General features: G+C 63.0%; 46 protein-coding genes, 2 tRNA genes and 1 pseudogene. 24 read left to right on the top strand and 25 right to left on the bottom strand.

The features are described from left to right. Positions 1-109: 109 nt before the first annotated feature. Positions 110-185: transfer RNA gene (locus DBO86_RS20130), tRNA-Gly, on the bottom strand. A 15-nt stretch (positions 186-200) separates the two neighbouring features. Then, positions 201-276, bottom strand: a tRNA-Glu gene (locus tag DBO86_RS20125). 243 nt (positions 277-519) lie between these two features. Between DBO86_RS20125 and DBO86_RS20120 the strand changes: the two genes are divergently transcribed. After that, a complete protein-coding gene (locus DBO86_RS20120; protein WP_108234646.1) occupies positions 520-1263 on the top strand; it encodes a hypothetical protein in 744 nt (247 codons plus the stop codon). Between the two features lie 54 nt (positions 1264-1317). Next, positions 1318-1980 (top strand): glutathione S-transferase family protein, encoded by a 663-nt coding sequence (locus tag DBO86_RS20115; protein WP_059391515.1) that lies wholly within the window; start codon positions 1318-1320, stop codon positions 1978-1980. A gap of 125 nt (positions 1981-2105) precedes the next feature. Here the strand turns inward: DBO86_RS20115 and DBO86_RS20110 are convergent, their stop codons facing one another. Then, positions 2106-2588 carry a GAF domain-containing protein gene (locus DBO86_RS20110; protein ID WP_045735367.1) on the bottom strand — a complete coding sequence of 161 codons (483 nt, stop codon included), beginning with the start codon at positions 2586-2588 and terminating at the stop codon, positions 2106-2108. Beyond that, positions 2585-3475 carry an ATP-binding protein gene (locus tag DBO86_RS20105; protein ID WP_104729744.1) on the bottom strand — a complete coding sequence of 297 codons (891 nt, stop codon included), beginning with the start codon at positions 3473-3475 and terminating at the stop codon, positions 2585-2587. The genes DBO86_RS20110 and DBO86_RS20105 overlap by 4 nt, the downstream gene beginning before the upstream one ends. Before the next feature lie 110 nt (positions 3476-3585). On the opposite strand from DBO86_RS20105, the gene DBO86_RS20100 reads away from it, so the two are divergent. Then, a complete protein-coding gene (locus DBO86_RS20100) occupies positions 3586-5907 on the top strand; it encodes a response regulator (protein WP_108234645.1) in 2322 nt (773 codons plus the stop codon). Here DBO86_RS20100 and DBO86_RS20095 read toward each other — a convergent pair. The 3 genes from DBO86_RS20095 to pdxB form a co-directional block, all read right to left on the bottom strand. Further along, complete coding sequence (locus DBO86_RS20095) at positions 5897-6355, bottom strand: MarR family winged helix-turn-helix transcriptional regulator (RefSeq protein ID WP_108234644.1); 459 nt, start codon at positions 6353-6355, stop codon at positions 5897-5899. The genes DBO86_RS20100 and DBO86_RS20095 overlap by 11 nt on opposite strands. Next, entirely contained in the window at positions 6352-6837 is a 486-nt protein-coding gene (locus tag DBO86_RS20090) for a glutathione peroxidase (protein WP_017679255.1), read from the bottom strand. The genes DBO86_RS20095 and DBO86_RS20090 overlap by 4 nt, the downstream gene beginning before the upstream one ends. A 297-nt stretch (positions 6838-7134) precedes the next feature. Beyond that, positions 7135-8265 (bottom strand): 4-phosphoerythronate dehydrogenase PdxB, encoded by a 1131-nt coding sequence (gene pdxB / locus DBO86_RS20085; RefSeq protein ID WP_108234643.1) that lies wholly within the window; start codon positions 8263-8265, stop codon positions 7135-7137. Between the two features lie 150 nt (positions 8266-8415). On the opposite strand from pdxB, the gene DBO86_RS20080 reads away from it, so the two are divergent. Both DBO86_RS20080 and DBO86_RS20075 read left to right on the top strand, forming a co-directional pair. After that, the gene (locus tag DBO86_RS20080) at positions 8416-9789 is read left to right on the top strand and encodes an MATE family efflux transporter (protein WP_074857937.1); all 1374 of its coding nucleotides are present in this window, start codon (positions 8416-8418) and stop codon (positions 9787-9789) included. 39 nt (positions 9790-9828) lie between these two features. Continuing rightward, positions 9829-10887 carry a DUF3080 domain-containing protein gene (locus DBO86_RS20075; RefSeq protein WP_084342343.1) on the top strand — a complete coding sequence of 353 codons (1059 nt, stop codon included), beginning with the start codon at positions 9829-9831 and terminating at the stop codon, positions 10885-10887. A 183-nt stretch (positions 10888-11070) separates the two neighbouring features. Here DBO86_RS20075 and tusA read toward each other — a convergent pair whose 3' ends face one another. Continuing rightward, positions 11071-11322, bottom strand: a complete 252-nt coding sequence (gene tusA / locus DBO86_RS20070) for a sulfurtransferase TusA (RefSeq protein ID WP_003460892.1) — start codon at positions 11320-11322, stop codon at positions 11071-11073. A 68-nt stretch (positions 11323-11390) separates the two neighbouring features. Continuing rightward, on the bottom strand, positions 11391-12446 hold the full coding sequence (gene rlmM / locus DBO86_RS20065) for a 23S rRNA (cytidine(2498)-2'-O)-methyltransferase RlmM (protein WP_108234642.1): 1056 nt from the start codon (positions 12444-12446) through the stop codon (positions 11391-11393). Positions 12447-12752: 306 nt separating this feature from the next. On the opposite strand from rlmM, the gene acnA reads away from it, so the two are divergent. Further along, positions 12753-15491: an aconitate hydratase AcnA gene (gene acnA, locus DBO86_RS20060; protein WP_108234641.1), complete on the top strand. Its 2739-nt coding sequence runs from the start codon at positions 12753-12755 to the stop codon at positions 15489-15491. Between the two features lie 252 nt (positions 15492-15743). After that, positions 15744-17309 carry a methyl-accepting chemotaxis protein gene (locus DBO86_RS20055; protein WP_108234640.1) on the top strand — a complete coding sequence of 522 codons (1566 nt, stop codon included), beginning with the start codon at positions 15744-15746 and terminating at the stop codon, positions 17307-17309. 716 nt (positions 17310-18025) lie between these two features. On the opposite strand, the gene DBO86_RS20045 is transcribed toward DBO86_RS20055, so the two are convergent. The 9 genes from DBO86_RS20045 to aroC all read right to left on the bottom strand — a co-directional run bounded on the left by DBO86_RS20045 (position 18026) and on the right by aroC (position 24676). Then, entirely contained in the window at positions 18026-18733 is a 708-nt protein-coding gene (locus DBO86_RS20045) for a type 1 glutamine amidotransferase (protein ID WP_039964691.1), read from the bottom strand. A 237-nt stretch (positions 18734-18970) separates the two neighbouring features. Beyond that, the gene (locus tag DBO86_RS20035) at positions 18971-19315 is read right to left on the bottom strand and encodes a ribonuclease E inhibitor RraB (protein ID WP_003460887.1); all 345 of its coding nucleotides are present in this window, start codon (positions 19313-19315) and stop codon (positions 18971-18973) included. Between the two features lie 373 nt (positions 19316-19688). Then, complete coding sequence (locus tag DBO86_RS20030) at positions 19689-20387, bottom strand: SDR family oxidoreductase (protein WP_108234639.1); 699 nt, start codon at positions 20385-20387, stop codon at positions 19689-19691. Next, entirely contained in the window at positions 20387-21067 is a 681-nt protein-coding gene (locus DBO86_RS20025) for an alpha/beta hydrolase (RefSeq protein WP_425266812.1), read from the bottom strand. The genes DBO86_RS20030 and DBO86_RS20025 overlap by 1 nt, the downstream gene beginning before the upstream one ends. A 3-nt stretch (positions 21068-21070) precedes the next feature. After that, the gene (locus DBO86_RS20020) at positions 21071-21622 is read right to left on the bottom strand and encodes a histidine phosphatase family protein (RefSeq protein ID WP_108234637.1); all 552 of its coding nucleotides are present in this window, start codon (positions 21620-21622) and stop codon (positions 21071-21073) included. Continuing rightward, positions 21619-21810 (bottom strand): PLDc N-terminal domain-containing protein, encoded by a 192-nt coding sequence (locus DBO86_RS20015; RefSeq protein ID WP_003460883.1) that lies wholly within the window; start codon positions 21808-21810, stop codon positions 21619-21621. The genes DBO86_RS20020 and DBO86_RS20015 overlap by 4 nt, the downstream gene beginning before the upstream one ends. Before the next feature lie 61 nt (positions 21811-21871). After that, positions 21872-22411: an acireductone dioxygenase gene (locus tag DBO86_RS20010; protein WP_108234636.1), complete on the bottom strand. Its 540-nt coding sequence runs from the start codon at positions 22409-22411 to the stop codon at positions 21872-21874. A 16-nt stretch (positions 22412-22427) separates the two neighbouring features. Further along, positions 22428-23588: an MFS transporter gene (locus tag DBO86_RS20005; RefSeq protein WP_108234635.1), complete on the bottom strand. Its 1161-nt coding sequence runs from the start codon at positions 23586-23588 to the stop codon at positions 22428-22430. Then, positions 23585-24676, bottom strand: coding sequence for a chorismate synthase (gene aroC / locus DBO86_RS20000; RefSeq protein ID WP_003460880.1), 1092 nt, complete (start codon positions 24674-24676; stop codon positions 23585-23587). Before aroC ends, DBO86_RS20005 begins: the two co-directional genes overlap by 4 nt. Before the next feature lie 298 nt (positions 24677-24974). Here aroC and DBO86_RS19995 point away from each other — a divergent pair, with 298 nt between their 5' ends. Continuing rightward, positions 24975-25937, top strand: a complete 963-nt coding sequence (locus DBO86_RS19995) for an alpha/beta hydrolase (RefSeq protein ID WP_039964689.1) — start codon at positions 24975-24977, stop codon at positions 25935-25937. 36 nt (positions 25938-25973) lie between these two features. After that, a complete protein-coding gene (locus DBO86_RS19990) occupies positions 25974-26774 on the top strand; it encodes a hypothetical protein (protein ID WP_108234634.1) in 801 nt (266 codons plus the stop codon). Positions 26775-26977: 203 nt separating this feature from the next. Here the strand turns inward: DBO86_RS19990 and prmB are convergent, their stop codons facing one another. After that, the gene (prmB, locus tag DBO86_RS19985) at positions 26978-27925 is read right to left on the bottom strand and encodes a 50S ribosomal protein L3 N(5)-glutamine methyltransferase (RefSeq protein ID WP_108234633.1); all 948 of its coding nucleotides are present in this window, start codon (positions 27923-27925) and stop codon (positions 26978-26980) included. A gap of 350 nt (positions 27926-28275) precedes the next feature. Here prmB and DBO86_RS19980 point away from each other — a divergent pair, with 350 nt between their 5' ends. The 5 genes and pseudogenes from DBO86_RS19980 to DBO86_RS19960 all read left to right on the top strand — a co-directional run bounded on the left by DBO86_RS19980 (position 28276) and on the right by DBO86_RS19960 (position 31178). Further along, positions 28276-28872 (top strand): cysteine hydrolase family protein, encoded by a 597-nt coding sequence (locus DBO86_RS19980; RefSeq protein WP_108234632.1) that lies wholly within the window; start codon positions 28276-28278, stop codon positions 28870-28872. Between the two features lie 81 nt (positions 28873-28953). After that, the gene (locus DBO86_RS19975; RefSeq protein WP_108234631.1) at positions 28954-29271 is read left to right on the top strand and encodes a hypothetical protein; all 318 of its coding nucleotides are present in this window, start codon (positions 28954-28956) and stop codon (positions 29269-29271) included. 165 nt (positions 29272-29436) lie between these two features. Then, a pseudogene (locus tag DBO86_RS19970) lies at positions 29437-29992 on the top strand (Smr/MutS family protein). A 77-nt stretch (positions 29993-30069) separates the two neighbouring features. After that, positions 30070-30615 (top strand): GTP cyclohydrolase I FolE, encoded by a 546-nt coding sequence (gene folE / locus DBO86_RS19965; protein WP_003460872.1) that lies wholly within the window; start codon positions 30070-30072, stop codon positions 30613-30615. 194 nt (positions 30616-30809) lie between these two features. After that, entirely contained in the window at positions 30810-31178 is a 369-nt protein-coding gene (locus DBO86_RS19960; RefSeq protein WP_003460871.1) for a glutaredoxin family protein, read from the top strand. 218 nt (positions 31179-31396) lie between these two features. Here the strand turns inward: DBO86_RS19960 and ligA are convergent, their stop codons facing one another. The 4 genes from ligA to DBO86_RS19940 form a co-directional block, all read right to left on the bottom strand. Next, positions 31397-33757 (bottom strand): NAD-dependent DNA ligase LigA, encoded by a 2361-nt coding sequence (ligA, locus tag DBO86_RS19955; RefSeq protein WP_108234630.1) that lies wholly within the window; start codon positions 33755-33757, stop codon positions 31397-31399. A 60-nt stretch (positions 33758-33817) separates the two neighbouring features. Beyond that, complete coding sequence (zipA, locus tag DBO86_RS19950) at positions 33818-34639, bottom strand: cell division protein ZipA (protein ID WP_074857903.1); 822 nt, start codon at positions 34637-34639, stop codon at positions 33818-33820. A gap of 213 nt (positions 34640-34852) precedes the next feature. Continuing rightward, positions 34853-38341 (bottom strand): chromosome segregation protein SMC, encoded by a 3489-nt coding sequence (gene smc / locus DBO86_RS19945; RefSeq protein WP_108234629.1) that lies wholly within the window; start codon positions 38339-38341, stop codon positions 34853-34855. Between the two features lie 6 nt (positions 38342-38347). After that, a complete protein-coding gene (locus DBO86_RS19940; protein WP_108234628.1) occupies positions 38348-39007 on the bottom strand; it encodes a GntR family transcriptional regulator in 660 nt (219 codons plus the stop codon). A gap of 326 nt (positions 39008-39333) precedes the next feature. Between DBO86_RS19940 and xdhA the strand changes: the two genes are divergently transcribed. From xdhA to guaD, 4 genes are all read left to right on the top strand, one after another. Next, a complete protein-coding gene (gene xdhA, locus DBO86_RS19935) occupies positions 39334-40773 on the top strand; it encodes a xanthine dehydrogenase small subunit (protein ID WP_108234627.1) in 1440 nt (479 codons plus the stop codon). Between the two features lie 76 nt (positions 40774-40849). Continuing rightward, on the top strand, positions 40850-43246 hold the full coding sequence (gene xdhB / locus DBO86_RS19930; protein WP_108234626.1) for a xanthine dehydrogenase molybdopterin binding subunit: 2397 nt from the start codon (positions 40850-40852) through the stop codon (positions 43244-43246). A 286-nt stretch (positions 43247-43532) separates the two neighbouring features. Continuing rightward, a complete protein-coding gene (gene xdhC / locus DBO86_RS19925; RefSeq protein WP_108234625.1) occupies positions 43533-44363 on the top strand; it encodes a xanthine dehydrogenase accessory protein XdhC in 831 nt (276 codons plus the stop codon). Between the two features lie 117 nt (positions 44364-44480). Next, positions 44481-45785, top strand: coding sequence for a guanine deaminase (gene guaD / locus DBO86_RS19920; protein WP_108234624.1), 1305 nt, complete (start codon positions 44481-44483; stop codon positions 45783-45785). Positions 45786-45947: 162 nt separating this feature from the next. On the opposite strand, the gene DBO86_RS19915 is transcribed toward guaD, so the two are convergent. Next, complete coding sequence (locus DBO86_RS19915) at positions 45948-46715, bottom strand: GntR family transcriptional regulator (RefSeq protein ID WP_003460856.1); 768 nt, start codon at positions 46713-46715, stop codon at positions 45948-45950. A 592-nt stretch (positions 46716-47307) separates the two neighbouring features. Here DBO86_RS19915 and DBO86_RS19910 point away from each other — a divergent pair. Further along, the gene (locus DBO86_RS19910) at positions 47308-48648 is read left to right on the top strand and encodes an NCS2 family permease (protein ID WP_003460855.1); all 1341 of its coding nucleotides are present in this window, start codon (positions 47308-47310) and stop codon (positions 48646-48648) included. 395 nt (positions 48649-49043) lie between these two features. Here the strand turns inward: DBO86_RS19910 and uraH are convergent, their stop codons facing one another. After that, positions 49044-49397 (bottom strand): hydroxyisourate hydrolase, encoded by a 354-nt coding sequence (gene uraH / locus DBO86_RS19905; RefSeq protein WP_003460854.1) that lies wholly within the window; start codon positions 49395-49397, stop codon positions 49044-49046. 402 nt (positions 49398-49799) lie between these two features. On the opposite strand from uraH, the gene puuE reads away from it, so the two are divergent. The 5 genes from puuE to DBO86_RS19880 all read left to right on the top strand — a co-directional run. After that, positions 49800-50741, top strand: coding sequence for an allantoinase PuuE (puuE, locus tag DBO86_RS19900; RefSeq protein ID WP_003460853.1), 942 nt, complete (start codon positions 49800-49802; stop codon positions 50739-50741). Further along, positions 50738-51253: a 2-oxo-4-hydroxy-4-carboxy-5-ureidoimidazoline decarboxylase gene (gene uraD, locus DBO86_RS19895; RefSeq protein WP_108234623.1), complete on the top strand. Its 516-nt coding sequence runs from the start codon at positions 50738-50740 to the stop codon at positions 51251-51253. Before puuE ends, uraD begins: the two co-directional genes overlap by 4 nt. A gap of 41 nt (positions 51254-51294) precedes the next feature. After that, on the top strand, positions 51295-51798 hold the full coding sequence (locus DBO86_RS19890; RefSeq protein ID WP_108234622.1) for an ureidoglycolate lyase: 504 nt from the start codon (positions 51295-51297) through the stop codon (positions 51796-51798). A gap of 47 nt (positions 51799-51845) precedes the next feature. After that, positions 51846-53183 (top strand): urate hydroxylase PuuD, encoded by a 1338-nt coding sequence (locus DBO86_RS19885; RefSeq protein ID WP_108234621.1) that lies wholly within the window; start codon positions 51846-51848, stop codon positions 53181-53183. A 146-nt stretch (positions 53184-53329) separates the two neighbouring features. After that, positions 53330-53554: transposase (locus DBO86_RS19880; protein ID WP_146173219.1), on the top strand; the 225-nt coding region annotated here is incomplete at its 3' end.

Raw genomic sequence — 53554 nt, 5'->3', positions numbered from 1 at the left:
GGGACTCGAACCCCTGTTACCGCCGTGAAAGGGCGGTGTCCTAGGCCACTAGACGAAGGGGACCTTGGAACTTCGTTTGAAATCCTGCCGAAGCAGCATTTCCAAATTTTGGAGCGGGAAACGAGACTCGAACTCGCGACCCCGACCTTGGCAAGGTCGTGCTCTACCAACTGAGCTATTCCCGCATTACAGCTTAGAAGTGGCGTCCCCTAGGGGACTCGAACCCCTGTTACCGCCGTGAAAGGGCGGTGTCCTAGGCCACTAGACGAAGGGGACACACCCCGGAACATCAAACAACTTTCCGGCTTCCTTCGCTCTGTTTCTAGCATTGCTCTGGAAGTGGCGCGCATTCTATGGAGCCTTTCGAGGGTCGTCAACCTCTCTCTAAAAAATTTTTAAAATCAAAGACTTCAGCCCATAAATCGATATGCCACTAGGAGCCATGCAGCCAAGCCACTACACTCGGTCGAAAAGTCGATTCTCGAGAGGTCCCAAGCAGTGTCCGCACTCGTGATAACCATGCTGATCGTCGGCGGCATCGCCCTGCTGATGGTGATTGCCTACATCAACCACGCCGTCGAGAACAGCAAGCTGGAGAAAGCGCGCCAGCGCGCTGATCTGCTCGACCGCATTCGTCGCTGCCAGGATATCTCCGAACGCATGCCTGGGCAGCTTATGACACCGCAGCTGAAGCTACTGCTGAGCCAGTTGCAGCTGCAAGTCAGCGAACGCCTGCTGCCGCTGGACAAGCAGAACGCCAAACTGAAGACCGATATCGACACGCTCAAGGCCCAGGTCGCTCAAGGCGAATCCATTGCCGTGAAGAACCCGCCGCAGCCCATCGCCAACGAAGCCAAGGCCAAGGACGTGCGTTTCCTGCTGGAAAATCTGCATGCCCTGATCACCGGTTCGGTTCAGGCCGGCCTGCTACCCGCGGGCGATGGCAAGCATTGGCTCAAGCAGATTCGTCAGATGCTGGTACTGGTGCATATCGAGTTCTTCAGCACCCTGGGCCAGACGGCCATGCAGCAGAATCAACCCGGCCAGGCCCGCCTGGCCTTCGAACGCGGCGTGCAATACCTGCGCAAGCAACCTGACCCGACCCCTTACCAGACGCAGCTCAAGCGTTTCGAAGAGCAATTGGCGCGCGCCAATGCCTTGGTGCTCAACAACAACGTACCCAACGCGGATGAACCCAGCCAGTTGACCGAAGGTCTGAAGGACCTGGAAGACGACTGGAAGAAGAAGAACATCTACGACTGAGCAGACGACCGCCTTCACTTAGTCAACCACGTTGACCGCCGAATAGGAGCTGTAATGAGCCTGACCGTTTACGGAGCCCCCCTGTCTCCCTTCGTTCGCAAACTCTGCCTGTGCCTGATCGAAAAGGGCCTGGATTACGAGCTCGAGGTGGTCATGCCCTTCGGCCAGCCGGACTGGTTTCGCGAGCTCAATCCGCTAGGCCGGATTCCCGCCTTTCGCGATGGCGACCTGAAGCTGGCGGACTCCAGCGTCATCTGCCAATACCTGGAAGAGCGCTACCCTGAGCACATGCCGCTATATGGCGACGGTGCGGAGCAACGCGCCAAGGTACGCTGGCTGGAAAAATACGCGGACTACGAGCTGGCGCCGCTGTGTACCTTCACCGTATTTCGCAACCGCGTGCTGAAAGCCACCATGGGTCAGCCATGCGATGAGGAAAAGGTGCAGCAGACGCTCAAGGACAAGCTGCCCAACCACTTCGACTATTTCGAGGCCACGTTGGGTGACGCGCCCTACTTCCTTGGCGAACAACTGTCCATGGCCGACCTGGCGCTGGCCAGCCAACTGATCAACATGGAGCACGGCGGGGAAACCCTGGATGCCGGCCGCTGGCCGAACCTGCTGGCGCACTACGAGCGCATCAAGGCCCGCGCATCCACACAGCAACTGCTGCCGCGTGAACTGCGCACACTGGAGAAGATCGGCGCCAAGCGCTGACCACGCCCGCTTCACAGGGTGCGCCGTGCGCACCGATTGCGAAATCAGCTTCGGCGGCGTCTCAAGCCAGCGGTGCGCGCGGCGCCCCTAGCGGATCGAGTCTCCGCGCATCGCCAAAGGCGTATTCAGCAGTCGCTGGCGGCCAGGAATATCGCTGCCAGCGCTTCGATACCGGCCTGATCCACCTCGGTGAACCGCCCCACCGACGGGCTGTCCAGATCCAGCACGCCGATCAGGCGCCCCTCCTTCACCAGAGGCACCACCAGCTCACTGTTCGATGCACTGTCGCAGGCAATGTGCCCCGGGAAGGCATGCACATCCTCGACTCGCTGGGTTTGCAGGCTGGCAGCCGCGGCGCCGCAGACACCACGACCGAAGGCGATGCGCACGCAGGCCACCTTGCCCTGGAACGGGCCGAGCACCAGCTCGCCATCCTTCGCCAGATAGAAGCCGGCCCAGTTCAGATCGGCCAGCTCGTGAAACAGGAAGGCGGCAAACTGCGCAGCATTGGCGATGAAGTCGCGCTCGCCGCTAAGCAATGCCTGCAATTGCGCACTCAGCAGCGGGTAACCGTTGAGATCACCACCAGTCTGAGAAAGATCGATCATGCCTGTTGCTCCAGCAGTTGCAGCCCGACCCAGTGGCGGGCGAATTGATAGGCGCAGCGGCCATTGCGGTTACCGCGACCCAGCGCCCAGCGAATGGCGGCTTTCTCCAGCGCCTCGTCCCAGCTCCAGTTGAGCCCGACCTGACGCGCCTGCACCTCTACCCAGTGACGCACGACGAGCAGGAAGTGATCCTGGCTGAAGGGATAGAACGACAACCACAAGCCAAAACGGTCGGACAAGGCGATCTTGTCCTCCACCGCCTCGTTGGGGTGCAGCTCGCCGTCGACCCTCTTCCAGTTCTCGTTATCGCTCTGATGCTCGGGCACCAGATGGCGACGGTTGGAGGTGGCGTACAGCAGCACGTTGTCCGGCGCCTGCTCCAACGAGCCGTCGAGCACGCTCTTGAGTACCCGATAGTCGCCCTCGCCTGCTTCGAACGACAGGTCGTCGCAGAACAGCACGAAGCGTTGCGGCAAGCCGGCCAGCAGCTCGACCACGCGCGGCAGGTCGGCCAGGTGATCACGCTCGATCTCGATCAGGCGCAGGCCGGCCTTGGCGTGCTCGGCTAACAGGGCACGCACCAGCGACGACTTGCCAGTGCCACGCGCGCCCCAGAGCAAGGTATGGTTGGCCGGCATGCCGCTGACGAACTGACGGGTGTTACGCGCCAGTTGCTCGCGCTGGGCGTCCACACCCAGCAGGTCACTCAGCGACAGGTCGAGGCTGACATCCAGCGGCAACAAGTAGCCACTGCGGCCATCACGCACCCAGCGCGCCGCCACGCACTTGCTCCAGTCCACCTCCGGACGCAGTGCAGGCAGCAGGGGTTCGATGCGCTCCAGCACCTGCTCGGCGCGGGCAAGAAAATCCAGTAACCGGGAATCCACGATCTACTACTCCTTTTGCGCAGAGCCGCACGTTGCAGGCTCTGCCGGTACAGGGTCGCTATCAGCTATGCTTGGCAGGCGCCCAAGGATCAGAGACCACGCACGCCTTTATGGACATTTCGCTCACCAATCGCCTGTCGTTCAAACAGGCCGGCCTGACCGTCCTGGTGGCGTTTATCCTTGGTACGCTGCTGAGCGTCACCCAGGTGGCGGTCGATTATGCCAGCGAAGAGGCCTCCATCAACCGCGAGATTCGCGCGCTGCTGGAAATCAGCCACAACCCCGCCGCCCGTATCGCCTACAACATCGACGCGGAACTGGCGCAGGAGCTGGTCCTCGGCCTGCTACGCTCGCCCGCGGTGACCCGCGCCGAACTGATCGACAACAACGGCCTGGTGCTGGCCAGCGTCAGCCGTCCACGTAGCGAAAGCCGCTATCGGGTATTCAGCGACAGCCTGTTCGGGGCCCAGCGGCAGTTCCAGGACCCGCTCCACGTCAGCCATGCCCCCAACGAAGCCTTGGGCTTTCTGCGCCTGGAAGTCGACACCTACGCCTTCGGCAGTCACTTTCTCAGACGTTCGCTGTTGACTCTGCTCACCGGTTTCGCGCGCAGCCTGCTGCTGTCACTGATCCTGTTGGTGCTGTTCTATTTCATGCTGACCAAGCCCCTGACCGGGGTGATTCGCGCACTCAGCGAACGTAACCCGCAAGACCCGCAGCACCGCCCCGTGCCGTGCCCCAAGGGCCACGAGCGCGACGAGATCGGCACCCTGGTGGAGGTCACCAACCGCCAACTGTCGAGCATCGCCCAGGAGATCGAACAAAGGCGTAACGCCGAAGACCGCCTGACCCAGTACCTGAACGAACTGGAAAATATCGTCTCGGCGCGCACCGCCGAGCTCAAGGCCACCAACGCCCGCCTCAGCCAGTCCAACCGCGAACTGGAGGTAGCGCGTACCACCGCCCTGAACATGGCGCAGGCGCGCTCGGCCTTTCTAGCCAACATGAGCCACGAGATCCGCACGCCGCTCAACGGCCTGCTGGGCATGCTTGCGCTGGCTCTGGACGGCCCACTCAGCGCCGAGCAGCGCCAGCAGCTGGGCATTGCCCATGACTCCGGCAAGGTGCTGGTGGAACTACTCAACGACATTCTCGACCTGTCCAAATTCGAAGCAGGCCAGCTCGAACTGGAGGAAATTCCCTTCGACCTCGGCGCCTTGGCCGAGGAAACCGCCAGCCTGCTGTCACAGAACGCCGCCAGTGCAGTCGAGCTGACCTGCCTGATCGACCCGGCACTGCCGACCCAGGTGCTGGGCGACCCGACACGGGTGCGCCAGATCGTCAGCAACCTGCTGTCCAACGCGCTCAAATTCACCCGTTTCGGCCGCGTCGACCTGATCGTCGCCTGCTGTAAGGACGGCATCAGCATCCGCGTACGCGATACCGGCATCGGCATCGCCGAAGATGCCCAGGCGCGCATCTTCCAGCCCTTCGCCCAGGCCGAAGTGGGCATCACCCGTGAGTACGGCGGCACCGGGCTCGGCCTGGCGCTGACGCGGCGCCTGTGCGAAGCGATGCATGGCAAGCTGACGCTGCAGTCGAAAGAGGGCTTCGGCAGCGAGTTCTGCGCCCAACTGCCGCTGCCCGCCCATGCGCAAGCCGGCTCACAACCTGTGCTTGACGGCCGCATAGTCGCGCTGACGCCGGCCAGCAGCGGCCTGCAGCAGATGCTCAGCCAGTGGCTGCCAGCCTGGGGCCTGGGTTATCAGCGCCTGGATACCGATGCCAGCCTGCACGGCGTGGATGCCGACCTGCTGGTCAGCGATTGCCCGGAGTGCCTGCTGGGTATTCGCCCGGCGATCAGCACGCCGGTACTGCTGGTCACCGCCTATGGCAACTTCCTGCCGCACGAGCAGGCGCAGCGTCTCATGCCGCTGCTGCAGATCGCCCGCCCGCTGGCGCGCAGCGGCCTGCTACAGGTGTTGCGGCACATCCTGCACAGCGACGACGGCGACCTGCACAACAGCGCCCAGACGCAAGCTGCGCGAGAAAGCACAGCGCGCGTGCTGCTGGTCGAAGACAACCCGGTCAACCAGATGGTCGCCAAAGGCATGCTGGCCAAGCTCGGCTACCAGGTGCTGGTCGCCGCACACGGCGCTGAAGCATTGGAGGTGCTGGAGCAGGAGCCCATCGATCTGATCCTGATGGACTGCAACATGCCGGTGATGGACGGCTACGAAGCCAGCCGACGCATCCGCAGCAATGGTCGCTGGCCGGAGTTGCCCATCGTCGCCCTGACCGCCAATGCGCTGTCCGACGAGCGCGAGCGCTGCCGCGCTGCCGGCATGAACGATTACCTGGCCAAACCCTTCCGCCGTGAAGAACTGGCAGTCATGCTCGATACCTGGCTGCCCGATGAGGTCAATCGCTGAGCCGAGCCAGTAGCCGATCCAGGCTGCGCCGCAGCCCTTCCATTTCCAGCAGATCCTGGTCACCGAACTGGCAGAGCAACTGCGCCTTCAGCGGCAGGACCTGCGCCTGCAGCGCCCTGCCAGCCTCGCTCAGGGCCAGATGCACCTCGCGTTCATCCGCCTGCGCGCGGCGACGCTGCACCAGGCCCATCTGCTCCAGACGCTTGAGCAGCGGCGTCAGGGTGCCAGAATCCAGCTGCAGGCGTTGCCCGAGCGCCTTGAGCGTCGGCTGCTCGGGCGCCCGCTCCTGCCATTCCCACAGCACCAGCATCGCCAGGTACTGCGGGTAGGTCAGACCGAGGGCATCGAGCATCGGCTTGTAGGCGCGGATCACCGCACGCGAGGCGGCGTAAAGCTTGAAGCACAGCTGGTTGTCCAGCTGCAGCCCGGCGGTGTCGAAAGCACTCATTTCAGCAGGGCCTCGATCTCGCTGCTCAGTTCTTCGGGCTTGGTGGTCGGGGCGAAGCGCTTGACCACCTTGCCGTCCTCGCCAATCAGAAACTTGGTGAAGTTCCACTTGATGCCCTGGCTGCCCAGCAGGCCCGGCGCGCGCTTCTTCAACTGCACGAACAGCGGGTGAGCATCGCTGCCATTGACGTCGACCTTCTTGAACAGTGGGAAGCTGACGCCGAAGTTCAGCTCGCAGAACTCGGAGATCGCGCCCTCGTCACCCGGCTCCTGCTTGCCGAACTGATTGCAGGGGAAACCGAGCACTACCAGCCCTTTGTCCTTGTATTGCTGCCAGACGCTTTCCAGCCCTTTGTACTGCGGGGTGAAGCCACATTTACTGGCCGTGTTGACCACCAGCACAGCCTTGCCGCCGAAGTCGGCCAGGGTCTTCTGCTCGCCCTTGATGGTGGTGACCGGAATATCGAAAAGTGCGTTGCTCATGGGGAATCGTCCTGAATGGGCTTGAAGTGACGAACAAAGTAGCGAGCAATTAAATTGCATGCAATTTAATTAGCGCGAAATAAGGCATGCGAATACACGCTATCTCGTAGGGTGGGTTAGCGGCGCCAAATGCCGGGCGTCCAAACGCAGATGAACCCAGCGCGCTCGGATGGCCGCCCCACGTAACCCACCGGGCGATGGATCGCGTTGCACCGATGGTGGGTTATCGCGGGGCGGCCATCCGCCGCACCGGGCTTAGCAAACTGTTCTACAAGCGTGACAGGCGGCTAACCCACCCTACGAAACGGTGGCGCCCAGGGCTCGTACCAGAGCGGCCAGCGGCGCTGAATCGCCCTGAATACGTACGCGTAAGCCATCGATCTCGCGGCGCATGGGGTAGTGCTTGCGCAAGCGATCGAACGCAGCCTTGCGGGCATCGGCATCGCCAACCAGGCTGCGGCGAAAGTCGGCATCGTCGCGACGCGGGTCGTACACCGCGCGGCAAATACTGGCCAGCGCCCATGTCGGATCGGCGCTGCTATCGATACTCAGCTCACTCAACCAGGGCGCCGGCAACAGATCGGCCAGGCTCACCTGCTCGGCCACGCCCAGCGCCCGGCAGCAGGCTTGATAGATCTGCGCCGTGCCGCGCAGCTTGCCGTCCAGGCTGTAGCCGGCAATGTGCGGCGTCGCCAGTTGGCACAGGGCGGCCAATTCGACATCGGCCTGCGGCTCGCCTTCCCAGACGTCCAGCACTACCTTCAGATCAGGCCGCTGTGGCAGCAGGCTGCGCAGCGCAGCGTTGTCCACCACGGCACCACGACTGGCATTGATCAGCCAGGTGCCGGGTTTGAGTGCGGCCAGCCGCGTCGTATCGAACAGATGGCGCGTCGAAGCATCCAGCGGCGTGTGCAGGCTGATCACATCGCATTCGTCGATGATCTGCTCCAGGCTGTCGAAGTCGCCTCCCTCGGCAGCCTGGCGCGGCGGGTCACACACCCGCACCTGCCAACCGAGACCACGCAACAGATTGACCAGGCGCCCACCGACCTGCCCCGCTCCGACTACGCCGTAGACACGCGCTGCCGGATCGACGCCCTCGCGCTCGGCCAGAGTCAGCACACTGCCCAGCACGTAATCCACCACGCCACGGGCGTTGCAACCAGGCGCACTGCTCCAGACGATGCCAACCTCAGCGAAGTAATCGAGATCCAGATGGTCGGTGCCGATAGTGCAGGTGCCAACGAAGCGCACTCGGCTGCCTTCGAGCAAGGCGCGGTTCACCTGGGTCACCGAACGCACCAGCAACAGATCGGCATCGCGCACGTCCTGTGCGGTGATGGCGCGCCCTGGCAGGCGGTGAATGGTGCCGAAGTCGGAGAAAAACTCATCGAGCAGGGGAATATTTTCGTCGGCGACGATATGCATGGCAGGCTCCATCGGGCAGGTCGCCATTCTAAGTCAGCCGACACCTCAGCGTCGCCCCACAGGCCGCCAGACAGAGGGGCAGATCGTACTTTCCTGACCGACACGTCAAAGCGTAGACTACGCGGTTTCCTGCTATCCCGAAGAATCGAAATGTCCACCGACACCCGCCTTGGCCGCGTGCGCACGGAACTGCGCAGCCTGCTCATCCTGGCCACGCCGATCATCATCGCCCAGTTGGCGCACACCGCCATGGGCTTCGTCGATACGCTGATGGCCGGGCGCGTCAGCCCGCAGGACCTGGCTGCGGTGGCGTTGGGCAACTCGATCTGGGTGCCGGTGTTCCTGTTGATGACCGGCATCCTGCTGGCCACCACACCCAAGGTGGCCCAGCGCTTCGGCGCAGGCGAAGAGGCCGACATCGGCCCGTTGGTGCGCCAGGCACTCTGGCTGGCGCTGGCCGTCGGCGGTAGTGCTGCGGCGCTGCTGTGGAACGCCGAGTTCATCCTGCGCACCATGAATGTCGACCCGGCGCTGATCACTCCGGCGATGGGCTATTTGCGCGCTGTGGCCCTGGGTTTCCCGGCTGTGGCGCTGTATCACGTGCTGCGCTGTTTCAGCGACGGCCTTGGTCATACGCGCCCGGCCATGGTGCTGGGCATTATCGGCCTGCTGCTGAACATCCCGGCCAACTACATCTTCATCTACGGCAAGTTCGGCCTGCCGGCCATGGGTGGCGTTGGCTGCGGCTGGGCGACCGCCCTGGTGATGGGTTTCATGCTGATCGGCATGCTGGCATGGGTGAAGTGGGCGCCCTACTACCGCAGCAGCGCGCTGTTTACCCACTTCGAATGGCCGCAGTGGACGGTGATCAAACGCCTGCTGAGCATCGGCGTGCCAATCGGCATCGCAGTGTTCGCCGAATCGAGCATCTTCGCGGTGATCGCCCTGCTGATCGGCGGCCTCGGCGCCACTGTGGTAGCCGGGCACCAGATCGCGCTCAACTTCAGCTCCATGGTGTTCATGATTCCCTACTCGCTGGCCATGGCCGCCACCGTGCGCGTCGGCCAGGCGCTGGGCCGTGGTCAGCCGCGTGAGGCGCGCTTCGCTGCCGGGGTAAGCATGGCGGCGGCGCTGGGCTACGCCTGCGTATCGGCCAGCCTGATGTTCCTGCTGCGCGAACAGATCGCGCAGATCTACACCCCGGACAAGACGGTGATCGCCGTGGCGGCAACGCTGATCGTCTATTCGGCGCTGTTCCAGTTCTCCGATGCCATCCAGGTGACCGCCGCAGGCGCGCTGCGTGGCTACCAGGACACGCGCATCACCATGTTGCTGACCCTGTTCGCCTATTGGGGCATCGGCCTGCCGGTGGGTTATGCGCTGGGGCTGTCCGACCTGTTCGGCGAACCCAGCGGCCCCAGTGGCCTGTGGCAGGGACTGGTGGTCGGGCTGACCTGCGCCGCCGCGATGCTCACCGTGCGCCTGGCGCGCAGCGCGCGCAAGCGCATTCGCCGGGCCGCCTGAGTCATTGGATAGGCAGGAAATCAGCTCTAGACTGAGCGCATGATTCGACCTGCCCTGCTCCTCTGCTTCCTTCTGCTCTCTGGCTGCGGCCCGGCCAACGATGGCCTGGCCCTGCAGAGCGATTACCTCGAACGCCTGCAGCGCTCGCTCGATGCGCCGGACGTCAGCTCGTTGGATAGGCGCAGTATCAGTCAGTACCGCCTGCCAGCCCGGCGCGAGCGGCTTTCGGATATCTCCGAACTGCGCATCGGCCTGCTCGATCTGGTGATCGACGCGCGGCGCTGTCCGCACCTGCAGCAGTTGATCAGCCAGCGCAACAGCAGCCTGGGCAAACAGTTGATGCCCAGCCAGCGCCTGGGCTACGAGGGCGATCTGCTGCGCGCCATCGACGACTGCCTCCCCCATCTGCAGGAAGGCTCCAGCCTCAAGGCTACGCTGCAGCGCCTGGCCAGCGACAAGCGCCAGCAACTGCCTGCAGTATTCTGGAATGCGCTGAACGGCAGCCCGGAGTTCGAGAACTACCTGCGTTTCGCCGACCAAGCCTTGCCGGTGGACACGCTGGAAGACAGCGCCGCGCTGGACGCATTGCAGCGGCTGGCCAGCGTCGGCGCCGGCCTGCCTGCACAGCTGCCGCCGAGTGCCGATCAGCTGGAACCGCTGTTCTTCGCCCTCTATGCCAGCGAACAGGGCAGCCAGTTGATCACCAGCCTGGCCAGCCTGCGCCACACCCTCGACGTTGGCAGCGAACTGCTGGAGCAACGCCAGCACAATCGCCCACTCTGCCCACTGGGCCAGGCGACGCCACGCGGGCGCATCCTGCAGAACATCTTCATCAAGTTCTACGCTGGCAGCCTGCAACCCTACCTGGCACAGGTCGACCAACGCGGCCGGGAGTGGCAGGCGGCGCTGCTGCAATTGCAGCGCATCGACGGTATTCCCACCGCCACCCGCGAGCACCTGCAGAGACTGGCCGGCGAGCAGGATTCGTTATGGCAGGATTTCCGCGCCGCCACGGCGCGTCACGTCAAGGCCTGGCAGACGCTACTGAACAGCTGCGGCCTGGCACCGGGACAGGCGGGATGGAACAGCGAAAGCTAGCAAACCGTAGGGCGGGTGCAACCCGCCATCGCGACCAACAACATCCGCTATTTGGCGGGTTGCACCCGCCCTACGAGATAACTGTCTAATCGGCCTTCTTGCGAATCCAGAGCCGTAGGGCGGACTCAGGAGCCCAAGCGAACAGTCCGCCAGAATATCTGGCACACCGCATACAACCGGCAGCTAATCGGCCTTCTTGCGAATCCAGTACAGGTAGGTGCCGTCTTCCTCGGCCTGGCCGAGCAGCTCGTGGCCAAGAAACACGCAGAACTTGGGAATATCACGACGGGTCGACGGATCGGTAGCGATCACCTTGAGCAGGCCGCCCGGCGACAGGTCGCGCACCTTGTTGTGCAGCATCATCACCGGCTCAGGGCAATTCAGGCCGCTGGCGTCGAGCAGGTCATCGTGATTGAGGGTCAGGGCTTCGGACATAAGGGGCTCCACAAACAGGCGCGCATTGTCGCGCAAAGCTGACCTTCAGGTCACCTACACGCAGATCATCACTTGCCATGCCGACGCAGATGGCAGGTCACTTCCTCACGGTCGTGATACAGCTGCTTGCAGCCGATGCTGACCTTCAGGCCCCGCTCGACCAGCCCCGACTCAATGCGATCGAGCAGGCGCCGCACTTCGGCGTAACGCTGCTTCATCGGCAGCTTGAGGTTGACCACCGCCTCGCGGCACAACCCCTCGCCCAGCCAGGTTTCGATCATCGCCGCCGTGCGCGCCGGTTTCTCGACGATATCGCAGACCATCCAGTGCACTGGATGCTGCGGGCGAAAGGTGAAGCCATCGGCGCGCTGGTGCACGACGAAGCCGGAGTACATCAGGCTTTCAGCCATCGGCCCGTTGTCCACGGCGGTAACGCGGATTTCCCGATTGACCAGTTGCCAGGTCCAGCCGCCTGGCGCAGCGCCCAGGTCAACGGCGGTCATGCCCGGCGCCAGGCGCTGATCCCACTGCTCGCGCGGGATGAAATGGTGCCAGGCCTCCTCCAGCTTGAGCGTGGAGCGGCTCGGCGCCTCGCGCGGGAACTTCAAGCGCGGAATGCCCATCGGCCACATCGCCTGGTTGTCCGCCTCGGCAATGCCGGCGAACACCTCACGGCCGCTCTTGAAGGTCAGCAGCAGACGCGGCTTCCTGGCGTCGTCCACCAGTTTGCCGGCCTTGAGCAAGGCCTTGCGCAGCGGCGCCTCGAACTTCTTGCAGAAGGTCGAGAGCTCCTTGCCGTCGTTGGTATCCACCACTTCCAACCACAGGCTGCCGCATACCGGGTAGTCGGCCAGCGCCTTCAGCAACACGCTGATACGGTCACTTTCCGGCAGGATGACGTAGGCCCCGCGCGCCCATTGCCGCGGGAAGATCAGCTGATTGAAACGCACGCTGCGCATCAGCCGCTCGGCATCGGCCGCCTCGCTGCAGACGAACTCGGCGCACGCGCTGCCGGGCTTGGTCTTGGAGTAGCCCGCTACATCCAGGCGTGCGGCGAGGTCGGTGACCTCGCCGCAAACCTCCCCTTCGAAACCGGGGCGGCAATGCAGAAACAGGGTATTCATCAAAGGGTCTCCTCGAGGCCCGCATGATACCCGAGACCGGAACCCAGAGCCGCTAAACCTGTCCAGCTACATATGCGCTGCCCACAGATAGGGAGCCGCCAGCCATCGCGTTTCGATGAGCCCCCCCCCCAGAACAGGTAGCGCATAGCAACCGATAAAGGATATGCGCTAGGGTCTGTTGCCGTTTCGCGCACAGCTCGCGTCGAAACGGCAACAGACCCTAGCCAGACTGCTCAAGCTGAACTAGCTTGAAGGTCTGCCGCCATCAGATACAGCCCGTACCGTGCGGGCCCAAGGAGATGTGCAATGCCCTCCCTCGATAGCCTGAACTGCCGCCGCGAACTGAAAGTCGGCGACGCCACCTACCACTACTTCAGCCTGCCCGAGGCCGCCCAGCGCCTCGGCAACATTGACCGCTTGCCCAAGTCGCTCAAGGTGCTGCTGGAAAACCTGCTGCGCAACGAAGACGGCCAGACCGTGCAGCCGCCGGATCTGCAAGCCATGGTCGACTGGCTCGACCAGCGCACCTCCGACCGCGAGATCCAGTACCGCCCGGCGCGCGTGCTGATGCAGGACTTCACCGGCGTGCCGGCGGTGGTCGACCTGGCCGCCATGCGCGACGCCATGGCCAAGGCCGGCGGCGACCCGCAGCGGATCAACCCGCTGTCGCCGGTGGACCTGGTCATCGACCACTCGGTGATGGTCGACAGCTACGCCTCCTCCAGCGCCTTCCACGACAACGTCGAGCTGGAAATGCAGCGCAACGGCGAGCGCTACGCCTTTCTGCGTTGGGGCCAGCACGCCTTCGACAACTTCAGCGTGGTACCGCCGGGCACCGGCATCTGCCACCAGGTCAACCTCGAGTATCTGGCGCGCACCGTGTGGACCAAGGAGGAAGACGGCGTCACCCTCGCCTACCCCGACACCCTGGTCGGTACCGACTCGCACACCACCATGATCAACGGCCTCGGCGTGCTCGGCTGGGGCGTCGGCGGCATCGAGGCGGAAGCGGCCATGCTCGGCCAGCCGGTGTCGATGCTGATTCCCGAAGTCATCGGCTTCAAGCTCAGCGGCAAGCTGAAAGAAGGCATCACCGCCACCGACCTGGTGCTCACCGTCACCCAGATGCTGCGCAAGAAGGGCGTGGTGGGCAAATTCGTCGAGTTCTACGGCGACGGCCTGGCCGACCTGCCGCTGGCCGACCGCGCCACCATCGCCAACATGGCCCCGGAATACGGCGCCACCTGCGGCTTCTTCCCGGTGGACGAGATCACTCTCGGCTACCTGCGTCTGTCCGGCCGCCCGGACGCCACCGTGCAACTGGTCGAGGCCTACAGCAAGGCCCAGGGCCTGTGGCGCGAGCCAGGCGCCGAACCGCTGTTCACCGACAGCCTGAGCCTGGACATGGGCAGCGTCGAAGCCAGCCTGGCCGGGCCCAAGCGCCCGCAGGATCGTGTCTCGCTGAGCCAGGTCAGCCAGGCCTTCGATGACTTCCTCGGCCTGCAGCTCAAGCCAAGCGCCAAGGAAGAGGGTCGCCTGCTCAGCGAAGGCGGCGGTACCGCCGTAGGCGGCAACAAGCAGAGCGGCGAAATCGACTATGAGGACGACGGCCATACCCATCGCCTGAAAGACGGCGCCGTGGTGATCGCTGCCATCACCTCCTGCACCAACACGTCCAACCCCAGCGTGATGATGGCCGCCGGCCTACTGGCCAAGAAAGCCGTGGAAAAAGGCCTGCAGCGCCAGCCCTGGGTGAAGAGCTCGCTGGCCCCCGGCTCCAAGGTGGTCACCGAGTACTTCAATGCTGCCGGCCTGACGCCCTACCTGGAGAAGCTCGGCTTCAACCTGGTGGGCTACGGCTGCACCACCTGCATCGGCAACTCCGGGCCGCTGCGCGAGCCCATCGAGAAAGCCATCACCCAGGCCGACCTGACCGTCGCCTCGGTGCTCTCCGGCAACCGCAACTTCGAGGGCCGCGTGCACCCGCTGGTGAAAACCAACTGGCTGGCCTCGCCCCCCCTGGTGGTGGCCTATGCCCTGGCCGGTAGCGTGCGCATCGACATGACCCGCGACGCCCTCGGCACCGGCAAGGACGGCCAACCGGTCTACCTCAAGGACATCTGGCCGACCCAGGCCGAGATCACCCAGGCCATCGCCCAGGTCGACACCGCCATGTTCCGCAAGGAATACGCCGAAGTCTTCACCGGCGACGAGAAATGGCAGGCCATTGCCGTGCCCAAGTCCGATACCTACGCCTGGCAAGGTGACTCCACTTATATCCAGCATCCGCCGTTCTTCGAGGACATCGCCGGCGATCCGCCACGTATCACCGATATCCGCCAGGCGCGCATCCTCGCCCTGCTCGGCGACTCGGTGACCACCGACCACATCTCGCCAGCCGGCAACATCAAGGCCGACAGCCCGGCCGGGCGCTATCTGCGCGATAACGGCGTGGCCCAGGCCGACTTCAACTCCTACGGCTCGCGCCGCGGCAACCATGAAGTGATGATGCGCGGCACCTTCGCCAACATCCGCATCCGCAACGAAATGCTCGGCGGCGAGGAAGGCGGCAACACCCTGCACGTGCCCAGCGGCGAGAAGCTGGCGATCTACGACGCAGCCATGCGCTACCAGGCCGAAGGCACACCGCTGCTGATCATCGCCGGCAAGGAATACGGCACCGGTTCCAGCCGCGACTGGGCGGCCAAGGGCACCAACCTGCTGGGGGTCAAGGCGGTGATCGCCGAAAGCTTCGAGCGCATCCACCGCTCCAACCTGGTGGGCATGGGTGTGCTGCCGCTGCAGTTCAAACCCGGTACCGACCGCACCAGCCTCAAACTGACCGGCAAGGAAGTGCTGGCCATCGAAGGTCTGGAAGGCGTGGAACTGCGCCCGCAGATGCCACTGACGCTGATCATCACCCGTGAAGACGGCACGCATGAGGAAGTCGAAGTGCTGTGCCGCATCGACACCCTCAACGAGATCGAGTACTTCAAGGCTGGCGGCATCCTGCACTACGTGCTGCGCCAGATGATCGCCAACTGATGCACCTGCCCTGCCGCGCCACGCGGCAGGGCCTCACCGTCGGGCCAAGGACGGCTCATGCCGTGACAAAAATGTGACGTCACTCAAAAAATTGCCGGGAGCAATTTTTGACGTCGCTCCGCGACGGCCCGCAGGGTGGCCGCCATGGACGGCGGGCCACAAAAAGCGTTTACACTCGCCAAAAATGGATTCAGCCCTCAACTTTGCCGTCCGTCGGCCGATGACAGGGCATTACAACGACGGATACCTGCCATGCGTAACAACCAGCCGGTCACTCAGCGTGAGCGCACTTTTCCTGCGCAACAGCGCCTGATATCCACCACCGATCTCAAAGGACAAATCAGCTACTGCAACGACGCCTTCGTCGACATCAGCGGCTTCACCCGTGAAGAACTGCTGCGCGCGCCACACAACATCGTGCGCCACCCGGACGTTCCATCGGCCGTGTTCGAGCATATGTGGACGACTCTAAAGAAGGGCCGCCCGTGGATGGGCATCGTCAAGAACCGCTGCAAGAACGGTGACCATTACTGGGTCAACGCCTACGTCACGCCCGTGACCGAAAACAACCAGGTCGTCGGCTACGAATCCGTCCGCGTCAAACCGACCGCCGAGCAAGTACGCCGCGCCGAAACGCTGTACGCCCGTATCAACGCCGGCAAGTCGGCTGTTCCAGCCAGCAATCAGTGGTTGCCCATCGTCCAGGCGTGGATGCCCTTCATCCTGGTCAGCCAGATCGGCTTCATGATCGGTCACTGGATGGGCAGCAACTGGGGCTTCATCCTCGCTGCCGTGCTCTCCGTGCCGCTGGGTCTGGCTGGCATCGCCTGGCAGACGCGCGGCGTCAAACGCCTGCTGAAACTGGCCGAGCAAACCACCTCCGACCCGCTGATCGCACAGATGTACACCGACAGCCGCGGCGCCGAAGCACGCCTGGAAATGGCCATGCTCAGCCAGGAAGCGCGCCTGAAAACCTGCCTCACCCGCCTGCAGGACACCGCCGAACAACTGACCCTGCAAGCGCGTGAAGCCGACAAGCTGGCGCACAACAGCTCGGCCGGCCTCGAGCGCCAGCGCAGCGAGACCGAGCAGGTCGCTACCGCCGTCAACGAAATGGCCGCCACCACCCTGGAAGTCGCCAGCAACGTCGCCCGCACCGCCATCGCCACCCAGGAAGCCAACCGCCTGACCAGCGAGGGCCGCACTATCGCCGCAGAAACCCGCGAAGCCATCCAGCGCCTGTCGCAGTCGGTGGGCGATACCGGCGAGACCGTGACCCGCCTGGCCCAGGACAGCAGCGAAATCGGCGGCGTGGTCGACGTGATCAAAGGCATCGCCGACCAGACCAACCTGCTCGCCCTCAACGCCGCCATCGAAGCCGCCCGCGCTGGCGAAATGGGCCGCGGCTTCGCTGTGGTGGCTGACGAGGTGCGCTCGTTGGCGCAACGCACCGCCGAGTCCACCGAACAGATCCACGCCCTGATCGCCAAGCTGCAACGCACTGCCGAAGAGGCCGTGCTGACCATGGAAATCGGCCGCAAGCAGGCCGATGAAGGCGTCGAGCGAGTACTCAAGGCCGATCAGGCCCTGGCCGGCATCAGCGACTCGGTGGCCAATATCGCCGACATGGCCAACCAGATCGCCGCAGCGGCGGAAGAGCAAAGCGCCGTCGCCGACGAGATCAACCAGAACATCACCACCATCGCCCAACTGGCCGACCAGACCGCCGGCGAAGCCAACGATACCGCCAAACTCAGCGAAGCCCTGACCAACACCGCACAGGGCCAATACGCCCTGGTCGAACGCTTCAACCGCTGAAACAAAAGGCGCAGCGGCTCACCGCTGCGCCTCCCCTCCCCGCCCTGCTTTTTGTAGGAGCGAGCTTGCTCGCGATCTTCCCTACGCCGTTCCCATCCGTCCCCGCTTTCACCGTAATTGCCAATTGCCAGCAATTATCTGACATGGTGTATAACCCCCAAACACATTAAAAGCCAGGTGGCGGTGACTCCTAACTAGTTTTTGCTGGTGAGCATTGCCTTCACGGATACGGATGCCATTTATGAACTCAGAGGCCGCTACAACCATCCACGGACGGCAAAACCTATCTAGTGATTGAACACGATAACGGTGGTGGCTGTGGAGCGCTCTCGGTAGACGACGAACACTGGCCTCATCAGCTTCACGAGGTCGGGGAGATAATGCCCGGAACGCGCACGATCAAGTGCGGTGGGGAAATCGATATCGAGATCAAGCCCGGCAACATCTACTACTTCAATTATTGGGGCCCGTAGGCGCTGGAAAAATCGGCGCTCACGCGCTTTAGAGCCTGGCACTGCAAAGGCTTCGCCCCGGGGCGGGGCTCCTACCGCATGGCGTCCAATAACCCTTGTAGGAGCAGCGCCGCTCAGGGAATAGGCTCTCGCGTGACGGCGATGTATCGGTTAACCGCACGACGATGCCATATCTCCAAACGATGAGAGATCTCCTGCCAGGCCAGAAGCAACAGAGCTATTGTTACCCGCTCTTTGGGGACGTCAAAGCCCAGCCAGTTTCAGCCAGTGCGCGTAGAAACCCTCGGCCACCTGATTCAGTAACCTGACCCTCTCGCTCAGACCTTCGCGCATCTCGGCGATGCTCTGCTGACTGGGCTGGCTAGCATCGAGCAGATGTGCCCAGTCGTCGAGCCAGAGTTCGATCAACGCCTCGGTCATTTCCGGATGCCCTTGCAACGCCAACACCTTGTCACCCCAGGCGAAGGCCTGGTTGTCGCACCAGCGGCTGCACAGCAGGGGCTGGGCGCCGTCTGGCAGCGCGAAAGTGTCGCCATGCCACTGGAAAATGCTGCACGCTTCAGGCAAATGCGCCAACCAGGGGCTATCGGCTGTTTCTGAGCGACGCTGAATACTCTGCCAACCGACCTCGGTGTAGGGCATACGGCGGATAGTGGCACCCAGTGCCTTGGCCAGCAGTTGGCCGCCCAGGCAGTGACCAATGATGGGAATGTCGCGCTCGATAAAACGCTGCAGCGCAGCCACTTCGTCGGCGATCCAGGCCAGTGGGTCGTTGACGCTCATCGGCCCGCCCATCACGGCAACCGCCTTGGGTCGCTCCAGGTCGTAACCGCGCAGTTCACCCAGATCGACACGCAACACGTCGAAGCTGCAGCCACGCACCTGCAGCACCTGCGCCAGATGGGCTGGCGGGCAATAATCGATATGAGTCAGGATCAGAACATCGGCCATGAGCACCTCCGCCGCGAAGTCTGCGCGAGAAGGATTGGCAAGTCGAGGTAGGCTGGGGTTTGAAGCCATCGGCCGGCCAGCCGGCCGATGGTCTGAGCGGATGGACGCCGCTGCATCCACATTTGAGGATGTCCTGAAAAAGCCGGCTATCGTCACTCCCGCGAAGGCGGGAGCCCAGATAATTCGCTGGTTCTGGATGCCCGCCTGCGCGGGCATGACAATTTTTTCAGTGTTTCCCTAACGCATGGCTGACGCTTTCACCTCCTGGGTAACGCCCCAGCCATCCATCTTGCCGCCCAGCGGGACGACGATGGACTCCAGGTCATGTTCAAAGGCGCCGATACCGGCATGGGTGGCGTACATCACTTTGCTGATTTGCAGGTGCCATATACCGTCCTCGCGGGCGAATATCTGGGCGTTGAGCGACTCGCCGCGAAAGTTTCTGGCCGCCATTCTGGCCCGTTCTTCGTCGGGAAAGATGGCGTAGAACTCGATCGGGTGAAACTGGGCGAAGTCGAATCCCCCTTCTTTCATCCGACGCAGCACCGACGTGCTGGAGTCTTCGTGGAAGGCTGTGCTCATAAACGACCCCCTCTCAGGCTATGGATGGATTAACCGCTTTCCCAATACGACCGTCCTAGGTACGGTGTCGCGGCCTCTACCGGAAACCTCTGAAAACACCCTGCGTTTACAGAAGCATCCAAGTGACGCCACCCCGAGAATCGAGCTGGTGCTCGATGTGTCTACTGCAAGCGTATCGACGACTGCCCGACAGAACGCCGGGCTGAAAACCGTCACCCCAAGAGTAGCCGCTAAACGCGAGATTGGCGTCGCCCAGAAAGCCTTTGTGACAAAGCCGACGACCGACGGCAATTGGCCAGCCTGCATGCCTCGCCGGAACGCACGGGCGACTCAGCCAGGCCATCAGCAACCTGTTGATCAAGCCCAGCGTGATCTACCCAGGGCTGAACACCAGGCCGAATTGCAGCCCCACCGGGCGATGCACGGTGCTGCCGTGGGCCTGCTTCCAAGCTGCTTCGGCGATCTGCTCGGCCTCCAGACGCACGCCGAGACGGCGCATCACCGGCGGACGCTTCGCCTGGCTGCGCACCATCGGCGTGTCGACGAATGGCGGCATCAGATCCCCCACGCGAATGCCGTATTCACGCCACTCCAGCTCCAGCGCCTCGGTAAGCCCACGCACGGCGAACTTGCTGGCCGAGTAGCTGGCCAGTTGCGGCACGCCATAGAGCGCCGAGGCCGAGCCCATGTTGATCACTTGCGCCGCTGACGTGACCTTGAGATAGGGATAGGCCGCATGGCAAAGATTGAGCACGCCGAGCACATTGATCTGTACCTGGCGCGTGTGCTGCTCCAGCTCGATATCGGCGAAGGCACCGGTGCGCAGAATGCCTGCGCCATTGAACAGCAGGCGCAACTGACCGCCGCTCAGCGCGCAGAAATCGCCCAGCGCGGCCTTCACTGCTGCGGCCTCGACCACATCCAGCGGCGCATGCCACGCGCCGCCCAGCTCGGCGACCAGCGCCTTTTCATCGACATCGAGCAGTCCGACACGCCAGCCCCGTGTGTGAAACAGTCGCGCGGTGGCGGCGCCAATGCCCGATGCAGCACCGCTGATGAGGATGCTGCTCATCACAAGCCCCGTTCACGGAGAAAGGCCGCCACGCGGGCAATGGCGTAATCTGCCGTACGCAACATGCCGACGTGCGCCTGGAACACGTGCCACAGCCCCGGATAACGCTCCAGGCGCACGTTCACCCCGGCCGCCTTGGCGCGCTCGGCCAGTCGCAGGCTGTCGTTGAGCAGCAACTCGTCTTCGCCCACCTGAATCAGCGTCGGCGGCAGTTGGCTGAGGTCGGCGAACACCGGTGACATGCCCGGGTCGTTGCGCGGCAGGTCAGCCGGGCAATACAGATCGGCAGCCTGTTCGATCCAGCTGGGGTGGATCAGCGGATCGCCGGCGTGCGGCTCGTGCATCTGCTCGCCAGTGAAATCGGTGGCCGGCGAGAAGCACACCAGCGCGGCGGGCGCCGGCAGACCGAGTTCGATAATGCGCAGGCAGCCGACCAGGCTCAGGTTGCCGCCGGCCGAGTCGCCGCCAATGGCGATCTGTTCAGGTCTATAACCGGCGTCCAGCTGCGCCTGGTAAGCCGCCACCACGTCATCGCGCGCCGCCGGATAGGGATGCTCCGGCGCCAGTCGGTAATCCAGCGCGCAGACCTCCAGGACACCACGCTTGGCCAGGCTGGCGCAGATGCCCCGGTGCGTATCCGGCCCGCCGATCATGAAGGCGCCACCATGCAGATAGAGCAGTTGCTAGGGTCTGCGCGCCAGAGGCTCTGCACGCGGACGCAGGGGAAAAGCCAGAATCAGCCCCTCGCCCGACGCCGGAAAGATGCCGGTCAGGGCGGTGATATTGACCTGATGGGAAACCAGCACCAACGGCGCGCCAGCAGGCAGTTGGTTGACCGAGCGAATCAGCTCGTCGGTCTGCTCGGCACCATCCTCGGGCTTGCCGAAGAACGAATCCAGCGCAGCCAATGGTTGTACCGGGCCGCGCTGCATGTTGCTGGCCGTGTCCAGCGCGCGGCACCAGCGACTACTGAGAAGCCGCGGCTGTTCGATCCCCTGACGCGCGAGCAACTCGCCCCAGCGCCGGGCCTCGGCACGCCCTTGAGCGTTGAGGTTGCGCTGGGTTTCGCAGTGCCCCAGGCGAAAGTTCGCCGGGTCGCCCGTACCCGGCGCGGTGGCGTGACGCATGAGTATCAGCGCACGACCTTCGCGCAATGCCTGCCAGGCGTCGGCGTTATCTGCCGCCACACTGAACAGCGGCAGCAGCACCAAGGCCAGCAGCCACAGGCGAGTCATATTCTGACGTTGCCGCGCGGCCCCATCAGCGCCCAGATGATCAGACCGATCACCGGCAACAGCACGATCAGCAGAATCCATAGAATCTTGATTCCAGTTTCCGCGTTGCTTTTGACCACGTTGATGATGGCCCAGATATCCAGAGCCAGGATGACCAGGCCGAGCAGCCCATTGAAGGTGGAACCCATGACGACACTCCTGTCTGAAAGGTTGCCTGCATAGGATAGTCGTTGATTGGCTGGGGTTCCCTCAGTCCCCCAGGCGCGGAAAGCGGCTGGCGATATCGTCGCCCGTCCGCTCTGGCGTCTCGTCGCCAAGGCTCAGGCGCAGCGCCAGCACGTGCGGTTCTTCACCCAGGTCGAACCAGTGACGAGTGCCGGCCGGCAGCGTCAGCAGGTCGCCACGCTCCCCCTGCAGCACATACACGTAGCCATCCAGATGCACGCTGAGCTGGGCGAAACCACCCAGGAACAACCAGGTACTGGCGCTAGACTGCACTTGCTCGTCCAAATACCGAGCGCGCAACTCCAGTTTCTGCGGATGATTGCGCTGCAGGTTGAACAGCTCCTGCTGCACATAGCCTTCCTTGCCCAGGAACGCCTGCAGCCACAGACCGTAGGCAGCGTCGAACTCGGCCTGCTCGCAACCAGGGCGCAACGCAGCCGGCAATTCCACCTGGCGATAGTCGATGTCCACCGCGGACAGGGTGCTGGCGATATCGTCGGCGTGGTTGAGAACCTTGTTCGGCAGTTCCGGGGAGGTGTGCAGGTAGACGGCGAGGCTGCTCATGGAGGGTTCACTCGATTCAGGGTCGCTCGGGCGGCAGACGGGTGGCAATGATGAAGGCTGCCAGCAAGGCTACCAGACTGGCGATGGCGAAGGTCCAGGCCGGGCCCAGGCCCTTCCAGCTGTAACCGGCATATAGCGCGCCCAACGCACCGCCGATGCCGGCCAGGCTGACATAGAGCGCCTGGGCCTGCCCCTGCTGGCGGTCCGCAAAACTGCGCTGCACGAAGTGGATACAGGCAGCATGGAACGCGCCGAAGGTGGCGGCGTGCATGCACTGCGCCAGCAGCAGCACCGGCAGGTACTGGGGCAGACTGCCCAGCAGCAGCCAGCGCACGGCGGTGATCAGGAAGCTGGCCAGCAACACGGCGCGCAGTGAATAGCGCTGCAGCAGTCGCGCCATGACCAGGAACAGCAGAATCTCCGCCACCACCCCCAACGCCCAGAACAGGCCGATGGCGCCGCGGCTGTAGCCAACACCCTCCAGGTGCAGGGTCAGGAAGGTGTAGTACGGACCGTTGCTCAGTTGCATCAGCCCGACGCAAACGTAGAACGCGAGGATGCCGGGGCGACGCAATTGGCGCAGAAAACCATCCGACTCCAGCGTGCTCGGACGCAGCACAGGCTGTGCATTGGGCACCCACAAACTGCTGGCGACGATACCAGCCATGATCACCAGCAGCGCCGCCGGATACGCATCCAGGCTCAGCCACTCGAACAGCAGGCCGAGGCCGACCACGGCGACGATGAAGCCGATGCTGCCCCACAGGCGAATCTGGCTGTAACGCGCCGCCTGCTCGCGCAGATGGGCCAGGGTGATGACCTCGAACTGCGGCAGCACTGCATGCCAGAAGAAGGCGTGAGTGGCCATGATCAGCGCCAGCCAGGCGTAGCTTTGACTGAAGAAGATGCCGGCGAAGCAGACCAGGGTGCACAGCGCGCCGAAACGTACGATCAACAGGCGCTGCCCGGTGTGGTCACCCAGCCAGCCCCACAGGTTCGGTGCCAGACAGCGCATCAGCATGGGAATGGCGATCAGCTCGCCGATCCGCGCCGGAGAAAAGCCCAGGTGGTCGAAGTACAGCGCCAGGAACGGCGCCGTACCCCCGAGCAGAGCGAAGTAGAAGAAGTAGAAGCCGGACAGCCGCCAGTAAGGCAGGGCCGCACGCGCCCAGGTCACAGCTGTGGCAGCACCGGTGTGGTGACGCGCACGTCGGCGTTCTGCGCGCGGTGACGCAGCAGGTGATCCATCAGCACGATGGCCATCATCGCCTCGGCGATCGGCGTGGCACGAATGCCCACGCAGGGGTCGTGACGGCCCTTGGTGATCACATCCACCGGGTTACCGTCGACGTCGATGGAGCGCCCCGGCGTGGTGATGCTGGAGGTCGGCTTGAGCGCCAGGTGGGCAACGATCGGCTGGCCACTGGAAATACCACCGAGAATGCCGCCAGCGTTATTGGAGAGGAAGCCCTCCGGAGTCAGCTCGTCGCGGTGCTCGGTGCCACGTTGGGCGACGCAGGCAAAGCCGGCGCCGATCTCCACGCCCTTGACCGCGTTGATGCTCATCAGCGCATGGGCCAGTTCGGCGTCGAGGCGGTCGAAGATCGGCTCGCCGAGGCCCGGCATCACCCCTTCGGCGACCACGGTGATCTTCGCGCCGACCGAATCCTGGTCACGGCGCAGCTGATCCATGTAGGCCTCCAGCTCCGGCACCTTGTCCGGGTCGGGGCTGAAGAAGGCGTTCTGCTCGACGCTGTCCCAGGTCTTGAACGGGATCTCGATGGGGCCGAGCTGGCTCATGTAGCCACGGATGACGATGCCCTGGCTGGCCAGGAACTTCTTGGCGATGGCGCCGGCCGCCACGCGCATGGCAGTTTCGCGCGCCGAGCTGCGGCCGCCGCCACGGTAGTCGCGGATGCCGTACTTGTGGTGGTAGGTGTAGTCGGCGTGGGCCGGGCGGAACAGATCCTTGATCGCCGAGTAGTCCTTGGACTTCTGGTCGGTGTTGCGGATCAGCAGGCCGATGGAGCAGCCGGTGGTCTTGCCCTCGAACACGCCGGAGAGGATTTCCACCTCGTCGTCTTCCTGGCGCTGCGTGGTGTGGCGGCTGGTGCCAGGCTTGCGGCGATCGAGGTCGCGCTGCAGGTCTTGCAGAGTAATCTCGACACCAGGCGGGCAACCGTCGACGATGGCGACCAGCGCCGGGCCATGGCTTTCGCCAGCGGTGGTGACGGTGAACAGCTTGCCGTAGGTATTGCCGGACATGGGAAGACGCTCCGCGAAATTCAGCTCAGGCCCGGCGCTGCGCAGGCCCGATTCACAAGGTGGGCGAGTATACCTGCCGATAACTTGCAGTTCACCCCGAACGGGCATTTCTAAAAACGTAAGCGAGGCAGTCAGCACAAGGCTGAAAACAGGCGAAAAGCGGAGTTTACGGGCTGTAAATGAGCATTTGAGCCTGTTTTCTAACGCAGTGATGATAACGCAGCTAGTTTTTAGAAGTGCCCGAACCTTGGCCAGCCGAACGCGTCCAACGCCAGTCTGCCACTACCTTGTTCCCATCATGCTACGAGCTCTACTCTTGTCCCTCACCCTGATCACCGGCCTGGCTCAGGCCAACACCACCCAGCAATCACCCATCAGCCTCGACACCGACCAGGGCACCCTGTACGGCAGCCTGCTGGTGCCGCAAAGCGACAAGCCGGTGCCAGTGGCGCTGCTGATCGCTGGCTCCGGCCCCACAGACCGCAATGGCAACAACCCCGAGGGCGGCCATAACGATGCACTGAAGAAGCTGGCCCAGGTCCTGGCGCGCAATGGCATCGCCAGCCTGCGTTACGACAAGCGCGGCGTCGCCGCCAGCCGCGCTGCCACGCCGGACGAAAAGGACCTCAGCGTCGAGCGTTACGTGGCCGATGTCGAAGGCTGGGCCAAGCTGCTCAGGGACGATCCGCGTTTTGATCGACTGATCCTGATCGGTCACAGCGAGGGCGCACTGATCTCCAGTCTGGCCGCGCCCGCCAGCCAGGCCGATGCACTGGTGTCCATCGCCGGCCCCGCCTACCCCGTTGGCCAGGTGCTGGATATGCAGCTGGCCATGCGCCTGCCGCCGCCGCTCCTGGCCGAGAGCAGGCACATCCTCGCCAACCTGATCCGCGGCAAGCTGCAGCCCGAGGTGCCCAAGGAACTGCAAGCGATCTATCGCCCCAGCGTGCAGCCCTACCTGATCAGCCTGCTGCGCCAGGACCCGGCGGAGAACTTCGCCGCGCTGCAGATCCCCGCCTTGATCGTGCAAGGCACCCACGATGCCCAGGTCAGCCCCGACAACGCCGAAGCCCTCAAGCAGGCCAAGCCCGATGCCGAACTGGCGATGATCGCCGGCATGAACCACGTCATGCGCATCACCCCGGCGCCCTGGAACGAACAGCTGGCGTCCTACGACGATCCGCAGCTACCCTTGGCCCGTGCGCTGGGCGAACGGATCCTGTCCTTCATTCGCTCCAGTACTGAGGAAAATGGCCGATAACGCATCGAAGGCCACCGAACGGTACACAGGACGCCCATGAGCGAAAACCCAGCCCCGCAGGCACCAGCGCCAGATGCCGAAGCTGCGACAAGCGAAACGCCTGCCGCGCCGCATCCCTGGGCGGACCTGCCAGCCGAGCAATTCAGCCTGCTGCGTCTGGCGCCACTGCCCGTCGACCGGGAAACCGGTCCGCGGCCGCTGCGCTTCGTCCAGCTTGGCCGGGTGGAACGCCACGCCAAAGACACGAGCCTACTGCGCCTGACCATCCAGGTGCCCGGCCAGAGCCTGCATCGCCAGCAAAACCTGCTGGAGGTCTGGGCCGACCATCAGCGCAAGGAAGTTCGCTTCGGCCCGGACAAGGGCCTCAGCGTAGAACCGGCCAATCGCGGCCTGGGGCGTTTTCTCATGGCTCAGGGCATTGCCTGGGCGCGCAAGCAGTACGCGCACTACCAGGTCGAGGGCGCCGCCCTGCCGACCAAGGACAATTTCAACGACGCCGCCCGCGCCCGCCGTGACCACGCGCTGAAGGCGCAGGGTTTCACCATCGAGTACAGCGACCCGTTGCAACTCAAGCCCTTCTACAGCGCACCGCGCGTCAGCTCGCTGCATGGCGACTGGCATGCAGAGAAGGTACAGATCATCGAGTTGCTGGACGCCGCGGCGATGCTGCAGCAGGCCGACCAGACGCTGCAGCAGCAGGACGTCAAACTGCGCAAGCTGGAAGATCGGCTCGAGCGTCTCAAGCGTGACGACAGTGGCCTGCGCTTCACCATCACCTGCCTGGTGGCGTTCAGCCTGTTTCAGGCGGGGTTGCTGATCTGGATCGCCACACGCTGATCCATTGCGGCGGAAGCCGCGAAAAATCAGCCCGTAAAGTAATGCCATTCAGTTGAGCCGTTGCCCTCGGTCCTTGTAGGAGCCGGCTTGCCGGCGATCCGCCATAAAAAGCATCGCCAGCAAGCTGGCTCCTACAGAAAGTGCCCCCTCCACTGTAAGTGAGAGGGGTAAAGAACTTATCTGATCAGCCTTAGCCCTACGCTCTAACAGCCCTTGGTGCGCACCGGCGAATCAGCCTTCACCCGCGAACGAAACAATGCCTGATGCTCGCGGCACTGCTTGGCCGCCAGCAGGAACACGCCATGGCCGCCACGCTGGAAGTCCAGCCAGGTGAAGTCCACCTCCGGGTACAGCGTTTCGACATGCACCTGGCTGTTGCCCACTTCGACGATGAGCACGCCACGCTCGGTCAGGTGATCGGCCGCTTCAGCCAGTATGCGTCGCACCAGATCCAGGCCATCATGACCGCAGGCCAGGCCCATCTCCGGCTCGTGCTGGTATTCGGCAGGCATGTCGGCAAAATCCTCGGCGTCGACATAAGGCGGGTTGGAGACGATCAGGTCGAAACGCTGCCCCGGCAACCCGGCAAAGCCATCACCCTGCACGCAGTACACGCGCTCCTCCAGGCCATGACGCTCGATGTTGAGGTTGGCCACCTCCAGCGCGTCGAACGACAGATCGCCCAGCACCACTTCAGCTTCGGGGAATTCGTAGGCGCAGGCGATGCCGATGCAGCCGGAACCGGTGCACAGATCGAGAATGCGCGCTGGCTCGGTTGGCAACCAGGGGGCGAAGTGACGGTCGATAAGCTCGGCGATCGGCGAGCGCGGCACCAGCACACGCTCATCGACGACGAAGGGCAAACCGCAGAACCAGGCTTCGCCGAGCAGGTAGGCGGTGGGTACGCGCTCTTCGATGCGGCGCTTGAGCAGCGTCTGCAGGTGAGCGTGCTCGTCGTCTTCCAGGCGGCAATCGAGATAGGCGTCGGAGATTTCCCAAGGCAGGTGCAGCGCGCCGAGCACCAGCTGACGCGCTTCATCCCAGGCATTGTCGCTGCCGTGGCCGAAGAACAGTTGCTCGGCCTGAAAACGACTGACGGCCCAGCGGATGTAATCACGCAGGGTACGTAAACGGGTAGTGAGAGCAGTCACGGGCGGCCTCCGGGTGAAAAGTGCGGAAGTTTAGCCCAGTGCGGGTGGCCAGCGCATGAATGAGCGGTTAACGAACATTCATGAGCGCTCGCGCTTCTTGCGCAGTGCATCGTCATCAGGACGGCGCAGCTCGCGCAGAACGGCGATGGAGAACAGAAGCCAGAAATGCGGGGAAAACTGCGACAAAAGTGACATGGCAACTCCTTTTGCGTACGACCCTGAGTCCTTCAGGGCAGTTCCGATTCTGCTCCGGCATAATGCACCGAGCAAGCCTTGGCGCAGATAGAGGTTCACAGAGCGCCCTGGCAAGCGGACAATGGCACATTATCACCATCAGCCAGGAGCCCGAGATGTCCCATCCGCAAACCATGTTCCAGCTCACCGGCCGTGGCCACGCAGCGGCCAGCCTGAGCAATGCGACCTTGCTGATCATCGATGCCCAGGAAGAATACCGCAGCGGCATACTGGCACTTCCCGGCCTGGACCCGGCACTGGCGGAGATCGCCAGCCTGCTGGCAGCCGCCCGCGCCGCCGGCACCGACATCGTTCACGTCAAGCACCTTGGCATCCCGGGCGGCCTGCTCGACCCCAGCGGCCCACGCGGTCGTCATCTACCGGAGGCAGCGCCACTGGCAGGCGAAATCGTGGTGGAAAAACGCCTGCCCAACGCCTTCGCTGGTACCGAGCTGCATGACCGCCTGCAGGCGCTCGGCCATCTTGACCTGATCGTCTGCGGCTTCATGACCCATTCGAGCGTCAGCACCACCGTGCGCGCAGCCAAGGACTACGGGTATCGCTGTACCTTGGTCGATGCTGCCTGCGCTACCCGCGACCTGCCTGCACCGGATGGCAGCGTGATCGCCGCCGCCGAGGTGCACCGCATCGAGATGATCGCCTTGGCCGACAATTTCGCCACCTTGGTGCCGCACGCCAAATCGCTGGTGTGAAACCTGAAGCAGTATCGCCAGCACTGCGGAACCCGGACGCGACCAGCCGGTCATACCGGGGATAAGCCAAAGGAAATCGGAATGAAGCTGTCCGACGATTTCGATGCACGCCGCTTGCGTCCACGCCCGCCGAAAAACTGGCGCCTGCGTATCGGAGCCGGCCTGGGCGCCCTGCTCGCTGCCTTCGGCATTCTGCTGGCGATGGCGGGTGTCGCCTCGCTGGCAGGCCGCGCGCCGGTACTGGGTACGCTCAACGACTCCACCGGCGAGGCCACCGTCCTGCTGCTCGGCCTGTTCCTGCTGTGGGCCGGGATCGCCTTCTGGCGTCGCTGCCGCAGACGCCTGCGTCGCCCCAGCGATCTAAGCCTGTCGCCATCATTGATGAAAAAGCGCGACTGATCACCCGAAAACACAGCACCAAAAACCGTAGGAGCCGGCTTGCCGGTGATGCTCTTCTTCAATCGAATTGATGATCGCCCGCAAGCGGGCTCCTACAAATTCGTCTTTCTACGCTTACACGGCCGGCATTTGGGTAAAATGCCAGCCTGTTTCGCGGAGCCACCGATGCAAGACGACGACTTTTCCCTGTTCCAGGCCGAGCTGCGCGGCGTCAAGCCGATCAAGCACGACCGCGCCGATACCGGCAAACCCAAAACTGACCGTAAACAGTTCAACACCCTGCGCCAGGCTGCAACCATCAGCCAGGGCGAGATCAAGGTGGACGGGCTGTCCGACCAGTTCGTCATCGACGTTGGCGCTGAAGACCCGCTGTACTGGGCCGGCAACGGCGTGCAGGACGGTCAGATGCGCAAGCTCAAGCTGGGCCAGATTCCGTTCGACGGCAGCCTCGACCTCCACGGCATGAGCGTCGAGAAAGCGCGACACGCTGTGGGAGTTTCTCGCCGAAGCCACCAAGTTGGAGATTCGCTGCGTACGCGTCACCCACGGCAAGGCGGTGCGCATGGATGGGCGCAAACCGATGATCAAAAGCCATGTGAACACCTGGCTGCGCCAGCACCCGCAGGTGCTGGGGTTCAGCTCCTGCCTGGCCAAGCACGGCGGCACCGGCGCGGTATACATCATCCTCAAGCGCACCATGATGGATGGTCGCGACGAGTAATCAGAGAACCTGGCACTCTTGCCAGGCCCCTGTCGGCGCCCTACCCTGCGCCCATTCGATACCCAACAGGATTTTCCATGTCCCTGGAACAACAGTACACCGCGATCCTTGGCCAGCTTGGCGAGGACGTTTCCCGCGAAGGCCTGCTGGACACGCCCAAGCGCGCCGCCAAGGCCATGCAGTACCTCTGCCGTGGCTACCAGCAGACGCTGGAAGAGGTCACCAACGGCGCGCTGTTCAGCTCCGACAACAGCGAGATGGTGCTGGTCAAGAACATCGAGCTGTATTCGCTGTGCGAGCATCATCTGCTGCCGTTCATCGGTAAGGCCCATGTTGCCTACATTCCCAACGGCAAGGTGCTCGGCCTGTCCAAGGTAGCGCGCATCGTCGACATGTACGCCCGCCGCCTGCAGATCCAGGAAAACCTCAGCCGGCAGATCGCCGAAGCAATTGAGCAGGTCACCGGCGCACTCGGCGTGGCAGTGGTCATCGAAGCGCAGCACATGTGCATGATGATGCGTGGCGTGGAGAAGCAGAACTCCTCCATGGTCACCTCGGTGATGCTCGGCGAATTCCGCAGCAACCCGGCGACCCGCGGCGAATTCCTCAATCTGGTTCGTTGACACCACTCAAGACGACGGCCGCTCACTTCGGTGAACGGCCGTCGCCGTTTAGCGTGAAAGTCGCGTAGCGACGCCTTCCTCGATGACCCTTCTCCCACCGGGAGAAGGTGGCGCGAAGCGCCGGATGAGGGTGGGCACGCCGCAAAGATCATTTGCAGTGCCGCCCGCGGCATGCCCGTTCAGGAGTTAGAAAGATGTTGCTCAAAGCCCTTCGTATCGGCCTGGGTCAGCTCGTCGTGTTCGCCGACTGGATCAGCCGCCCGCGCAAGCTAAAGCGCAGCCCCGAGGCGCAAGCCGAGGTCGAGCGCGCCACGGCCAACCTGGCGCTGTACCAGTTCCACGCCTGCCCGTTCTGCGTCAAGGTCAGGCGCAGCCTGCACCGCCTCAACCTGCCGGTGCAACTGCGCGACGCCAAGAACAACGCCGAACATCGTCAGGCACTGGAGCAGCACGGCGGCCGCATCAAGGTGCCGTGCCTGCGCATCGAGGAAAACGGCCAGAGCACCTGGCTGTACGAGTCCAAGGCGATCATCGCCTATCTGGATCAGCGCTTCGCCGGTTGAGCCGCGCTTTCGTAGGAGCCGGCTTGCCGGCGATGCTTCTGCATAAAGGATCGCCGGCAAGCCGGCTCCTACAGATTCTGGGTTCGACACCTAAATTCATGCAATCCGGGAGCCTTGGAGCTACCCTGCACCGGTCATTTCGCGGCTGAAGCCGCTCCTACAAGATCGGCGTATCTTCGCCTGCCTCTTCAGGCGCGAGTTCTGCTCGCGAACAGCGCCTACGCCTCGATACCGTAGACTTTGAGCTGGTCGAGGAACTGCGCTTCGTCCAGCACCTTCACCCCCAGCTCGCTGGCCTTGGCCAGCTTCGAGCCGGCACCTGGCCCGGCAACCACGCAGTGGGTCTTGGCCGAGACAGAACCGGCCACCTTGGCGCCCAGGCTCTCCAGCTTTTCCTTGGCGACGTCGCGACTCATCACCTCCAGCGTGCCGGTGAGCACCCAGGTCTGGCCGACCAGGGGCAGACCTTCGGCAACTTTCTTCTCGCTTTCCCAGTGCATGCCGAAATCGCGCAGTTGCTGCTCGATAGCGCGCGCGAGCTGGGCGTTATCGGCATTGTCGAAAAACTCGCGTACAGCCTTGGCCTGTTTCTCCGGCAGGGCCTGACGCATGTCCAGCCAGTCGCCGCCAAGCACACCCTCCAGACTGCCAAAACGCTCCGCCAGCTTCTGCGCCGCTCCGGGGCCGACACTCGGAATGTTCAGCTTATCGAGCATGTCCCCAAGGGTGGCGACGGCCGAGAACTCGGCGCTCAGCTCACCCTCTTCCTGCAGTTCGAGACCGCATTCGCCCAGCAAGGCGCTGATCACCTGCTGATTGTGTTCATCCTCGAAGAAGCTGTGGATCTCGTGCGCGACCTCCAGACCAATATCCGGCAGATAGGTCAGCACTTGCGGCAGTGCCTTGCGCACTCGCTCCAGCGAGGCCAGGGAGCGCGCCAGCACCTTGGCGGTTTCCTCGCCCACATCGGGAATACCGAGCGCATAGATGAAGCGCGCCAGGGTCGGCCGCTTGCTGTCCTCGATGGCCTTCAGCAGCTTGTTGCTGGAGACTTCGGCGAAGCCTTCCAGGCCGATGATCTGTTCGAAGGTCAGCTTGTACAGGTCAGCCGGCGAAGCAATCAGCTTCTCGTCCACCAGTTGCTCGATGGTCTTGTCGCCGAGGCCTTCGATATCCATGGCACGGCGCGAGACGAAGTGGATGATCGCCTGCTTGAGCTGCGCCTGGCAGCTCAGGCGACCGACGCAGCGATACACCGAACCTTCGCTGACCGATTCCTTGCCCTTGCTGCGCTTGACCAGTTGCGTGCGCTCCACCGCCGAGCCGCACACCGGGCATTGCTCGGGAATGTGCACCGGGCGCGCGTTCTCCGGGCGACGCTCGGGCACCACGGCCATCACCTGCGGGATCACGTCGCCAGCACGGCGGATGATCACCGTGTCGCCGATCATTACACCCAGGCGTGCCACCTCATCCATGTTATGCAGGGTAGCGTTGGCCACCATCACACCGGCCACCTTGACCGGATTCAGACGCGCCACTGGCGTCACCGCACCGGTACGCCCGACCTGAAATTCCACGTCGAGCAGTTCGGTCAGCTCTTCCTGCGCCGGGAACTTGTGGGCGATGGCCCAGTGCGGGGTACGCGCGCGGAAACCCAGTTGCTGCTGATCTTCGATATTGTTGACCTTGAACACCACGCCATCGATGTCATAGGCCAGGCTCATGCGCCGCTCGGCGATATCTCTGTAGTAATCCAGGCAGGCCTCGACGCCCTTGGCCAGCTTCAGTTCGCGACTGATGGGTACGCCCCAGGCCTTGAGCTGCTGCAGCATGGCCACCTGGGTGCCCGGCAGCTCGCCGCTGACCTGACCAACGCCATAGCAGCAGAACTCCAGCGGGCGGCTGGCAGTGATCTTCGGGTCGAGCTGACGCAGGCTGCCGGCAGCGGCGTTACGCGGGTTGGCGAAGGTCTTGCCGCCGCTCTCGGCCTGGCGTGCGTTGAGCTCCTCGAAACCGGACTTGGGCATGAACACCTCACCGCGTACCTCCAGCACCTGCGGCCAGCCCTCACCCAGCAGCTTGAGCGGCACGTTGCGGATGGTGCGCACATTGCTGGTGATGTCTTCGCCGGTACTGCCGTCGCCGCGCGTGGCGCCGCGCACCAGTTGGCCGTTCTCGTAGCGCAGGCTGACGGCCAGGCCGTCGAGCTTGGGTTCGCAGCTGTACTCGATCTCGGCGCCGCCGCCGAACAGGTCGCCGCCCTGTACGCCGAGGCCGTTCTGCACGCTGCGGTCGAAGGCACGCAGATCGTCCTCATCGAAGGCGTTGCCCAGGCTGAGCATCGGCACTTCATGGCGCACCTCGCCGAAGGCGCTGAGCGCCTCGCCGCCGACACGCTGGGTCGGCGACTCCGGCGTGACCAGTTCCGGGTGCTCGGCTTCCAGCGCCTGCAGCTCGCGGAACAGTCGGTCGTACTCGGCATCGGGAACGCTCGGCTCATCCAGCACGTAGTAACGGTAGTTGTGCGCGTCCAGTTCGTTGCGCAGTTCGGAAATACGTTGGGCGGCGTCGGTCATGCTCGGTCTCTCAAACGAAAAGAGCAGCCTTGGCTGCTCTCTTTCGACTTCGTGTACGGGTCAGCGTTTCTGGGTCAGTTGCCGGCGCTCGAATTCGACGATGCGCTGGCGATAGTGTTCGATGGTCTGCGCAGTCATCACGCTGCGCTGGTCGTCCTTCAGCTCACCGCCCAGTTCATGGGCCAGCTTGCGCGCGGCCGCGACCATGACGTCGAAGGCCTGCTTGGGGTGACGCGGGCCAGGCAGACTGAGGAAGAAACTCACCGCGCGGGTGCTGAAGCCTTCGATATCGTCGAGATCGAAGGTGCCCGGCTTGAGTGCGTTGGCCATGGAGAACAGCACCTCGCCATTACCCGCCATGCTTTCGTGACGATGGAAGATGTCCATCTCACCGAAGCGCAGACCGCTTTCGAGGATGTTCTGTAGCAGCGCCGGGCCCTTGAAGCCGAAGTCGTCGCGGGCGACCACGTTGATCACCAGCACCTCTTCTACCGGTGCGGCATCGGCAGCCGGCTTGGAGGCTTTCTTCGGTTCGACGGGTTCGTCATCGACCGGGTTGAGCAGAGTCGGCACCGGCTCATCGACAGCCAGATTGAGGTCGCCCTGTTGCGGCTCGTTGCGTGGACGACGTGGCAGGTCCTTGGCGCTCATCGACGGCAGTTCGTCTTCGTCTAACTGCGGCTCGTGGTCGCGATTTACCACACGTGGCGTACTGAGCAAATCTGGGTCACTGTCGTCATCAGGCATGTTGGCGAAGCTGCGATCGAGCCTGAATTTGAGCTTGCCCTTGCCACCGCGCATACGGCGCCAGCCGTCGAAAAGGATGCCAGCGATAACGATGATGCCAATAACGATCAGCCACTCGCGCAGACCGAATTCCATGAAATACCTGACCCTTAAAAATTCTGGTGAAAAAAAGATCCAATCAACCGGATCACAACTCAACTATAAAACGCGGCGCCAACTTGATGTTCTATCTGACGTTTTCCGCGTGTAACAAAAGTGGGCAATAAGCTAGCACGACGAAAGGCAACTTTACACAGGGAGCCGCATAAGGTTTTGTCTGTATTCAGTTAATCTCGCGGCGCTCTGCCATCACGCCTCCACCATCGCCAGCGCCTCCTCGACATCCACCGCCACCAGACGCGAGCAACCCGGCTCGTGCATGGTGACCCCCATCAACTGATCGGCCATTTCCATGGCGATCTTGTTGTGGGTGATGTAGATGAACTGCACCGTGGCTGACATCTCCTTGACCAGTCGCGCGTAGCGCCCGACGTTGGCATCGTCCAGCGGTGCATCCACTTCGTCCAACATGCAGAACGGCGCCGGATTGAGCTGGAAGATGGAAAACACCAGTGCCAAAGCGGTCAACGCTTTCTCTCCACCGGAGAGCAAATGAATGGTGCTGTTCTTCTTGCCCGGGGGCCGCGCCATGATGGTCACACCGGTATCGAGTAAATCTTCGCCAGTGAGTTCCAAATAAGCGTTGCCGCCACCGAAAACTTTTGGAAAGAGCGCCTGCAAACCGCCATTGATCTGATCGAAGGTATCCTTGAAACGATTACGCGTTTCCTTGTCGATCTTGCGGATGACGTTCTCCAGGGTTTCCAACGCTTCGACCAGATCCGCGTCCTGCGCATCCAGGTAGCGCTTGCGCTCGGACTGCTGCTGATACTCGTCGATGGCCGCGAGGTTGATCGGACCGAGACGGGCGATGCGTGCGGCCATGCGCTCCAGCTCTTCTTCCCAGGCGCTTTCCGTGGCTTCGGCCGGCAACGTGGCGATCACCCCGTGCAGATCGTAGTTGTCCTCGGCGAGCTGATCGGCCAGCGCCTTGCGCCGCACGTTGAGCGACTGCCAGTCCATGCGCTGCTGCTCCAACTGGCCGCGCAGCAGTTGCGCCTGCTGCTCGGCCTGGGTGCGGCGCTTCTCGGCATCGCGCAGTTCGCGGTCGGCGTCCTCCAGCGCCAGGCGTGCCTGGCGTAGTTCGTCGTCCACCGCCATACGCCGTTCGAGCAGTTCCTCGAGCTTGATACGCAGCTCTTCCAGTGGCGCCTCGCCCTCTTCCAGGTTCAGCGACAGTTGCTCGCGCCGCTCGTGCAGACGCTCGGCTTGCATTTCCAATCGTTCCAGCGCCTGGCGGGTAGAGTCGTGCTGCGCCTTGAGCGAGCCGACGCGCACCGCCAGTTGATGAGCGTGATCCTTGTGCTGGCGAGCCTCCTGGCGCACCCGGTCGAGGCGCTCACGCAGGCTGTCGCGGCTGGCTAGCAGGCTTTCGCGCTGCTCGTTATCCAGCGCCATGGCGTCCAGCGCGTCCTGCAATTGCAGACGCGATTCGCCCAGTTGCTCCTGCTCGATCTCGCGCTGCTCGGCCGCTTCCTGCAGCTCATCCTGCAGACGGCGACGGCGCAGACCCAGTTGCTCGGCCTTGGCCTGACTGGCGGACAGCTTTGCCTTCAGCTCACTCAACTGCCGCGCCAGTTCCTGGCCCTGGCGACGCAGTTGCTCACGCCGCTCTTCCTGGCGACGTTGTTCGTCGCGCAATACCAGCAGGCGTTCATCCAGCTGCGCCAGTCCCGCCTCACCCTCCTCGCGCTCAAGCTGCAGACGCTCAAGTTCCTGGCCACGCGCCAGCACACCGCTGTCCGCCTCGGCAGCGCGGCGCACACGCAGAAAGTGCCGGCCAACCCAGTAACCGTCGCGGCTGATCAAGCTCTCGCCTTCAGCCAATTGCGCACGAGCAGCCAGGGCCTGCTCCAACGACTCGACCGGCCGCACGCCGGCCAACCAGGGCGCCAGATCATGGCTCGACTCGACCTTGTCCAGCAGGCTGCCGGCACGACGCGTACCGCCTTTGCCGGGATTGACCAGGCGCAGCTCGCCCTGCTCCAGCGCGGAGAAATCCAGGCCAGCAAAATCATCCAGCAGCACGGCCTGCAGATCGGCGCCAAGCACGGTCTCCACCGCCAGCTCCCAGCCGGCCTCGACACGCAGGCCTTCGGCCAGACGCGGGCGTTGCTGCAAGCCCTGCTCGCGCAGCCACTCGCCTGCGCCCTGCCCCGGATCGAGCGCAGCTTGTTGTAACGCCTCCAGCGACGCCAGGCGACCGTTCAACCGCTGCAGTTCGCCTTGCGCCTGCTGCTGAGCCTGGCCAGCCTGCTGCAATTCCTCGCGCAGTTGCTGCAGGCGTTCGGCCTGCTGCTCTTCGGTCAGTTGCAGCGCTTCCTGCTCCAGCTCACCCGCTGCAAGCTGTTCGTTCAATTCGAGAATGGCGGCGTCTTCCGGGTCGGCCACCAGTTGCTGCAATTCTTCGTTCAGGCGCCGCTGGCGTTCGGCCACACGTTCCAGGCTCTGCTCCAGCTGGGCGATGCGCGACTGCTGTACTTCGGCCTGACGGCGCGGCTCGGCGCTGCGCTGGTTGAAGCTGTCCCATTGCTCCTGCCAGCCATGCATGGCGGCCTCGGCCTCTTCCAGCGCGGCGGCGGATTCCTCGGCTGCGGCGGCGGTCATCTCCTGCTCGGGCAGGAGCATCTCCAGTTCTTCGCCGAGGGTGGCCAGCAAGGTGCGGTCGTGGCCGAGGTGCGACTCGGTCTCCAGGCGCGCCTTTTCCGCCTCACGCAGGTCGTCCTGCAACTGACGCAGGCGCTGCTGACCGTGCTGGATGCTCTGTTCGACGCGGGCGATATCGCCACCCACCGAGTAGAAACGGCCCTGAACCAGATTGAAGCGTTCCGACAGCTCGTGATGTCCGTCGCGCAAGCGTTCGATACTGGCATCGGCGCTGCGCTGCTCGGCCACCAGCGCCTCGAAGGCCACTTCCTGATCGCCGATCACCTGCTCGCGGCTGCCGACCTGCTGGTTCAGCGTCTGCCAACGCAGGGCCAGCAGTTGCGCCTTGAGTTGGCGCTCCTCGGCCTTGTATTCCTGGTACTTCTCCGCCGCCTGAGCCTGACGGTGCAGGCGTTCGAGCTGGCGTTCCAACTCTTCACGCAGGTCGGTCAGGCGCGCCAGGTTTTCCTGGGTGCGGCGGATGCGGTTCTCGGTTTCGCGGCGGCGCTCCTTGTACTTGGAGATACCGGCCGCTTCCTCGATGAAGTTGCGCAGCTCCTCGGGTTTGGCCTCGATCAGCTTGCTGATCATGCCCTGCTCGATGATCGAGTAGCTGCGCGGGCCCAGACCGGTGCCGAGGAAGATGTCGGTAATGTCGCGGCGGCGGCACTTGGTGCCGTTGAGGAAATAAGTGTTCTGCCCGTCGCGAGTCACCCGACGGCGGATGGAAATCTCGGCGAACGCCGCGTATTCGCCCACCAGCGAGTTGTCGCTGTTGTCGAAGATCAGCTCGATGGAGGCCTGGGTCACCGGCTTTCGCGTGTTCGAGCCGTTGAAGATGACGTCGGTCATCGACTCGCCACGCAGGTTCTTCGCCGAGCTCTCGCCCATCACCCAGCGCACGGCGTCGATGATGTTCGACTTGCCGCAACCGTTGGGGCCGACCACGGCCGCCATGTTGCTGGGAAAGCTCACCGTCGTCGGATCGACGAAGGACTTGAAGCCCGCCAGCTTGATGCTCTTCAGGCGCATCGGGGCTTAGCGCTCGGTCAGGGTCGCCAGCACTAGCTGGCAGTTGTGCTGACCGTAAGCCTGCAGCACTTCGCGTGCGCGTTCGTGGTCACGGGCGATGATCGCCTGCAGCAGGCTGGCGAAGGTGTTCATGAACTGGCCCATCTCACCTTTGCGCCGTTCCAGCGCCAGATGATAGGTGCGGCTGATGGCCGGCAGCAGATTCTCCAGGGTTTCCTGCAGGTAGGGATTGTCGGCGAAGGGAAAGGCCGCGCGCATCACATCGAAACTGTTCTCGACGAAGGCGCTGATATCGTCGCGCTCGAGGCTGTCCTGCAGGCGGTTTTTGATCTCGATGAACGGCGCCAGATCGGCCTCCACCTGCCAGCGTTCGATCACCGCGCGGGCCAGCATGGCGTACAGCTCGATGCTCAGCGCATAGAGACTGGTGACGTGGTGCGGGGTCAGTTCGCTGACCTGGGCACCGCGGCGCGGTAAGATCACGATCAGGTGGCGGCGCTCGAGAATCAACAGGGCTTCGCGTACCGAGCCACGACTGACGTTAAGGGCCTGGGTAACTTTCTGCTCCTGGATACGTTCGCGCTCCTTGAGCTCACCGCGAATGATCCGCTCTGCCAGGTAATGGGCAATTTGCTCGGCGAGGCTGTCCAGGGCCTTGAACGTCATGACATTCCTTAAGTTGCGTCGATCCAGAGGCAGGCGGTCGAGTCTGAGAGCCCCGCTGCAGCTGGGCAGGAGCACGAAAATTCGACGGCGAGTTTAACACAGGGCGCATCCGGGCCAAGCGTACGGCATGACACTTGCTGCATGAATGGCCAGATTCACGGATCAGGCTGCCAAAATCATACTGACTTTCAGGTCAGAAATTTATTGACCCAAAAGTCAGATAATTCTAGATTGCCTCCATGGCCAATCACGTCCGGGCCTTGCAATGCGTGCACTTATCCGGCGAGCCAAACGATTCATAACAATAAAGTGCCTGGAGGTCGTCCTTGATCCAGTTTTTACTCAACCGGGAGCTGCGCACCGAGCATGCCCTGGACCCCAACGTCACCGTGCTCAACTACCTGCGTGAGCACGTCGGCAAAACCGGAACCAAGGAAGGCTGTGCCTCCGGCGACTGCGGTGCCTGCACCGTGGTGGTAGGCGAGCTCGAGGGCGACCGCGTACGCTACCGCACCCTCAACTCCTGCCTGACCTTCGTCTCCAGCCTGCACGGCAAGCAACTGATCACCGTCGAAGACCTCAAACACCAGGGCAAGCTGCACAGCGTGCAGCAGGCGATGGTCGACTGCCATGGCTCGCAGTGTGGCTTCTGCACACCCGGCTTCATCATGTCGCTGTTCGCCCTGCAGAAGAATTCGAGCGGCTACGACAAGGGCGCCACGCTGGAAGCCCTGGCCGGCAACCTGTGCCGCTGCACCGGCTACCGCCCGATCATCGACGCCGCCGAGCAGGCCTGCTGCCAGAAGCAACCGGATCAGTTCGATGCCTTCGAGAGCAACACCGTGGCCCAGCTCAAGGCCATCGCCCCGCGCGAGACGGCCGAACTCAATAGCGGCGACAAGCGCTGCCTGGTGCCGCTGACCGTGGCCGACCTGGCCGACCTCTACACCGCCAACCCGCAAGCCCGCCTGCTCGCTGGCGGCACCGATCTGGCCCTGGAAGTCACCCAGTTCCACCGTGAACTGCCGGTGATGATCTACGTCGGCCACATCGAAGACATGAAGCGCATCGAAGTGACCGACAGCGCCATCGAGATCGGCGCTGCCGCTGCGCTGTCCGGCTGCTACGCAGCGCTGTCACGCGAATACCCGGACTTCGGCGAGCTGCTGCACCGCTTCGCCTCGCTGCAAATCCGCAACCAGGGCACCTTGGGCGGCAATATCGGCAACGCCTCGCCCATCGGCGACGCCCCGCCGCTGCTGATTGCCCTCGGCGCGCAGATTGCTCTGCGCCAGGGCAACACCCGGCGCATCCTGCCGCTACAGGACTACTTCCTCGACTACAAGGTGACCGCGCGCCAGGAAGCCGAATTCATCGAGAAGATCATCGTGCCGCGCGCCCAGGCCTACCAGGCGTTCCGCGCCTACAAGGTGTCCAAGCGCCTGGACGACGACATCTCCGCCGTCTGCGCCGCCTTCAACCTGACTATCGTCGACGGCGTGGTCACCGAAGCGCGCATCGCCTTCGGCGGCATGGCCGCCATCCCCAAGCGCGCCAGCGCCTGCGAAGCGGCCCTGGTCGGCTCGACCTGGTATCCGGGCGTGATCGAACGCGCCTGCAACGCACTGGCTGAGGACTTCACCCCGCTGTCGGATTTCCGCGCCAGCAAGGAATACCGCCTGCTCACTGCCCAGAACCTGTTGCGCAAGTTCTTCCTGGAGCAGCAGTCGCCCGAGATCAAAACCCGGGTTACCGCTTACGCCTAAGAGCCTGTTCTAAGGGCGCAGTGAATTGATCCGCCGCCGGCCAGCCCGGCTGGCATGCGAAGTTTTGGAGGCGAAGATGTCCAGTCATATCGAACACAAATCCCAGGAAGAGCTGGCCGCCCTGTTCCGCGCCGGCATGACCAGCGGCGTCGGCCGCAGCGTCAAGCACGAGAGCGCAGACAAGCACGTGTCCGGCGAAGCGGTCTATGTCGACGACCGCCTGGAGTTCCCCAACCAGTTGCACGTCTATGCGCGCCAGTCGGATCGTGCCCATGCGCGCATCCTGCGCATCGACACCCGCCCCTGCTACGAGTTTCCGGGCGTGGCCATCGCCATCACCAAGGATGACGTGCCGGGCCAGCTGGACATCGGCCCGGTGGTCGCCGGCGACCCGCTGCTGGCCGACGGCAAGGTCGAGTACGTTGGTCAGGTGGTGCTGGCGGTAGCCGCTGACAGTCTGGAAACCGCGCGCAAGGCGGCCATGGCCGCCATCGTCGAATACGAGGACCTGGAGCCGGTGCTCGACGTGGTCGAGGCCTACCGCAAGAAGCATTTCGTACTCGCCAGCCACACCCACCGCATCGGCGACTCGGCCAGCCAGTTGGCCAGCGCCCCGCGTCGCCTGCAGGGCACCCTGCATATCGGCGGCCAGGAGCACTTCTACCTGGAAACCCAGATTTCCTCGGTGATGCCGACTGAAGACGGCGGCATGCTGGTCTACACCTCGACGCAGAACCCCACCGAGGTGCAGAAGCTGGTCGCCGAAGTGCTTGGCGTGCCGATGAACAAGATCGTCATCGACATGCGCCGCATGGGCGGCGGCTTCGGCGGCAAGGAAACCCAGGCCGCCGGCCCGGCGTGCCTGTGCGCAGTGATCGCGCACCTCACCGGCCGGCCGACCAAGATGCGTCTGCCGCGCATGGAAGACATGAGCATGACCGGCAAGCGTCACCCCTTCTACGTCGAGTACGACGTCGGCTTCGATGACGACGGCCTGCTGCACGGCATCGAGATGGACCTGGCCGGCAACTGCGGCTACTCGCCGGACCTGTCCGGCTCCATCGTCGACCGCGCCATGTTCCACTCGGACAACGCCTACTTCCTCGGCAACGCCACCATCAACGGTCACCGCTGCAAGACCAACACCGCCTCGAACACCGCCTACCGTGGTTTCGGCGGCCCACAGGGCATGGTCGCCATCGAGGAAGTGATGGACGCCGTGGCCCGCAGCCTGGGCAAGGACCCGCTGGAAGTGCGCAAGCTCAACTACTACGACAAGACCGAGCGCAACGTCACCCACTACCACCAGACCGTCGAGCACAACGTTATCCACGAGATGACCGCCGAGCTGGAGGAAAGCGCCGAGTACGCCAAGCGTCGTGAAGAAATTCGCGCCTTCAACGCCAAGAGCCCGGTATTGAAGAAAGGCCTGGCCATGACCCCGGTGAAATTCGGCATCAGCTTCACCGCCACTTTCCTCAACCAGGCCGGCGCGCTGATCCACATCTACACCGACGGTTCGATCCACCTCAACCACGGCGGCACCGAGATGGGCCAGGGCCTCAACACCAAGGTCGCGCAGGTCGTCGCCGAGGTGTTCCAGGTCGATATCGAGCGCATCCAGATCACCGCCACCAACACCGACAAGGTGCCCAACACCTCGCCGACCGCAGCAAGCAGCGGCGCCGACCTCAACGGCATGGCGGCGAAGAACGCAGCCGAAACCATCAAGCAGCGCCTGGTCGACTTCCTGGTGCGCGAGTACAAGGTCACCCCGGAGGACGTGGAATTCCGCAACGGCCAGGTACGCGTGCGCGAGCACTTCCTGTCCTTCGAGGAGATGATCCAGAAGGCCTACTTCGGCCAGGTCTCGCTGTCCTCGACCGGCTTCTACCGCACGCCGAAGATTTACTACGATCGCGACAAGGCGGCTGGCCGCCCCTTCTACTACTACGCCTACGGCGTGGCCTGCGTGGAAGTGCTGGTGGACACCCTGACCGGCGAATATCGCATGCTGCGCGGCGACATCCTGCATGACGTCGGTGACTCGCTGAACCCGGCCATCGACATCGGCCAGGTCGAAGGCGCCTTCGTCCAGGGCATGGGCTGGCTGACCATGGAAGAGTTGGTGTGGAACGCCAAGGGCAAGCTAGAGACCTGCGGCCCGGCCAGCTACAAGATCCCGGCCATCGCCGACATGCCCATCGACCTGCGCGTGAAGCTGGTGGAAAACCGCAAGAACCCGGAAGACACCGTGTTCCACTCCAAGGCCGTGGGCGAACCGCCCTTCATGCTCGGCATCGCTGCCTGGTGTGCCCTGAAGGACGCCGTGGCCAGCCTGGCCGACTACAAGGTGCAACCGCAGATCGACGCCCCGGCCACGCCTGAGCGCGTGCTCTGGGGTGTGGAGCAGATGCGCAAGTTGAAGGCTACGGCCAAGGCTGCCAGCGCTGCCGAGGTCGAACCGGCCTGACCTGGCGCAGCCTCAGGCCGCCGTGGGAGGGGCTTTAGCCGCGACTGTCGCCGCTGCAACTGCAGGGATGCAGGAGGTAGAGCGAAGCAGGATGCCCGAGCCGAAAGCGCCTCCCACAGCCCTGCGACTGCGAACGAATGATGAATGGGTGTACAACAATGACAAAACACACCGAACCGAATAATCCACCCGCTCGTCCGGCGCCGGAGCCGATTCTCGACCCGTCGCCGAGCAACTGGCGCCTGCCGCGCCCGGGACAGACCACGCCTTCCTGGAGGCTGAGCAAATGAGCTGGATCAGTGCCCTCGCCGAGCTGCAGCAACAAGGTGAAGCCTGCGTGCTGGTGACCAGCATCGAGGAACGCGGCTCGACGCCGCGTAATGCAGGCTCGAAGATGGTGGTCACCGCCGAGCGCATCTTCGAGACCATCGGCGGCGGCCATCTGGAATACAAGGCCATGGAAATGGCCCGCGAGATGCTCGCCAGCCGCAGCCAGGACACCCGCCTGGAGCGCTTCTCCCTCGGCGCCAGCCTCGGCCAGTGCTGCGGCGGCGCCACCGTGTTGTTGTTCGAGCCCATGGGCCAGCCGCAGGCGCAGATCGCCGTATTCGGCGCCGGCCATGTCGGTCGCGCGTTGGTACCGCTGCTCGCCAGCCTGCCGTGCAAGGTGCGCTGGATCGATTCGCGGGAGAACGAATTTCCCGAGCACATCCCCGCCGGCGTGGAGAAGATCGTGGGCGACGAGGTGGTCGACGAGGTGGAGAACATGCCGCCCGGCAGTTACTACATCGTCATGACCCACAACCACCAGCTCGATCTGGAGCTGACCGCGGCGATTCTCAAACGCGGCGACTTCGCCTATTACGGCCTGATCGGCTCGAAGACCAAGCGCGTCAAGTTCGAGCATCGCCTGCGCGAGCGCGGCTTCGAAGAAACCCTGATGGCGCGCATGCGCTGCCCCATGGGCCTGGCCGAAGTGAAAGGCAAGCTGCCGGTGGAAATTGCCGTGTCCATCGCCGGCGAGGTGATCGCCACCTATAACGCAAGCTTCGGTCAGGACGTGAAAAAGGGTGAGTCCAGCGTCGCCAAGCTATTGCCGGCCTCGCGCCGGTCCTGACTCTGCCTAATTCGCAGCGCGCCCAGTAGGGTGCGCCGCGCGCACCAATAACACCGCATTGCCCGTGGTGCGCACAGCACACCCTACGCACTGCCTGCCCCAATCGAGACGTAATAGATGACCACCAACATCAAAGCCTACCGCGCCGCCATCCTGCACAGCCTCGCCGACCCGGCTGTCGTCGGTATCGAGCAGTCCTACCAGTACTTCGAGGACGGCATCCTGCTAATTGAAAATGGCAAGGTCGCCCAGATTGGCGCGGCTGCCGAGCTGCTGCCCAAGCTGGCCGGTGTCGAGGTTCAGCACTACCGCGATGCGCTGATCACACCCGGTTTCATCGACACCCATATCCACTACCCGCAGACCGGCATGATCGCCTCCTACGGCGAGCAGTTGCTGGACTGGCTCAATACCTACACCTTCCCCACCGAGAAACAGTTCGAAGACAAGGCGCATGCCAGCGACGTGGCGGCGATCTTCCTCAAGGAACTGCTGCGCAACGGCACCACCACCGCCCTGGTATTCGGCAGCGTGCACCCGCAGTCGGTGGATGCCTTCTTCGAGCAGGCCGACAAGCTCAACCTGCGCATGATCGCCGGCAAGGTGCTGATGGATCGCAACGCCCCGGACTACCTGACCGACACCGCCGAAACCGGCTACGCCGAGAGCAAGGCACTGATCGAGCGCTGGCACGGCAAGGGCCGCCTGCACTATGCGGTCACCCCGCGCTTCGCTCCCACCAGTACACCGGAGCAACTGGAGCTGGCCGGTAAGCTGTTCGGCGAGTACCCGGGCCTGTACATGCACACCCATATTTCCGAAAACAAGGCTGAGGTGGCCTGGGTCAAGGAGCTGTTCCCTGCGCGCAAGGGCTACCTGGACGTCTACGACCACCATAAGCTGATCGGCCCGCGCGCGGTGTTCGCCCATGGCGTGCACCTGTGCGACGACGAGTGCAAGCGCCTCGCCGAGACCGGCTCGGCTGTCGCCTTCTGCCCAACCTCCAACCTTTTCCTGGGCAGCGGCCTGTTCGACCTGAACAAGCTGGAAGATCATGGCGTACGCGTCGGTCTCGGCACCGACGTCGGCGCCGGTACCAGCTTCAGCCAGCTGCAATCGCTGAACGAGGCGTACAAGATCATGCAGCTACAGGGTAAGAAACTCGATCCGTTCAAGTCGCTGTACCTGGCCACGCTGGGCGGCGCCAACGCCCTGTACCTGGACGACCAGCTGGGCAACTTCCTGCCCGGAAAGGACGCCGACTTCCTAGTGCTGGACTACAACGCCACGCCGCTGATCAGCTACCGCATGCAGCAGGCCAAGAGCCTGGAGGAGCGCCTGTTCGCCCTGACCATGCTCGGCGATGACCGTGCCGTGAAAGAGACCTTCGCCGCGGGTGTATCGGTGCACCAGCGCGATTGAAACGAACAGCCTGATCGCCTTGTAGGAGCCGGCTTGCCGGCGATCAATTCACTAGCGCATCGCTGGCAAGCCAGCTCCTACAAAAAAACGCCTCAACGTAGACACGCCAACAAGAAAGCCCCGATGCGCGAGCACCGGGGCTTTCTTGTTACACGCAGTCGATCAGCGATTGGCAGCGCTGCGGCCGGGTTTCTTCTTGGTCTGCAGCAGGTGCGAGAACACCGCGTGCAGATCGTCCGAGGCGCTTTCCTCGTCCAGGTTGAGTTTGCTGTCGATGTGATCCATGTGGTGCATCATCAGGTGCACCGCACGCTCGGCATCGCGCGCCTCGATGGCATCGATCAGCTGATTGTGCTCGTCATAGGAGCAGTGCGAACGGCCGCTGCTTTCGTACTGGGCGATGATCAGCGAGGTCTGCGACACCAGGCTGCGCTGGAAGCTTACCAGCGGCGCATTACGCGCGGCCTCGGCCAGCTTCAGGTGGAACTCGCCGGACAGGCGGATGCCAGCACCACGATCACCACGGGAGAAGCTGTCCTGCTCGTCCTTGACCATCTGCCGCAGCTCGGCCAACTGCTCGGCTGTCGCGTGCTCGACGGCCAGTTCGGTGATGGCGCGCTCAACCAGGCGGCGTGCATAGAAGATCTGCCGAGCTTCTTCGACGCTCGGGCTGGCGACTACCGCACCGCGGTTCGGACGCAGCAGTACCACACCCTCGTGGGCCAGTCGTGAGAGGGCGCGACGAATGATGGTGCGACTGACGCCGAAGATCTCACCCAGCGCCTCTTCACTCAGCTTGGTGCCGGGCGCCAGACGCTGCTCGAGAATGGCATCGAAGATATGGGCATATACGACATCGTCCTGAGTCCCGCTGCGGCTGCTTTTGCCCACGCGCGGCTGCTTCTTGAGAGGCTGCAATTGATCGTTCATTCTGGCTCGCGTCAATGAGAGTCGGCGACACTGCGACTCTACTGTGTTCTACCCGGTAGCTGACAAGCTCCGAGCGAAAAAACATCAGAAAAATTTGAGACAATTGTACACAAGTCAATCAGCCATCACACCCTTCGCTGTATGACGTCATAGCTGACCCTCGCCCGCATATCACCCACCTCTGAGCGCAGAACAACAAATTCTTTCTTTATATACAGCCGTCCTCTAAGTTCATTAGTTGCTAAGAACCCGGTCAGGCTGCTGAGCCGACGCTCGATCGAGCGTCGTCCTCAACCAAACCAAAATTCCATCCATTTGTTTTATAAGCATTTTATTTAAAGCCCTGAAGGGATTGTCGCCAAATCCATGCGCTTTTCCATCCGCAGGTTCGACTGGTGCGATTAATGCAACACTAAAAACATTAATTGCATTTTTTGTATACAAAAGCATAATCGCGCCTGAGTGACTTCTTGACCGCTCGGTCAACAACTTAGCCAGGAAGCACCACCGAAAACACCGCCTGCCTCAGAGAGCATTGTTCTTGCGCAAGGCTCTGGGCGGTACACAACAAGAGAGATGAGGAGTACCCGCTGTGGAAAGCGTCAAACAAGAACAACACGCGAATCAACTGGCAAGAGGTGGCCTGCTCGACCGCTTCTTCAAACTGACCGAGCACCGCACCACCATCAAGACCGAGCTGCTGGCCGGCCTGACGACCTTCGTCGCCATGGCCTACATCATCTTCGTCAATCCCAACATCATGGCCACTGCCGGCATCGATCATGGCGCCGCCTTCGTCGCCACCTGCATCGGGGCGGCCCTGGGCTGCTTCCTGATGGGCCTGTACGCCAACTGGCCAGTCGGCCTGGCGCCGGGCATGGGCCTGAACGCGTTCTTCACCTACACCGTCGTCGGTGAAATGGGCTACAGCTGGCAGATCGCACTGGGCGCGGTGTTCATCTCCGGCGTGCTGTTCATGATCATGAGCCTGTCGAAGATCCGCGAATGGCTGCTCAACAGCATCCCGATGAGCCTGCGCTTCGCCATGGGTGCCGGGGTCGGCCTGTTCCTTGGTCTGATCGGCCTGAAGACCGCCGGGATCGTCGTCGACAGCCCGGCCACCCTGCTGACCATGGGTTCGTTCAGTAACCCGTCGGCGCTGCTCGCCGCCGTATGCTTCCTGATGATCGCCGTGCTCAGCCACCGCAACGTGTTTGGCGCCATCCTCTTCAGCATGCTCGGCGTGACCGCCATCGGCTGGGCACTCGGCCTGGTGGAATACGGTGGCCTGGTGTCGATGCCGCCGAGCCTGGCCCCGACCTTCCTGGCCATGGATATCGCCGGCGCGTTCAACGTGGCGATGATCAGCGTGATCCTGGCGTTTCTCTTCGTGAACATGTTCGACACCGCCGGCACCCTGATGGGCGTCGCCCACCGCGCCAACCTGGTGGATGAGGATGGCAAGATCCAGAACCTGTCCAAGGCGCTGAAAGCCGACTCCACCTCGAGCGTTGTGGGCGCCATGGTCGGCTGCCCGCCGGTAACCAGCTACGTGGAAAGCGCTGCAGGCGTCGCCGCGGGTGGCCGTACCGGCCTGACCGCCATCACCGTCGGCCTGCTGTTCCTCGCGGCGATGTTCTTCGCCCCGCTGGCTGGCATGATTCCGGCCTACGCCACCGCAGGCGCGCTGATCTACGTAGCAATGCTGATGATGAGCGGCATGGCTCACATCGATTGGAAGGACCACACCGACACCATTCCGGCCATCGTGACCGTGGTGATGATGCCGCTGACCTTCTCCATCGCCAACGGTATCGCCCTGGGCTTCCTTACCTACGCCACACTCAAGCTGCTGACCGGTCAGAGCGACAAGGTATCGCTGAGCCTGTACGCCCTGTGCATCATTTTCATCGCCAAGTTCGCCTTCCTCTGACGGCTAACACCAGGCGCTGAACGAAACCCCGGCCTTGGTGCCGGGGTTTTCGTTTGTCTCGGTAACGGCAGGCACGCGAGCCATAAGCACGGCGCCAGCCCATACCCGGATTTGATCCGGGCTACGCAAGCAAGATCGCACGGTAGGGTGCGCCGTGCGCACCGCCTATATGCGCCCGGTGGAAACATCTCGAATTCGGTGCGCAAGGCGCACCCTACGCCGCCCATCACGCTATTCGTAATAGGCGCCCCACCGATGGGCCGTGTGATGGCTCACCCAGCAACAGCACCCCGAAATACAGCCAAAAAAAGCCCGCAGTGTGAGCGGGCGTAAGGACTCAAACGAGTCTGAGGGTGACAAGCATTCGTCTGGCAGGCTATTGGCCCGCCAGTCACTCAGCTACCGCGGTAGGTGGAGTAGCTGTAAGGAGAAATCAGTAGCGGCACGTGGTAGTGCTCCTGACCGGCATCGATGCCGAAGCGCAGGACCACGACATCGAGAAATGCCGTATCCGGCAGTTTCACGCCGCGTGCGCGGTAGTAGTCGCCAGCGTGGAAATGCAGCTGGTAGACGCCCGTGCGGTAGTCATCACCCTGCAGTACCGGCGCATCGCAACGGCCGTCGTGGTTGGTGGTAACGCTGTTGATCAGTTCCAGCTGCGCGCCTTCGACGCGGTACAGCTCGACCTTGATGTCACTCCCTGGGCAGCCGTGCGCGGCATCCAGTACATGTGTAGTCAAACGTCCCATGGGTCTCGGATGCCCGCGGCGCCTGGCGCCCTACGAACACCACACCTCCTCTACTCTGTTGAAATCGGCTCGTCGCAGTGCTCCGACGCAGTGGCAGGATAGCACGCAGATCGAATATAAAACACTTTTCCACTAAATTGTACACAATAAATCCAATTGAAATGCTGCCCATGCACCAAACCGGATCACTGCTCACATCATCGCCAGCCAGCAACCACGGCATGACCAGCGCACATTGCTGACCACCTCGGCAATTTTTTCGCGGTGGCACGCAGAGAAGAAAATGATGAAAAGTCGATTTACAAACGGCGACTAACTTTGTATACAATTACTCGTCCCGGTCGCGTAGCCGTCGATTACCCGGCACGCAGTGACCGCAACGTTCCAGATAGGAAGACTGCAGTGAACGCTGATTACCCACGCGATTTGATCGGCTACGGCGCAAACCCTCCCCACCCGCACTGGCCGGGCGATGCCCGCATCGCCCTGTCCTTCGTGCTCAACTACGAAGAAGGCGGTGAACGCAACATTCTTCACGGGGACAAGGAGTCCGAGGCCTTCCTCTCCGAGATGGTCGCCGCTCAGCCGCTGCAGGGTCAGCGCAACCTGTGCATGGAGTCGCTCTACGAGTACGGCAGCCGCACCGGCGTCTGGCGCCTGCTCAAGCTATTCAAGAAGCACGACATCCCGCTGACCATCTTCGCCGTGGCCATGGCCGCCCAGCGTCACCCCGAGGTGATCCGCGAGATGGTCACCGCCGGGCACGAGATCTGCAGCCATGGCTATCGCTGGATCGACTACCAGAACATGGACGAAGCCACCGAGCGCGAGCACATGCTCGAGGCCATCCGCATCCTCACCGAGCTGACCGGTGAACGTCCGCTGGGCTGGTACACCGGGCGCCTGGGCCCGAACACCCGACGCATCGTGCGCGAGGAAGGCGGTTTCCTCTACGACTCCGACACCTACGACGACGACCTGCCCTACTGGGACCCGGCCAGCACCGCAGAGAAGCCGCACCTGGTGATCCCCTACACCCTGGACACCAACGACATGCGCTTCACCCAGGTACAGGGCTTCAACAAGGGCGACGATTTCTTCGAATACCTCAAGGATGCCTTCGATGTGCTCTACGCCGAGGGTGAAGCCGGCGCGCCGAAGATGCTGTCGATCGGCATGCACTGCCGCCTGCTCGGCCGTCCGGCGCGCCTGGCTTCGCTGGCGCGCTTCATCGACTACGTGAAGAGCCACGACAAGGTCTGGTGCGCCCGCCGCGTCGACATCGCCAGGCACTGGCACGCCACTCACCCCTTCCGCGCGACCGAACAAGAGAGCCGCCCATGAGCCGTTTCCAGACCCTGACCCCTTCCAAGCTGAGCCGCGACGAGTTCATCAAAGCCTTCGCCGACATCTACGAGCACTCGCCCTGGGTCGCCGAGAAAGCCTACGACCTCGGTCTGGACCAAAGCGTGGACGATATCGACGGGCTGCAGCAACGCATGGCCGATATCCTCCTGTCCGCCAGTCATGAGGCGCAGCTGGCACTGATCAACGCGCACCCGGACCTGGCCGGCAAGGCTGCCGTGCGCGGCGAGCTGACTGCCTCCAGCACAGCCGAACAATCCGGCGCCGGTATTCATGAATGCAGCGCCGAGGAGTTCGCCCGCTTCACTGAACTCAACGACGCCTACAAGGCCAAGTTCGGCTTCCCCTTCATCAAGGCCGTCAAGGGCAGCAACCGCCACCAGATCCTGGCTGCCTTCGAGGAGCGCATTCACAACACGCCGGAGCAGGAGTTCGCCACCGCACTGGCCGAGATCAACAAGATCGCCCTCTTCCGCCTGCAGCAGCTGTAAGCGCTGCATCCCTCAACTCGAACAGAACAAGTAGAACAGCCATGCGTAGCCTGACCATCGAGCCCCTGAGCAAAGAAGCCTTCGCCCCTTTCGGTGACGTGATCGAAACCGAAGGCAGCGACTTCTTCATGATCAACAACGGTTCCACCCGCCGCTATCACAAGCTGGCCACGGTGCAGACCGCACAGCCGGAGGATCAGGCCATCATCAGCATCTTCAGCGCTGAGTCGCTCGAAATGCCGTTGACCATCCGCATGCTGGAACGCCATCCGCTGGGCAGCCAGGCCTTTATTCCGCTGCTCGGCAACCCCTTTCTGATCGTGGTCGCGCCAATTGGCGATGTACCTGTATCAGGGGCCGTCCGTGCCTTCCTCAGCAATGGCAGGCAGGGCATCAATTACCATCGCGGCGTCTGGCACCACCCGGTGCTGGCGATCGAAAAGCGGGATGACTTCCTGGTGGTTGATCGCAGTGGTTCCGGCAACAACTGCGATGAGCATTTCTTCAATGAGGACGAGCTTCTCCTCCTCAACCCCCACCAATAAGAGAAGCCCGGGGCTGGCGTGCCTATCCCGGGAAAGAGGTACAGATCGTGGAAGCACATTTCACCGAATGGCTAAACCTGGGCATCCGCTGGATCCATATGATCACCGGTATCGCCTGGATCGGCGCATCGTTCTATTTCGTCTGGCTGGAGAACAACCTCAACCGTAGCAATCCCCGCGAGGGCCTGTCGGGCGACCTCTGGGCAATTCACGGCGGCGGTATCTACCACCTGGAAAAGTACAAGCTGGCGCCGCCGAAAATGCCGGAGAACCTGCACTGGTTCAAATGGGAGGCCTACGCCACCTGGCTGTCGGGCGTCGCCCTGCTGCTGGTGGTGTACTACCTCAACCCGAGCCTGTACCTGGTCAAGCCAGGTGTCGACCTGGCACCAGCAGCAGCCATCGCCATCGGCCTCGGCTCCATGGCGCTCAGCTATGTGATCTACCACTTCCTCTGCGATTCGCCGCTGGGCAAACGCCCCGCCCTGCTCGGCGCCGTGCTGTTCGTGCTGATCATCGCCGCGGCCTATGGCTTCAGCCAGATCTTCAGCGGCCGCGCTGCGTACATTCATGTCGGCGCCATCATCGGCACCATCATGGTCGGCAACGTGTTCTTCACCATCATGCCGGCCCAGCGCGCACTGGTTAAGGCCATCGAAAACAACACCACGCCCGATCCGCTGCTGCCGGCCAAGGGCCTGCTGCGCTCGCGCCACAACAACTACTTCACCCTGCCGGTGCTGTTCATCATGATCAGCAACCACTTCCCGAGCACCTACGGCAGCCAGTACAACTGGGCAATCCTGGCCGGTATCGCGATTCTGGCGGTGCTGGTACGCCACTACTTCAACACCCGCCACGACAGCAGCAAGTACGTCTGGACCCTGCCGGCCGCAGCCCTGGGCATGATCTGCCTGGCTTACGTCACCGGCCCGCAAACGAAGTCGGTCAGCGCACCGGCAACGGCTCAAGCCCCGGCGATCAAGTACGCCCCCGTTCCTGCTACCGGTCGCCCTGGCAACCCCTCCACAACCAGCGAGCCTGCTGCCGAGGAAACCCAGGCAAAAGCCGATGCCAGCGAGGACTCAACCACTGCCGCTGACAGCGCGGCACCTGCTGCCAGCACCGATTTTGCCCAAGTCGAAAGCGTGATCCACGAGCGTTGCACCGTGTGCCACTCATCGAGTCCCACCAGTCCGATGTTCAGCACCGCGCCGGCCGGTTTCATGCTCGACACCCCGGAGCAGATGAAAGCGCAGGCAGCGAAGATCCATGCGCAAACCGTGGCCACGCAGATCATGCCGCTGGGCAACATCACCCAGATGACCCAGGACGAGCGCGACCTGATTGGCAGCTGGATCGCCAAAGGCGCTCAGATCAACTGATTGCCACACATGTCGCGCCCGTAACTGGGCGCGACATTTTTTAGGCTATGCCCCTAGGGGCTGTTGCCGTTTTGCACTAACCAGTTGATATGCAAGAGAAAATTCGTATCGTTGAAGCTCTTGCCCAACATCGATACGAGTTTACAATGCCCCGATTATTGCTCAGTGATGAGCATTGGTCGAAGCTGCGGGAAATTCTGCTGCGCAAGGCCATCTACAATAAGCGTGATCTACGAATAACCGTGGCGGGCATGCTGTACCGCATGCGCACGGGATGTCCCTGGAGAGATCTACCCAAGGCGTTCGGTAACTGGAATAAGGTCTATAAACGCTTCAATGCGTGGTCCGCAACTGGAAAATGGCTCAAGGTT

The organism is Ectopseudomonas oleovorans, assembly GCF_003052605.1.
Lineage (GTDB): Bacteria > Pseudomonadota > Gammaproteobacteria > Pseudomonadales > Pseudomonadaceae > Aquipseudomonas > Aquipseudomonas oleovorans_A.
The sequence above is the reverse complement of the archived record's forward strand: the minus strand, read 5'-3'. Positions and strand labels throughout refer to the sequence as shown.

Excerpts from the sequence above, each read along its gene's own strand:
- DBO86_RS20120 (WP_108234646.1), top strand. The coding sequence starts at position 520 with ATGCTGATCGTCGGCGGCATCGCCCTGCTGATGGTGATTGCCTACATC.
- DBO86_RS20115 (WP_059391515.1), top strand. The coding sequence starts at position 1,318 with ATGAGCCTGACCGTTTACGGAGCCCCCCTGTCTCCCTTCGTTCGCAAA.
- DBO86_RS20110 (WP_045735367.1), bottom strand. The coding sequence starts at position 2,588 with ATGATCGATCTTTCTCAGACTGGTGGTGATCTCAACGGTTACCCGCTG.
- DBO86_RS20100 (WP_108234645.1), top strand. The coding sequence starts at position 3,586 with ATGGACATTTCGCTCACCAATCGCCTGTCGTTCAAACAGGCCGGCCTG.
- DBO86_RS20095 (WP_108234644.1), bottom strand. The coding sequence starts at position 6,355 with ATGAGTGCTTTCGACACCGCCGGGCTGCAGCTGGACAACCAGCTGTGC.
- DBO86_RS20090 (WP_017679255.1), bottom strand. The coding sequence starts at position 6,837 with ATGAGCAACGCACTTTTCGATATTCCGGTCACCACCATCAAGGGCGAG.
- pdxB (WP_108234643.1), bottom strand. The coding sequence starts at position 8,265 with ATGCATATCGTCGCCGACGAAAATATTCCCCTGCTCGATGAGTTTTTC.
- DBO86_RS20080 (WP_074857937.1), top strand. The coding sequence starts at position 8,416 with ATGTCCACCGACACCCGCCTTGGCCGCGTGCGCACGGAACTGCGCAGC.
- DBO86_RS20075 (WP_084342343.1), top strand. The coding sequence starts at position 9,829 with ATGATTCGACCTGCCCTGCTCCTCTGCTTCCTTCTGCTCTCTGGCTGC.
- tusA (WP_003460892.1), bottom strand. The coding sequence starts at position 11,322 with ATGTCCGAAGCCCTGACCCTCAATCACGATGACCTGCTCGACGCCAGC.
- rlmM (WP_108234642.1), bottom strand. The coding sequence starts at position 12,446 with ATGAATACCCTGTTTCTGCATTGCCGCCCCGGTTTCGAAGGGGAGGTT.
- acnA (WP_108234641.1), top strand. The coding sequence starts at position 12,753 with ATGCCCTCCCTCGATAGCCTGAACTGCCGCCGCGAACTGAAAGTCGGC.
- DBO86_RS20055 (WP_108234640.1), top strand. The coding sequence starts at position 15,744 with ATGCGTAACAACCAGCCGGTCACTCAGCGTGAGCGCACTTTTCCTGCG.
- DBO86_RS20045 (WP_039964691.1), bottom strand. The coding sequence starts at position 18,733 with ATGGCCGATGTTCTGATCCTGACTCATATCGATTATTGCCCGCCAGCC.
- DBO86_RS20035 (WP_003460887.1), bottom strand. The coding sequence starts at position 19,315 with ATGAGCACAGCCTTCCACGAAGACTCCAGCACGTCGGTGCTGCGTCGG.
- DBO86_RS20030 (WP_108234639.1), bottom strand. The coding sequence starts at position 20,387 with ATGAGCAGCATCCTCATCAGCGGTGCTGCATCGGGCATTGGCGCCGCC.
- DBO86_RS20020 (WP_108234637.1), bottom strand. The coding sequence starts at position 21,622 with ATGACTCGCCTGTGGCTGCTGGCCTTGGTGCTGCTGCCGCTGTTCAGT.
- DBO86_RS20015 (WP_003460883.1), bottom strand. The coding sequence starts at position 21,810 with ATGGGTTCCACCTTCAATGGGCTGCTCGGCCTGGTCATCCTGGCTCTG.
- DBO86_RS20010 (WP_108234636.1), bottom strand. The coding sequence starts at position 22,411 with ATGAGCAGCCTCGCCGTCTACCTGCACACCTCCCCGGAACTGCCGAAC.
- aroC (WP_003460880.1), bottom strand. The coding sequence starts at position 24,676 with ATGTCCGGCAATACCTACGGCAAGCTGTTCACCGTCACCACCGCTGGC.
- DBO86_RS19995 (WP_039964689.1), top strand. The coding sequence starts at position 24,975 with ATGCTACGAGCTCTACTCTTGTCCCTCACCCTGATCACCGGCCTGGCT.
- DBO86_RS19990 (WP_108234634.1), top strand. The coding sequence starts at position 25,974 with ATGAGCGAAAACCCAGCCCCGCAGGCACCAGCGCCAGATGCCGAAGCT.
- DBO86_RS19980 (WP_108234632.1), top strand. The coding sequence starts at position 28,276 with ATGTCCCATCCGCAAACCATGTTCCAGCTCACCGGCCGTGGCCACGCA.
- DBO86_RS19975 (WP_108234631.1), top strand. The coding sequence starts at position 28,954 with ATGAAGCTGTCCGACGATTTCGATGCACGCCGCTTGCGTCCACGCCCG.
- folE (WP_003460872.1), top strand. The coding sequence starts at position 30,070 with ATGTCCCTGGAACAACAGTACACCGCGATCCTTGGCCAGCTTGGCGAG.
- DBO86_RS19960 (WP_003460871.1), top strand. The coding sequence starts at position 30,810 with ATGTTGCTCAAAGCCCTTCGTATCGGCCTGGGTCAGCTCGTCGTGTTC.
- ligA (WP_108234630.1), bottom strand. The coding sequence starts at position 33,757 with ATGACCGACGCCGCCCAACGTATTTCCGAACTGCGCAACGAACTGGAC.
- zipA (WP_074857903.1), bottom strand. The coding sequence starts at position 34,639 with ATGGAATTCGGTCTGCGCGAGTGGCTGATCGTTATTGGCATCATCGTT.
- smc (WP_108234629.1), bottom strand. The coding sequence starts at position 38,341 with ATGCGCCTGAAGAGCATCAAGCTGGCGGGCTTCAAGTCCTTCGTCGAT.
- DBO86_RS19940 (WP_108234628.1), bottom strand. The coding sequence starts at position 39,007 with ATGACGTTCAAGGCCCTGGACAGCCTCGCCGAGCAAATTGCCCATTAC.
- xdhB (WP_108234626.1), top strand. The coding sequence starts at position 40,850 with ATGTCCAGTCATATCGAACACAAATCCCAGGAAGAGCTGGCCGCCCTG.
- xdhC (WP_108234625.1), top strand. The coding sequence starts at position 43,533 with ATGAGCTGGATCAGTGCCCTCGCCGAGCTGCAGCAACAAGGTGAAGCC.
- guaD (WP_108234624.1), top strand. The coding sequence starts at position 44,481 with ATGACCACCAACATCAAAGCCTACCGCGCCGCCATCCTGCACAGCCTC.
- DBO86_RS19915 (WP_003460856.1), bottom strand. The coding sequence starts at position 46,715 with ATGAACGATCAATTGCAGCCTCTCAAGAAGCAGCCGCGCGTGGGCAAA.
- uraH (WP_003460854.1), bottom strand. The coding sequence starts at position 49,397 with ATGGGACGTTTGACTACACATGTACTGGATGCCGCGCACGGCTGCCCA.
- uraD (WP_108234623.1), top strand. The coding sequence starts at position 50,738 with ATGAGCCGTTTCCAGACCCTGACCCCTTCCAAGCTGAGCCGCGACGAG.
- DBO86_RS19890 (WP_108234622.1), top strand. The coding sequence starts at position 51,295 with ATGCGTAGCCTGACCATCGAGCCCCTGAGCAAAGAAGCCTTCGCCCCT.